We start from the raw sequence: 55,903 nt of genomic DNA on the forward strand, positions 1-55,903 counted from the left end.
ACCGTAATCCATCCCAGACATCGCTCGCTCCCGCGAATCATCACTCAACTCACGGAATCAGCAATCAAATTCCTCCGCAATATGTGTGAATTCGACAGGCCGCAAGAACGGGGCGAGGAGATGGGCTACGACCTGTAATCCCCGTTGATCGCGACATACTCCTTGGTGAGGTCGCAGGTCAGCACGCGATCGCGGCCCTTGCCGAGGCCGAGCGAGACCTTGATCGAGATCTCCGGTGCCTTCATCGCCTCCGACACCTGCGCCTCGTCATAGGACGGATCGCGCGCGCCGCTCTTGGCGACGCGGATGCCGTTGAAGGAGATCGAGAGCTTGTCGCGGTCGGCCGGTTCGCCGGCCTTGCCGACCGCCATCACCACGCGGCCCCAATTGGCGTCTTCGCCGGCGATCGCGGTCTTCACCAGCGGCGAGTTGGCGATCGACATCGCGATCTTGCGTGCCGACGTCTTGGTCTTGGCACCCTCGACCGTGATCTCGACCAGCTTGCGCGCGCCTTCGCCGTCGCGGGCCACCTGCTCGGAAAGACTGGCGAGCACCTGGTTGAACGCCTTGACGAAGGCCTTCAGGCGCGGGTCGCCGGCGCGGCTGATCCTTGGCGCGCCGTGTTCGGCGGCAGCGCCGGTGGCAAAGGCCAGCAGCGTATCCGAGGTCGAGGTGTCGCCGTCGATCGTCACTGCGTTGAAGGTGTCCTCGACGCCGCTCTTGAGCAGCGCCTGCAGCGCGGCGGGCGCGATCGGCGCGTCGGTGAAGACGAACGACAGCATCGTCGCCATGTCGGGCGCGATCATGCCGGCGCCCTTGGCCATGCCGTTGATCGTGACCTTGGCCTTGCCGAGCTTCACGGTCGCGGTCGCGACCTTCGGGAAGGTGTCGGTGGTCATGATCGCCTTGGCGGCCGCCAGATAATCGCCGGCCTCGGTGGTTTCCGCGAGACGCCCGAGCACGCCGTCGAACTTGGTCGCATCCAGCGGCTCGCCGATCACGCCGGTCGAGGCCAGGAAGATTTCGCCCTCGGGGCATCCGACGGCCTTGGCCGCGATCTTCGCGGTCAGCGCGGTGGAGCTGCGGCCGGTCTTGCCGGTAAAGGCATTGGCATTGCCGGAATTGACCACCAGCGCCCGCGCCTTGCCGCCCTTCAGCTTGGCGCGGCACCATTCCACCGGCGCGGACGGGCATTTCGATTTGGTGAAGACACCTGCGACCGCGGTACCCTTGTCCATCACCGCGAGCAGAACGTCGGTGCGGTTCTTGTAGCGGATGCCGGCCTCGGCCGTCGCAAGGCGGACGCCCGCGATCACGGGCATGTCGGGAACGTTTTTCGGGGCGAGGGGAGAAACGGAGGAGGACATCGGGGCGCCTTGGTGAGGTCTGGACATGCAGATGGCCGGGACATCCAGTGCGAAGACGTGCTTCGCACTTTTGGCCCGGCCATTGCGACGTTAGATACTATTGGCGTCCGTGAAGTGACAGCGAATTCTTACTTCTTCGCCGGGGGCGCCATCTTGCTGTCGGAGGGCTTCGCATCGGAAGGCTTGGCATCGGAAGGTTTGGCCGCATCAGCCGGCTTGGCGTCCTTTGCCGCATCGGCCGGCTGGTCCAGCCGCTCGACCTTGGCTTCCGCGCGCAGCTTGGCGACGTAGTCGGCCTGGGCCTTGCGGGTGACATACTGCTCGATCTGGGCCTTGACCTGCTCGAAGTCCGGCGCCTTGCGGCTGCGCTTTTCCTCGACCTTGATGACGTGCCAGCCGAACTGCGACTTCACGGGATCGGAGATCTTGCCCGGCTCGAGCGCGAAGGCGACCGCCGAGAATTCCGGCACCATCTGCTCCTTGGTGAAGAAGCCCAGGTCGCCGCCGTCGGCCGAGCCCGGATCCTTGGATTTCTTCTTGGCGAGCTCGGCGAAATCGGCACCCTTGTCGAGCTCGGCCTTCACCGCCTTGGCCTCGTCCTCGGTCTCGACCAGGATGTGGCGCGCGCGAACTTCCTGCTCGCCGGTGATCTGCTTGGAGGCCTCGTCATAGACCTTCTTCATTGCGTCCGGGGTGATGGCGGCCTTGCCCTCGCCGGCGAGCAGGCTGTCCATCAGCAGGCGGTTGCGGGCGAATGCGAGGCGCTTCTTGAACTCCTCGCCGTCGGCGACCTTCTTGTCCTCGGCGGCCTTGCCGACGATCTTCATGTCGATCAGGAAGGACAGGACGTTCTCGTCCTTGGTCGCCGGGTCCATCTGGGCGAGGCTCGGCCCGAGTTCCTCCTCGGCCATGGCGACGTCGCTCTTCTTGATTTCCGCGCCATTGACCTTCGCCAGTACCGGATCGTCGGCGGCCCGGAGCGGGCCCGCGAACGCCAGGGACAGCGCCAAAGCGAGGCAGCCAGCCAGGGCGGACGCGTGGCGGAAACGCTGGCCGGTTGTTACCGGGAACGAGGTGGTCATGGAAAATCCTTTTGTTGAAGCAGGGGGCTGCTCGAGCGGGGCGGACACTCGCCCAATTCAGGGGGCCTTGGCAACGCGAAAAGTCTGTCAAAATGATGAATTAGCCGCAATGCGCCCGCCGTTGACAAGGCCCTGACCGGGCCATATCTCTGCGCGGTCGCGTCCATGGCGATGGCGTTTATTTTGCTACGTTTTTGGCCGTTGAACCCAGACTTGCCCAACTCCCACCCATATGGCGGATGGACCCCGCAGTCCGGGCTCCGGCGCCACCAGGCGTCACGGTGAGTTGATGGGCAGGCGGGTGACAACCTCTCGGCTGCAACGCGGTTGAATCGCGAACACAGGAACCAGGCATGATCGGCGCGCTCGCCCGCAAATTTTTCGGCTCCGCCAACGACCGGCGGGTGAAGGGATATCAGTCCCGCGTCAGCGCGATCAACGCGCTGGAGCCCGAGGTCTCGAAACTCTCCGACGAGGCGCTCAAGGCCCGCACCGCCGACTTCAGGAAAGAGATCGCCGAGGGCAAAACGCTGGACGACCTCCTGGTCCCCGCTTTCGCCACGGTCCGTGAAGCCGCCAAGCGCACGCTCGGCCAGCGCCATTTCGACGTCCAGCTGATCGGCGGCATGGTGCTGCACGAGGGCGACATCGCCGAGATGAAGACCGGCGAAGGCAAGACGCTGGTTGCGACGCTCGCGGTCTATCTCAACGCGCTCGCCGGCAAGGGCGTCCACGTCGTCACCGTCAACGACTACCTCGCCAGCCGCGACTCCGCCTGGATGGGCCAGATCTACGGCTTCCTCGGCATGACCACCGGCGTGATCGTCCACGGCCTGGACGATTCCGAGCGCAAGACGGCTTATGCCTGCGACATCACCTACGGCACCAACAACGAATACGGCTTCGACTATCTGCGCGACAACATGAAGTACCGGCTCGAGGACATGGTCCAGCGGCCGCACTTCTACGCGATCGTCGACGAAGTCGACTCCATCCTGATCGACGAAGCGCGCACGCCGTTGATCATCTCCGGCCCGCTCGACGACCGCTCCGACTTCTACAACACCATCGACGGCTTCCTGCCCAAGCTCGACAAGACCGACTACGAGGTCGACGAGAAGCAGCGCACCGTGACGCTCACCGAAGGCGGCATGGAGAAGATCGAGACGCTGCTGCGCGATGCCGGCCAGCTCAAGGGCGAGTCGCTCTACGACGTCGAGAACGTCTCCGTCGTGCACCACATCAACCAGGCGCTGCGCGCCCACACGCTGTTCACCCGCGACAAGGACTACATCGTCCGCGACGACGAGGTCGTGATCATCGACGAGTTCACCGGCCGCATGATGCAGGGCCGCCGCTATTCCGAAGGCCTGCACCAGGCGCTGGAAGCCAAGGAGCATGTCCAGGTCCAGCCGGAGAACCAGACGCTGGCCTCGATCACCTTCCAGAACTATTTCCGGATGTACGAAAAGCTTGCCGGCATGACCGGCACGGCGCTGACCGAAGCCGACGAATTGTTCGACATCTACAAGCTCGAGGTCGTGGAAATCCCGACCAATCTGTCGGTCGCTCGTCTGGACGAGGACGACGAGGTCTATCGCACCCAGAACGAGAAATACGCCGCGATCCTGGCCGAGATCGAGCGCGCCAATGCGCGATTGCAGCCGGTGCTGGTCGGCACCGCCTCGATCGAAAAATCGGAAGTGATCGCCGAATATCTGAAGAAGCACGGCTACCGGCAGATCGATTTCGGCAACGAAAATTCGATGCAGAAGCTGTACGCCGCCGCCCGCGCCGGCAAGCCGGCCAAGCTGTTCGCGGTGCTGAACGCGCGCTTCCACGAGCAGGAAGCCTATATCGTCGCGGAAGCCGGCGTGCCCGGCGCGATCACGATCGCGACCAACATGGCCGGCCGCGGCACCGACATCAAGCTCGGCGGCTCGCTCGATATGCGGATCCTTCAGGAGACCGGGGGCATCGAGGACGAGGCCGAGAAGGCCAAGAAGATCGAACAGATCAAGGCCGATATCGAGCACTTCCGCGACATCGTGCTGAAGGCCGAGGAAGAGGTCGAGATCGAGCCGGCGAAGGGTTCGAAGCCCGCCAAGACCGTGAAGAAGCCCGGCGGCCTCTACATCATGGGCTCCGAGCGCCACGAATCCCGCCGCATCGACAACCAGCTCCGCGGCCGTTCCGGCCGTCAGGGCGACCCCGGCCGCTCGAAGTTCTTCCTGTCGCTGGAAGACGATCTGATGCGCATTTTCGGCTCGGATCGCCTCGACAGCATGCTGCAGCGTCTCGGCCTGCAAGAGGGCGAGGCCATCATCCATCCTTGGATCAACAAGGCGCTGGAGAAGGCGCAGCAGAAGGTCGAAGCCCGCAACTTCGACATCCGCAAGAATTTGCTCAAGTTCGACAACGTCCAGAACGACCAGCGCAAGGTGATCTTCGACCAGCGCGTCGACCTGATGAAGGACGACAGCGTCGCCGAGACCGTCACTGACATGCGTCACGCCTTCATCGACGACCTCGTGGCCAAGCATGTGCCCGAGCATGCCTATGCCGAGCAGTGGAACGTCGCGGGCTTGAAGGAAGAGCTCAAGCGCGTGCTCGATCTCGACCTGCCGGTCGAGGACTGGGCCAAGGAAGAAGGCATCGCCGACGAAGAGCTGCTCACGCGCATCGAGACCCGCGCCGACGAGCACATGGCCGCCAAGGTCGGGCAATGGGGCCCCGACGTGATGCGTTACGTCGAGAAGACCATTTTGCTCCAGACGCTCGACCATCTCTGGCGCGAGCATTTGATCATGCTCGACCATCTGCGTCAGGTCATCGGCCTGCGCGGCTACGGCCAGCGCGATCCGTTGCAGGAGTACAAGACCGAGGCCTTTAATCTCTTCCAGGAGATGAGCGCGCATCTGCGCGAGGCCGTCACCGCGCAGCTGATGCGGGTCGAGATCGTGCCGCCGGAGCAGGAAGCCCCGGTGCTGCCGCAGATGGAAGCGCACAAGTTCGATCCGAACACCGGCGAGGACGAAATGGCGCTCGCCCACGTCTCGCTCGGAGCGCAGGCCACCGACGCGGCACTGCGTGATCCCAAAAACCCGGCCAGCTGGGGCAAGATCGGCCGCAACGAGGATTGCCCGTGCGGCAGCGGCAAGAAGTACAAGCACTGCCATGGGCGGTACGCTTAGCCGTTAAATTCCGCTGACGTCGCCCGGCTTGACCGGGCGTCCAGTACGCCGCAACCTCTCGGTTCCGTCATATCAGTCTCTGGAATACTGGATCGCCCGCCCCAGTGCGCAATTGCGCACAAGGCGGGCGATGACAGCGAGTATGTGGTGCCCGCTGTGCGCTTCGCTTGTCCGGGAGGACGTGCCGAGCGTGTGCTACGCCACCGCTCTAATTCGAGCTGTCGATCAAGCTCTCCAGCAGCCGCTTCAACTCGCTGGTCGATTTGTCGCCGTAGCTTTCCAGGATGTGCTCCTCCTGGTCGACCGCGAGCGAGTTGAGCTTCCTGCTCAGCACCTTGCCGCGATCGGAGATGAACATCAGCACCTTGCGGCGATCGTTCGGGTCCTGCACGCGGTAGACCAGCGTGTCCGAGACCATGCGGTCGATCATCTTGGTCAGCGTCGGATGGTTGAGCAGCACGGCATCCGCAAGCTCGCCCATCGAATGGCCGTTGCCATCCGACAGCACTTTCAGGATGCGCCATTGCTCGACGGGCACGCCTTCCTTGCTCAACCGCAGTTCGAGCTGCCGGTTGATCTCCCGGTTAGCTTGCGCGAGCAGGTAGGCGAGGTGTTCGGTGATCGGGGAGTTTGGTTTTGCCACGGCTAAGACTTTGTCTTGACCCAAATGAGTGAATGTCTTGCAATCGATGCTGCATCTATATGCACTTCAATTCTTGAATATTCAATATTTTCAAAATAGGATATTGCCCAACAAAAGGGCGGATGCCGCGGCCGCCTGCTCAATGTGCTTTCAGGTCTGGTGCCAGACAGGAGTTGGCGTGCACACGACGGTAAACTTCCCGGCTCACGGCGGTCCGGCGTTGCCGCCGTCCATGCTGTTGCGGAATCTGTCGCCCGTCGCGACCGACTTCGACCTGTCTCCGATCGACGCGCATTTCATGAAGCGCCGCGGCGCGCGCGACAAGCTCCGCATCGGCAATTTTCTCACCTTCACCGGCTCGCCCGGAATCTGGGGCCCGACCTCGACCAACAGCGCAATGCTGGCGGTTGCCGAGATCAACAGGCGCGGCGGCATTCTGGGTCGCGAGCTCGAGCTGTCGATCTACGATTCCGGCGGCCCGATTGACGAGGTGCTGCGGCGCGCCGAGCAGGCGATCGCCTTCGACGAGGTCGACCTCATCATGGGCTCGCATATCAGCGCCGTGCGCGTTGCCTTGCGCAAGGTCACCGGCAATCGGATCCCCTATATCTACACGCCGGTCTATGAGGGCGGCGAGCGTACGCCGGGCGTGATGGCGATCGGCGAGACGCCGCGCTGGCAGAGCCGGCCTTCGATCCACTGGCTCGCGGACGTCAAGAAGGCGGCGCGCTGGTATCTGATCGGCAGCGACTATGTCTGGCCCTGGCTGTCGCATCGCGCGGTGAAGCGCTACATCAAGGAAGCCGGCGGCCAGGTCGTCGGCGAGGAGTTCGTCCCCGTCGGCGAAGACCATCACGAGGCGCATCTGGCGCGCATCCGCGCTGCCAAGCCGGACGTGGTGCTGATCTCGCTGATCGGCACCGACAGCATCACCTTCAACCGCGCCTTCGCGGAAGCGGGCCTCGCGACCTCGACGCTGCGGCTCGCGGGCGCGATGGACGAGACCGTGCTGCTCGGCATCGGTGCCGACAACACCGAGAACTTGTTCTGCGCCTCCGGCTATTTCAACTGCATGGCCTCGCGCGCCAATGACGAATTCCTCTGCGCTTATCAGGCCATGTTCGGCCCGCACGCGCCGCCGGTCGGCTCGGTCGGCCAGTCGAACTATGAGGGGCTGCGGTTCCTGGAGTCCGTCGCCAACCGTGCCGGCTCATTGGCCTTGCGTCCGCTGCTGAAGGCGGCGCGCAACACCGTCTATTCGGCAGGCCGCGGTCCCGTCACCATCCGCGATGGCCGCGCCGAGATGCCGATGTACCTCGCCGAAGCGGACGGCCTCGACTTCAGGCTCATCAAGACGCTCTGACCTCAGGTCGTCCCTCCGGTCCGGCACATTCGTGAAATAATACTTGAAAAGGAAAATATTTCCGTCTGTAATATCGAAGTGGAGCCGACTGGCCCGCGCCGTGCACGCGCGCCCATGAGGATCCAACGCCAGGGATCAAGAAGCCTTTGAGGAGAGCGCCGTGACAGTTGTCCTTCCCACGCCAGCCCAACTTCGCAGTGTCGCCGACCAGTGCGGCCTTTCGCTGACCGACGACGATGTCGCCTCGTTCCGCGGCCTGATGCAGGGCTCGATCGAAGCCTACAATCTCGTCGGAGCCATGCCGGACGAGGTGCCGGAGGTCAAATATCCGCGCACGCCGGGCTATCGGCCCTCACCGGAAGAGAACCCGCGCAACGCCTGGTATCGCAAGTCGACAGTGAAGGGCGCTGCCAGCGGCAAGCTCAAGGGCAAGACCGTCGCGTTGAAGGACAACATCATGCTCGCCGGCGTTCCCATGATGAACGGCTCGGCGACACTCGAAGGCTACGTTCCCGATTTCGACGCCACCATCGTCACACGTATGCTCGATGCCGGCGCCGAGATCGCCGGAAAAGTGCATTGCGAATCCTTCTGCATGTCCGGCGGCAGCCACACCAACGCGGTCGGCGCGGTGCACAATCCGCACAAGATGGGCTATTCGGCCGGCGGCTCGTCCTCGGGCTCAGGCGTCGTCGTCGCGCTCGGCGAGGTCGACATGGCGATCGGTGGCGACCAGGGCGGCTCGATCCGCATGCCGTCCTCGTTCTGCGGCACCTACGGCATGAAGCCGACCTGGGGCCTCGTGCCCTACACCGGCATCATGCCGATCGAGGTTTTCGTCGATCACACCGGCCCGATGACGGCAACGGTCGCCGACAACGCGCTGCTGCTCGAAGTGCTCGCCGGCGACGACGGCTACGATCCGCGCATCAAGGCGCCCAAGGTCGAGGACTACACCAAGGCGCTCGGCCAGGGCGTGAAAGGCATGAAGATCGGCATCCTCAAGGAAGGCTTTGAGCAGGCGACCGCGGAAGCCGCCGTCAACGAAAGCGTTCGCGAAGCCGCAAAACGCTTCAGGGACCTCGGCGCCACTGTCGAGACCGTCTCGATCCCGATGCATCTCGTCGGCCCCGCGATCTGGACGCCGATCGGGACCGAGGGCATGACCCAGACCATGATGTATGGCGACGGCTACGGCCTGAGCCGGTCCGACCTCTATTCGACCACGCTGATGGATTTCCATCGTGGCTGGCGGCGGCAGGCGGATTCACTGTCCGAGACCACAAAACTGTTCCTGCTGCTCGGCACCTACATCAACAACACTTTTGGTCCCCGCTATTACGGCAAGGCGCTCAACATCTCCCGACGCCTGACCGCGGCCTACGACAAGGCCTTCAAGGACTACGATTTGCTGCTGCTGCCGACCACACCGATGAAGGCGACCAAGCTGCCGGAGCCCACGGCCAGCCGCGAAGACTACGTCGCGCGCGCGCTGGAGATGATCTCCAATACCGCGCCGTTCGACATCACCCACCATCCCGCGATGTCGCTGCCCTGCGGCATGGTCGACGGCCTGCCCGTCGGCCTGATGCTGGTCGGCCGCATGTTCGAGGAAACCACCATCTACCGCGCCGCCCACGCCTTCGAGCAGATCGGCGACTGGAAGAAGATGTGAGCGAGGCATGGATGCAGACGAGCGGGATTTTAGCGCATGGCTAACGCGTTCGTCGCGGCGTTCGAGATCCTGAGCTTTGGTGCGATCATCGTCCTGATCGTGCTGGGGCTCGGGATCATCGCCAGCATGATGGGCATTTTCAACTTCGCGCAGGGCGAGTTCGTCCTGCTCGGCGCCTACATCACCTATCTCGCCTACGCCAAGGGCCTGCCGATCTGGGCCGGCATGGTCGCGGCGCCCTTCGTGGTCGGCGCGCTCGGCTTCGTGCTGGAGGCGCTGATCATTCGCCGGTTCTACGCCGCGCCGATCGTGGCCATGCTCGGCACCTATGCGCTCGGCCTGATCATCCGTGAGACCGTGCGCGGACTGATCGGCGGCTTCTATCTCACCGTGCCGGAGCCGATCGGCGGCTCGATCGACATCGGCGCCATGCACATCTCGGCCTGGCGTTTCACCATCATCGTCATCACGCTGCTGGTGATGGTCTGCTGCTATCTCCTGCTGTCGCGCACGAACTTCGGCTTGCGCATGCGCGCCACGCTGGAAAACCCGTCGCTGGCGCGCGCCTCGGGCATTTCAACGCCGCTGATGTACGGCGCCACCTTCGCCTTTGGCTCCGCGCTTGCCGGCCTTGCCGGTGCACTGATCGTCCCCGTGTTCAGTCTCTACGCCGATCTCGGCCTGCGCTTCCTGATCCAGGGATTTGTCGCCGTCATGGTCGGCGGCGTCGGCTCCTTCATCGGGCCGGTCGCTGGCGCCGGCGTCATCGGTACGCTCAGCGCCGCGTTGCCCTGGGTGATGGCGCCCGTCGTCGCCGATGTTCTCGTCTTCGTGCTTGCCATTGTTTTCATCAAATTCCGGCCACAGGGCCTCATCGCTGGAAGAGGGGTTTAAATATGTTTGCAGAACGCACCAATCTCACCCGACGTCGTTTCCTCTCCAATTTCGCCTTCGCAACCGGCGCAGTCGCGACCGGTGTCGGCAGCTGGGTGATTCCGGCGCCCTGGGCCAATGCAGCGGGAGGTCCGATCAAGGTCGGCATCGCGACGGACCTCACCGGCCCGATTGCGTACGCCGGCACGGCGGACGCCAACGTTGCCAAGATGCTGGTCAAGCAGATGAACGATGCCGGCGGCCTGCTCGGCCGTCCGCTCGAGCTCTACATCGAGGACACCGCGTCGAACGAATCGGTCGCGGTGGGCAACGTCCGAAAGCTGATCCAGCGCGACAAGGTCGACATGGTGCTCGGCGGCATCACCTCGTCGATGCGCAACGCGATCAAGGATCCGATCGTCGCGCGCGGCAAGACGCTCTACATCTATCCGCAGCTCTATGAAGGCAAGGAGTGCACGCCCTATCTGTTCTGCACCGGGCCGACGCCGGCGCAGCAGTGCGACGAATTCATTCCCTGGCTGATCAAGAACGGCGGCAAGAAATTCGCGCTGCCGAGCGCCAACTATGTCTGGCCGCACACGCTCAACGTCTACGCCCGCAAGGTGATCGAGGCCAACGGCGGCGAGGTCGTGTTCGAGGAATACTACCCGCTTGACCAGGTCGATTTCTCTTCGACCGTCAACCGCATCATCTCCAACAAGGTCGACGTCGTCTTCAACACCGTCATTCCGCCCGGTGTCGGCCTGTTCTTCAAGCAGCTCTATGAAGCGGGCTTCCTCAAGAACGGTGGGCGTCTCGCCTGCGTTTACTATGACGAGAACACGCTCAACATCAACCAGGCCGCCGAGATCGAGGGGCTCGCAAGCTGTCTCGATTATTTCAAGGTGCTGACCAAGGAGAACCCGTTCGACGCAAAGATCCAGACGGCCTACGAGAAGGATTTTCCGGGTAACTTCCTGTTCGCGGCCGGCAGTGCCGCGACCGGCACCTATCGCGGCCTCAAGCTGTGGGAAGCGGCCGTCAAGGAGGCCGGCAAGGTCGATCGCGACTCGGTGGCCGCAGCCCTCGACCACGCCAAGATCGCTGAAGGACCGGGCGGACCAGCGGAGATGGTGCCGGGCAAGCGGCACTGCAAGATGAAGATGTACACCGCGGTCGCCAAGGCTGGAAACTACGAGATCGTCGGACGCAGCGACGGGCTCGTCGATCCCAAGGAATGCTAAGGTCGAATGCCGAAATCGATGGGCGCAGTAAAACAGGCGATCCCCGCTGAGATCGGCGGGGAGGCGGACGTCGCAATGGGTGGCAGCGGGACGGCAGGGCAGGCCGCTTCGGGACGAAAGGTCCTGCCGATCGTGGAGGGCGTCGTGCTCGTCGCGGCGCTGCTCGCGCCGCTGGTGCTGCAAGACTACCTCACGGTGTTCGCCACGCGCGTGATTATCCTCGCGCTGTTCGCGCTGTCGTTCGATCTGGTGTGGGGCTATGCCGGCATCATGAGTTTCGGCCAGGCGCTGTTCTTCGGCTCAGCCGGGTACGGTGTGGCGCTGCTCGCGCGCGACCTCGATATCACCAACATCTTCCTGGTGCTGCCCGCGGGAACGCTGATCGGCCTGACCTTCGCGCTGCTGCTCGGGGGCTTCCTGCTGCTGGGACGGCATCCCTCCAGCGTGATCTTCGTCTCCCTGGGCACACTCACCGGCTCCTACGCCGCCGATCGGCTCGCGCGCGGCTGGTACTATCTTGGCGGCCAGAATGGCATCCCCTCGATTTCGTCGATGACGCTCGGCAGTTACGAATTCTCGGAAGGGCCGTCCTTCTATTATCTCGTGCTCGGCATCCTCATTGTGGTCTATCTCCTCTGCCGCTTCCTGGTGCGCTCGCAGTTTGGCCTTGCGCTGGCGGGCCTGCGCGAAAACGAGCAGCGGATCGCCTTCTTCGGCTACAAGGCGCAGCATCTGAAGGCGATCATCTTCGCGATCGGCGGCGCCGTCGCGGGCCTCGCCGGCAGCCTCTATGCCTTCCACGAAGGGTTCGTCTGGCCCAACATGGTCGGCGTCGTGGTCTCGACGCAAGTCGTGCTCTACGTGCTGTTCGGCGGCTCTGGCACGCTGATCGGCGCGGTCATCGGCGCTGTCATCGTCGAGGGCGTCAGCTTCTGGCTGTCGGACAATTACCGCGAGGTCTGGCCGATCATCCTTGGCGTGCTGCTGTTGCTCGTGATTCTGTTTCGGCCGCTCGGCCTGATCAGCTTTGTGCTCGGCGAGCGCGAGCGGGTCGGCAGTTTTGGTGCCAGGCCCAAGGAGACCGAAAAGGAGAAGCGCAATGCCGCTCCTTGAAGCCGCCGGCGTCAAAAAAATCTTTGGCAAGCTCACTGCGCTCGATGGCGCCGCGCTCACCGTCGGCGAGAACGAGTTTCACGGCCTGATCGGTCCGAACGGCTCCGGCAAGAGCACGCTGATGAAATGCATTGCAGGGGCCGAGGTGCCGACGCAGGGCAAGGTCTCCTTCGTCAACACCGACATCACTGCGTTCACGCCGACCGAGCGTGCCCGCGCCGGCATGAGCCTGAAATTCCAGATCACCAGCGTGCTGCCGTCGTTGACGCTCTACGACAACATCTTGCTCGCGCTCCAGGCGCAGTCCTCGCTGCTCGACCTCGTTTTCTCGCGCACCCGGGGCGCGTTGCACGACCAGGTCATGACCATGCTGACGCAATTTCGCCTTGCCGACCGCGCTTTCGATGCAGCGGCGGCGCTGTCGCACGGCCAGCAGCAATGGTTGGAGATCGCGATGGCGCTTGCCGGCAAGCCGAAACTTCTGCTGCTCGACGAGCCGACCGGCGGCATGAGCCTGGAGGAGCGCCGCGTCACCGGCGAATTGTTGCAGCCGATCAAAAAGCATTGCTCGCTCGTCATCGTCGAGCACGACCTCGATTTCATCCGCGATATCTGCGACCGTCTCACCGTGCTCGACCAGGGCAAGGTGCTGGCGTCAGGCACGGTGTCGGAGATCCAGGCCAACAAATCCGTCCAGGAGATCTATCTGCGCCGTGCCTGAATTTTTGGACATCAAGCATCTCGATGCCGGCTATGGCCGCAGCCAGGTCCTGTTCGACGTCAACCTGGGCATTCCCTGGCGCGGCGGCGTCGCCGTGCTCGGCCGCAACGGTGCCGGCAAGACCACGTTGATGAAGACCATCGTCGGCGAGCTGCCGGCGTGGAAGGGCGAACTCGCCTTCGACGGCCGCGACATCAGCCGCCGCGCCACCCAGGAGCGCGTGCGCGCCGGCATCGGCTACGTGCCGCAGGAGCACTCGGTGTTCGCGCGCCTGTCGGTGCGCGACAATCTCGCGGTCGGCTCGCTTGCGAGCAGGAAGGCCGACGCGGTCGACCACGTGCTGACCATCTTCCCGAAGCTCGGCCAGCGCCTCGACCAGCCCGCCGGCACGCTTTCCGGCGGCGAGCGCAAGATGCTCGCCATCGGCCGCGCCATGCTGGGCGATCCAAAACTGCTGCTGCTGGACGAGCCGACCGAAGGCGTCTGGATCGGCGTGATCGAGGAGATCACCGAACGCCTGATCGAGCTCGCGAAAAACATCGCCGTCATCATCGTCGAGCAGCACCTCGATCTCGCGCTGCGCGTTGCCGATTACGCCTATGTGCTCGACCGCGGCCGCGTCGCGCTGCAGGGCAAGGCGGGCGAGGTGAAGGGCAATCCGGAGCTGCTGCGGTATCTGGCGCCGTAGATAACTTGCGGACTGTCAGATCGCTTGGTGTGGGGCGTTCACGGCGTGCTTCCGAGAAACGGATTGAGAATGGTGAGTCCGCCGATGCTGCGGCCGTGCTGCATGTCCTCGCTGTAGAGCGTGTCGCATCCGGCTTCGATCGCAGCGGCAATGATCAGCGCGTCGTAAAAAGCAAGCGTGTGGTCGCGGGCAAGCGCAAGCGCCGCGGCGTGCGTGTCGGCGGTGAGCGGTGCAGTATCCGGAAAGCGAAACCGGATCGATTGCACCGCAGCTTCGATCACAGGCCAATCCTGTTTCTGCTTCTTGCGCAACACGTTGGTGAACTCGTTCAGCACCTGTGTGCTGATGACACCGCCGCCGGCAATCGTGGTCAATGCGCGCTGCCGCCGGACGTCGGTCGAAAAGGCATAGATCAGGACGTTGCTGTCGAAGAAAGCGCTCACCGCTCGTTCGCCTCGTCGCGGTCGAATTCGTAGCCTTCGGGCAGGGGAAATTGGAACTGTTCCGCCTGCTTGAGAAATTCTGCCCGCTTGTCGATCTTCTCCACCGCGATCTGGCCTTTCGAGGCCTTCACGACGTCGAGTTCGTCGCCGGGGGCGAGGTTCAAGGCTTCAACGAGTCTCTTGGGCAAGCGAACCGCAAGGCTGTTGCCCCATTTGGAAACCAACATTGCTTGCTCCACGATATACAATATATTTGTATATCTTAAGCTGGATATCATCAAGTGCAAGTAGCCCAGACATGAGCCAAAACGCTGGTCGGAAACCCAGCGAACGTCATCCTCCAGGCGGCTTTCCCCAATTGACGATTCCTGGCATCGCGCTCGGCTGGGACCGACTTTCCGACCAGCCGGCGGGTGTCATTGTCTTCTCGAAGTCTGCAACAGATGGCGGAGCAACGAAGACGGCATCATCGTTGAGCGTCAGCGGTTGAATGTCGATGCTCGCAGGGCAAAGAAAATCCGGCGCTCGTCCGACGTTACGCTCGACGGCAGCCACCAAAGCATCCTGATCGTGCGTTAACGGCTTGTAGCCGTTGATCCACTGCGTTCCGAGCATATCGAGAACGGCGGAGATGTTTTGAAGCTTGCGTTCGATCAAGCCTTCAGACCGATGCACGGTCGTCATGAGCTGGCGCCGATTCTGCGCCTTGCTGTAGGCAACGCCCGCCCTCTCGGAGGTCAACATCTGAAAATAGCTATCGACCACTGCGGAGATCTCGCTCTCCGTCCAAAGTGTGCCAGCGATCTCCTCGGTTTGCTCCCGGTCCAAGTCTCAGCTTCTTGGACTTGAATAGTATCAGGCACGCTGCTGGCGCAACGGCGGCACCTAAAATGCAGGAAACCGTTGTAAGCGATTAGATTCGTCCTACTTCACCGCCCCAAAGCGGCTGTCGAACGAGTTCGATGACACGACCGGCGCAGCTCCCATGATCTGTGTCGCTTCACCGGCACCATCCGATACCGACGGCTTCAGCGCCGGGCGCGTCGCGGCGAGGCGGGTGTCGGGCTTCGCCGGCTCGGCGGGTTTGGCGGCCACGATCGGCTTCGGCGCCTCCTTGGCCGTATCTTTGGATTTGTCGTGTCCCGGCACGAACCGGGTCACTGCGGCTTTCAGTCTCGACGCTGCGGTGGGCGGCGTTGTCGACGGCGCGGCCGGGGCGACGGACGCGGTGGCCTGCGGCGGAGGCGTGGTCGCCGTGGTATCGGCGGTGCCCATGCCCATCTTGCGGCCGAGGTTGGAGAAGAAGCCGGCTTTCTCAGCCGGCGCGGCGTTGGCGACACGGGCGTTGGCGGGCGCGCTGACGGCGACGACCGGCTCTGCCTGCGGCGAGGGCGCGGCTGCGTCGAGATTCGGCTTCGGCGGATTGACGTGGCCGGGGATCGTGCCCGGCGCCTTCGCCATCGCCAGCATCTGCAAGGTCGTGCCTTCGGCGCCCTCGGACAGACCGGTCGAGCCTTCCGGAATCTTCGCGGCAAAGATCTTGTTCATGCCGCCGTCGATGCCGGTGTTCATGCGCGCCACCGGTGTGCCGCGCGAAACCAGCTTGTTGTACTCGGCCTGGTCGCGCGCATCCTTCTCGCGCACGGCGCGGGCGATGTCCTCGGGGATCACATAGGCCGGACATTTTGCCGAGGCGTCGAACACCGGATCACGCTTGGCGTCGGGCGCCTTGGTTGCGTCGAAGACGTACTTCTTCTCGCAGAAATCGACCTTCGGCTCCTGCCGCGTCACTTCGAAATGATCATAGCCTTCCTTGATCATCTTCCAGAACGGCATGTTCGGGTTGTTCCGGTGCTTGGCCATGTTCACCGGCGTCATCTTGAACGGATAGGCCTGGAACTGGAACGCTTTCTGGCCGCCGAAGAAGGACTCGCGCCCGAGCGAATAGATCTCGGCGATCTGCTCGTCGGTCATCGCATAGCAACCGCGCGAAGAACAATCGCCATGCACCATCAGCTGCGAGCCGGTACGGCCGAGCGCGCGATCAAACGCGTTGGGAAAGCCGGTGTTGAACGAGAGGTAATAGGCCGATTGCGGATTCATCTGGCCCGGATTGATCGAATAGAATCCCTCTGGCGCCTGGCGGTCGCCTTCACGGACCTTCGGCCCCAAATCGCCCGACCAGCGGCAGATCGGATAGGTCTTGAGCAGGGCGAACTGGCCGTTGCGGGCCTGCTTCCAGATCTCGAGCTCGGCCTCCTGCTTGAACAGGCGCACCAGGATCGGCGATTGCAGGTCCATGTCCTTTTCGACCATCGCGGCGAGAAGTTTTGGCGGGACCGGCTGGTTGGCCTTGGCGTTGGTCGCGAGCGAGACCTGATCGGTATCGCAGCCGGCCAGCACAATGCTGGCGGCAAGCGCAACCGAAGCCAAAACCGCGCGAGCAAGCGAACGAGAAATCAAGACGGACCCCACACCGTGCCGGGCATCGCGCAAACCCCAATCTTGAAGCATGATCCGACCGGCCATCCGGGCCCGTCGCGACGGGCTTTTTCGCAATCACACTCCAGCGCTTATGCCCTGAAGCCATTGATTAAAATTCTAACCTCTGGGGCATGTGGTCGCAACCCGAGCGGGGATCACGAGCCCGTTGGCCCAAAGGTGTGGTCAACGAAGACTTAAACTGGGCCGTAACTTGGGCCTTGCGGCCAAACCGGTACTGAGATCGCTGATTTGGGCAAAAAAAGGGTTAACGCGGAGTTACCGGGGGCTCGGGACAGGTCTCTCGTGCCCCGGACGCAGCGCAGCGCTCCTTCAGCGGTGCGTTGCAGAGCCGGGGCCCATGCTTGAGGCGATCTCCGGAAGTTTCTGGGTCCCGGCTCTGCGGAGCGGCACTTCGTGCCGCACCGCGTCCGGGACACGAAAAACCGTCCGAATCAGCCCAGTTTACGGCCGATATCGAGGAATTTCTGGCGTCGGTGCTTGCGGACGGCGTCGCCGTCGAGGCCGCGGAGCTCGTCAAAAGCCTTGGCGATGGCGTCGCCCGTGGTGGCGATCATGGCGGCGGGGTCGCGATGGGCGCCGCCGACCGGCTCCTTCAGAATGCTGTCGATTACGCCGAACCGGAGCATGTCCTGGGCGGTGATCTTCATGTTGTTGGCGGCTTCCTGCGCCTTGGAGCCGTCGCGCCAGAGGATCGAGGAGGCTGCCTCGGGCGAGATCACGCTGTAGATCGCATGCTCCAGCATCAGGACCTTATTGGCGGTGGTGATGGCGATGGCGCCGCCCGACATGCCCTCGCCGGTGATGATGGCGACGTTCGGCACGGTCAGCGCCAGACAGGCATCGGTCGAGCGCGCGATCGCCTCGGCCTGGCCGCGCTCTTCCGCGCCGATGCCGGGATAGGCACCGGCGGAATCGGCAAGCGACAGCACCGGCAGGCCGAAGCGCTCGGCCATCTCCATCAGCCGCACGCATTTGCGATAGCCCTCGGGCCGCGCCATGCCGAAATTATGCTTGATGCGGCTCTCGGTGGAATCGCCCTTTTCCTGGCCCATCACGCAGATGGCCTCGCCGCGGAAGCGGCCGAAGCCGGCGACCAGCGCCTCGTCCTCGCCGAACTTGCGGTCGCCGGCGAGCGGAGTGAACTCGGTGATCAGGCCCTTGATGAAGTCGTTGAAATGCGGCCGCTGCGGATGCCGCGCGACCAGCGTCTTTTGCCACGGCGTCAGGTTCAGATAGAGGTCGGCCAGCGCCTGCGCTGCCTTGTCCTCGATTCGCCCGATCTCATCAGTGATGTCGCTGCCGGAGGCCGCAAGCGTCCGCAATTCGTCGAGCTTGGAATCGAGCTCGGCGACGGGCTTTTCGAAATCGAGATAGCTGCGCATCTGGTCTGGCATCAACTCAATATAGGGAGGGCGGGGCGAGGCGGCGAAGCAGATTCGAGCCTTCGGAAAGAAGTGTAGCTTCTTCAATGAGTTGGCTTGTGCACTCTTAGGCCGCCCGCCAAATCAATCGTGAGGCCCCGGCTCTTTCTGCGGAGATGTGGCCGAAGTCAAGGCGGTTTCATCGTCGTCCCGGCCGGCTCTCGTGTCCCGCACGCGTTGCAGCGCTTCTTCAGTGCTGCTGCGCAGAGCCGGGACCCAGCAAGCGGCATGGACCCCGGCTCTGCAGCGCACCGTTTCACGCTGCGCTGCGACCGGGGCACGAGCCTTACTTCTCCGCCAGCGGATGCAGGTCGCGAACGAGGCTCTTCAGCCGCTCCTCGACCACGTGGGTGTAGATCTGGGTCGTCGAGATGTCGGTGTGGCCGAGCAGCGTCTGCACGATCCGCAAATCGGCACCGTTGTGAAGCAAGTGGCTGGCAAACGCATGGCGCAGCACGTGTGGGGAGACCAGCCGGGCCTGCAGGCCGGAAGCGACCGCGAGCTCCTTCAGGTCGCGGGCAAAATGCTGCCGCGTCAGATGCCCGCTCTCGCCGAACGAGGGGAACAACCATTTCGAGGCCGCCACGCTGTTCTTCTTGTCCGTCTTGTTGTTTTCCTTGGCGGCTTCCGTCGCGGCGAGATAATCGGCCATCGCCTGCCGCGAGGCCTCGTTGAGCGGCACCAGCCGTTCCTTGTTGCCTTTGCCGCGTACCACGATCATGCGGGCGTCGCGCTTTGCGGCAGTGCGCGGCAGCGCCACCAGCTCGGAGACGCGCAGGCCGGTGGCGTAGAGCACCTCGAGCAGGCAATAGAGCCGCAAAGCGCGCAGCCGTTTCGAGGGCGAGGCATCTTCCGCCGTACTCAATTCCGTGGCGCGGCGGAGCATGCGGTCGACGTCCGCGATCGACAGCACCTTTGGCAGCCCGCGGCCGCGCTTGGGGCCGGACAGGATCGCCGCGGGATCTTCAGCGCGGATGCGCTCGTTGAGGAGAAAACGGCAGAGATGCCGTATCGCCGACAGCCGCCGCGCGACGCTGGTGGATTTGAAGCCGCGCGTGTCGAGGTCGGCGAGATAGTCGCGCAGCGTCTGCGTCTCGGCGTCCGCAAATGTATGGCCGACGCGGCCGAGAAACTCCGAGAAATCGGCGAGGTCGCGGCGGTAGGCATCGAGCGTATTGGGGCCGGCGCCCTGTTCCGCGGCGAGCATGTCGAGGAACAGGCCGGTGAGCTTGGCATCTGAGGGCTTGTTAGCGGAAGATCTGGCACGCATGCCCGGCAGCCTAGCGCCTATTTCTTGAGAAATTTGTCCGCCGGGATCGTCACCGTCATTTCCCGCGGCTTGGGGTTGACGAAGTTCGCCAGCGCGAAGACCACGCCATAGACAATGCCGGCGATCACGGCGACGACCGTCAGGAAGCGGAACAGGCTGGGCATCGGGCAAGGTCTCGGAGAGGGTCTCGGGCGGCCGAATTAACCAATGAAATCATCCAACATGTTCGCCGTTTCGTGGCAAGAGTCCTCTGGCGAGGCCCCCTTTGGGGTCGTATAGGTGGCCAAAGCATGCCGCCTTTGGCGGCGGTTCGAGCGAGACCCATTCGAGCGAGACAAATGTCCGACGCCGCGTTGCCGATCCAAGCTTCGCCCGAGGCCGACATCCTGTCGGCGCTGGGCGCGCGCTCGATCGTGCTCGTCGGCATGATGGGGGTAGGCAAATCCACCATCGGCCGCCGCATGGCGATCCGGCTCAAGCTGCCCTTCGTCGATGCCGACACCGAGATCGAGGCGGCGGCCGGCATGACCATACCGGAAATCTTCGAGCGCCACGGCGAGCCGCATTTCCGCGACGGCGAGGCCCGCGTGATCGCGCGTCTGCTCGACGGCGGCCCCATCGTGCTGGCAACCGGCGGCGGCGCCTTCATGCGCGAGGAGACGCGGGGCCGCATCGCGGCGAAGGCGATCTCGATTTGGCTCAAGGCCGATGCTGACGTCATCATGCGCCGCGTGCGCCGGCGCGCCGACCGTCCGCTGCTCCAGACCGCCGATCCCGAAGGAACCGTGACGCGCCTGCTCATCGAACGCGAGCCGGTCTACGGCCATGCCGACCTCACCATCGCCTCGCGCGACGTGCCGCACGACAAGATCGTCGAGGAGACCATCGAGACGCTGCGCGCCCATCTCTGCGGCGAACAGGCGTCCCCGCCACCAGCCGACGTCGCGAGTGCCGCACGATGACCGCGCCTTTGAAACATTCCGATCCCGCCAACGTCGAGGTCGCGCTCGGCGATCGCGCCTATGACATCGTCATCGGCCGCGGCGTGCTGGCCTCGCTGGGCGAACGGGTCGCGCGTTTACGTCCCGGCGTGCGCACCGCGGTCGTGACCGATCGCACCGTCGCAAAATACTGGCTCGAACCCGCCGAGGCTTCGCTCGCAGCGGCCGGCATTCCGGCATCGCGCATCGTCGTCGAGGAAGGCGAGATCTCGAAAACCTATGCCGGGCTCGAAAAGGTCAGCGAGGCCCTGATCGCCGCAAAGATCGAGCGCAACGATCTCGTCATCGCGCTCGGCGGTGGCGTTGTCGGCGATCTCGCCGGCTTTGCGGCAGCGATCCTGCGCCGCGGCGTCGATTTCGTGCAGGTCCCGACCTCGCTTTTGGCACAGGTCGATTCCTCCGTCGGCGGCAAGACCGGCATCAACTCGCCGCAGGGCAAGAATCTGCTCGGCGCCTTTCATCAGCCGGTGCTTGTCGTCGCCGACACGGCCGTGCTCGACACGCTGTCGCCGCGGCAGTTCCGCGCCGGGTATGCCGAAGTCGCCAAATACGGCGTGCTCGGCGATGAGGCCTTCTTCACCTGGCTTGAGAACAACCATTCCGACATCTCCAGGGGCGGCGCGGCGCGCGAGCATGCGATCGCGACGTCCTGCCGCGCCAAGGCCGGCGTCGTCTCGCGCGACGAACGCGAGACCGGCGAGCGCGCGCTGCTCAATCTCGGCCACACGTTTGGTCACGCGCTGGAAGCGGCGACTGGGTTCTCCGATCGTCTGTTCCACGGCGAGGGCGTTGCGATCGGCATGACGCTGGCAGCGCAGCTCTCGGCCAGGCTCGGCATGATCGGCGAAGCCGATGCGGCGCGCGTCGAGCGGCATCTGATTGAGGCCGGCCTGCCGACGCGCTTGCAGGACATCGCGGGCTTCGCGCAGGAAGGGCTTGCCGATGCCGATGCGCTGATGGCGCTGATGTCACAGGACAAGAAGGTCGAGCGCGGCAAGCTCACTTTCATCCTGCTGGAGGCCGTGGGGCGCGCCGTCATCGCGAAGGACGTCGAGCCGGCTCCGGTGCGCGATTTCCTCAAGGACAAGCTCGCCCTCAAGGCGTGATACGCGGCTGAACGGCGTGAGAGCGTTTTCGAGCGAAGTGGGTACCGGTTCGCGTCAGGAAAACGCGTCAAAACAAGAAACCAGAGTGGTTCATGGACTGGCTCGGATTCACCATCGTCGTCCTCTGCCTGCTCGTCTCGGGCTTCTTTGCCGCGAGCGAGACCGCGCTGATCGGCGCCTCGCGTGCCAGCATGTTGCGGCTCTCCAAGCAGGGCAACCGCGACGCCGACGTGGTCTCGCGACTGCTCGCCATGCGTGAGCGCCTGATCGGCGCGCTGCTGCTCGGCAACAACATCGCCAATATCAGTGCATCCGCCCTTGCCACCAGCATCTTCACGTCCTGGTTCGGCGATGTCGGCGTGCTCTATGCGACCGGCGTGATGACCGTGCTGGTGGTGATCTTCGCCGAGGTGCTGCCGAAGACCATCGCCATCAACGCGCCCGACCGCATGGCGCTTGCGGTGGCGCGCCCGATGCGGATGACGATGTACGTGCTGGGGCCGCTGCTCAGAATCGTGGAAGTCATCGTGCGCCTGTTGATGCGCATGTTTGGCCTCGCCGGCGAGCACCAGGCGATCCTGTCGCCGACCGAACGCCTGCGCGGCGCGGTCGACCTGTTGCATCACGAGGGCAAGGTCGAGAAGCAGGATCGCGACATGCTCGGCGGCCTGCTCGATCTGCGCGAGCTTCAGGTTTCCGACGTCATGATCCATCGTACCGAGATGACGATGATCAACGCCGACCTGCCGCCGGAAGAGCTGGTGCGCGAGGTGCTGGCGACCGAATACACCCGCACCCCGCTGTGGCGCGAGAAGCCGGAAAACATCATCGGCGTGCTCCACGCCAAGGATCTGTTGCGCGCGATCCGCGCCTCGGACGGCGACACCTCGCGCATCGACGTCTCCACCATCGCGCTGCCGCCCTGGTTCGTGCCGGAGATGCGGCCGGTGTCCGAGCAGCTCAAGGCGTTCCGCCGCCGCAAGACCCATTTCGCGCTGGTCGTTGACGAGTACGGCGAAGTTGAAGGTCTTGTGACGCTGGAAGACATTCTGGAAGAGATCGTCGGCGACATCTCCGACGAGCATGACGTCGTGGTTGCGGGCGTGCGCGCCCAGCCGGACGGCTCGGTCGTCGTCGACGGCTCGGTGCCGATCCGCGACCTCAACCGCGCCCTGGACTGGCATCTGCCCGACGAAGAGGCAACCACGGTTGCCGGCCTCGTCATTCACGAGGCGCGCTCGATCCCCGACCGCGGCCAGAGTTTCACCTTCCACGGCTTCCGCTTCCGCGTCCTCCGCCGCGAACGCAACCGCATCACCGCGCTCCGTATTTCACCGGTGCCGCGCGAGTCGGAGGTGGACGAGGCGAAGCCGAGAAGGGCCGGGACGTCGTTTTAGGATTCGCGTGACCCTGTTGCCCCTCATGGCGAGGAGCGCCGCAAGGCGCGTCTCCAACCATGCAGGCCAGGATGCCGCAGCGGGGGCCTGCATCCTTCGAGACGCGCGCAAATGCGCGCTCCTCAGGATGAGGAGAAATGGCGCCGTCTGCTGCTCGAATTGGCGAGCTAAGTCCCGCCTTCCCCCGGCGCCTGCGCGTGGATGGCCAGCGCGTGCACGCTGCCGGAGAGTTCCGCGGCCAGCGCCGCATTTATCATGCGGTGACGATCGACGCGGCCCTTCCCTTTGAAGGCTTGAGACACGATATAAACGCGGAAGTGCGTCTCGCCGCTCGGCCGATGGCCGGCGTGGCCCTCATGCAAATGTGACTCGTCGACGACCTGCAGGCTTTCCGGCGTGAAAGCTTCCTGCAACTTGTTGCTGATAGTATCTGTCATAGCCATGGATGTGCCATTAAGGTGCGAGATCGCTCTCCGTTATTTGCGCAGGCCGCCTCTGGCGACCGTTCTTGAGAACGCCGAAGCCGAGCTTTGGCTATGTGTTTTCAGCTAATTGCAATGTCAAGACTTGAAGGTTTTTGCATTGCGTAGTCAAAGTCAGTCATGCCGATCGATTCATCAAAGTTCTTCGACTCCATCCGGGTCAAGCCGAAAGGCAAGCAGCCGGAAGTGAAGCCGCGCGACGCCGTGGCCAACTGCGAATGGACCGGGTGTCAGAACAAGGGCGCCCATCGTGCGCCCAAGGGTCGCGACAACCAGCGTGAATACTGGCACTTCTGCCTGAACCACGTGCGCGAGTACAATCAGAACTACAATTTCTTCTCCGGCATGAATGCCGATGCGGTCGCGCGTTATCAGAAAGATGCGCTGACCGGCCACCGTCCGACCTGGAAGATGGGCGCCAATGGCGGCGTCAAGAAAGGCGCGGAGGCCGAGATCGACGGCGCCTTCGATCCGTTCAGCATGTTCCAGGAGCTCAACGGCCGCTCCGGCTGGCGCGCCGGCCCGCAGGCCGCGCCCAAGGCCGAGACGCGCAAGATCATGAACGCCGAGCGCAAGGCGCTCCAGGTGATGGGCCTCGGCCCCGACTCTTCGCTCGCCGACGTCAAGTCCAAGTACAAGTCGCTGGTGAAGCAGCACCACCCCGATGCCAACGGCGGCGACCGCTCCACAGAGGATCGCCTGATCGAGATCATCAAGGCGTATAATTATCTGAAGACCGTGGTGCGCGAGGCGTAGGCCTCGCGCTCGCTTTCTTCCCTTCTCCCCTCGCGGGAGAAGGTGGCGCGAAGCGCCCGATGAGGGGTTTCTCCCGGCGAATTCAACTGCAAGAGATGAGGGTGTCGAGACAACCCCTTACCCGTCTCGCTGCTCCGGGCCACGCATCCCCTACTCGTTCGGCATCGCCCCCACATACGACGAACTCGGCCGGATCAGCCGCCCCGTCCGCTGCTGCTCACGCGCATGGGCGGTCCAGCCGGCTGCGCGGGCCACCGCGAAGATCGGCGTAAAAGCCTGTCTTGGAACCGCCAGCGCATCGAGCAGGATCGCGGTGAAGAACTCGACATTGGTTTCCAGCGGCCGGTCCGGATTCTTCTTGCGCAGCGCGCTGCGGATATAGGCCTCGACCTCGCCGGCAAACGGCAGGCCGGCGCCGTCCGAGGCGAGCGCCTCGATCGCGGTCTTGAGCACGTCGGCGCGGGGATCGCGCACGCGATAGACGCGGTGACCAAAACCCATCATCCGCTCGCCGCGTGCCAGCGCCGCATCGACCCAGGTCTGGATGCGCTCGCGCGAACCGATCGCGTCGAGCATTTCCAGCACCGGCTCCGGCGCGCCGCCATGCAGCGGGCCGGTGAGCGCGCAATAGCCGGCGGTGACGGCGGCGAACAGATCGGCTTGCGTCGAGGCCACCACGCGCGCGGTGAAGGTCGAGGCGTTCATGCCGTGATCGCAGACCGTGACGAGATAGGCGTCTAACGCCGTGACCTCGCGCGTCGCCGGTGCGCACCCGTGCAGCATGCGGAGCGTATCGGCGGCGTGGCTCACGCTCGGATCGGGCGCGACCGGATCGAGACCTTTGGCGCGCCGGACCAGCGCACCTGCGATCACCGGAAATGCGCCGACGATGGTCGCCTCGTGCTCCAGTCCGTGCTCCGCGCGAAGTCCCGCGACCGCCGCGCGAAACCCGTCGAGGATGCCCATGCCGCTTGTCGCCGGCAGCAGGTCGGCCAAACGCGCGAAAGCGCGTTCGCGTGCGGCACCCAGGTTCGCCCGCACATTGGCTTCGCTCAGCGTGGTCTTGCTGGCGCCGTTCCAAAGCCGGGCGGTAACGCCCTCAAAGCTCGACTGGCTCGCCAGTCGGCCGACATGCTCGCCGGCGATGATCAGCTCGCCGCGCTCGCCGTCGACATGGCTCAGCACGGTCTCAGCCGCGGGAACGCCGTCCAGCCCGATCTGACTCTTGGTGAGGTGGATGTTCATGGCCCAATCTCCGTTTTGCTATGCAGCGAAAGGTCGGGCCTCTCGACAGATTGATCAATCTTGATTACATAAATCAATATGAAAAATTCTGAGGAGCTCTATCTCTCGGCCCGGGAGGCCGCCGCCGAACTCGCGATCTCGCCGGCCACGCTCTACGCCTATGTCAGCCGCGGCCTGGTCCGCTCCGAGCCGACGCCGGACTCGCGCAAGAACCGCTATCGCGCCGAGGACGTCCGGGCGCTGAAGGAGCGCCGGGTGCCATCGCCGGAGCCGCGCGGCCTGCGCAGCTTCGACGCCGATTTGCCGGTCATGGATACGGAGATATCCACCATCACCGAGGACGGCGCGATCTATCGCGGCGTCAATTGCGTCGATCTCGCCGAGAACGACACGCTGGAGCACACCGCGACGCTCCTGTGGGACGTCTCCGGCGTCGATCCCTTTGCACCTGACAACTTTCCAGCAGTATCCGATGAGATGCGCCTGATCGCGCAGGCCGCGCGCCGCGCCGCGCCGATTGATCGCGCCATCGCGGTGTTGGCGCTCGCATCGAGCGCCGATCCCCGCGCCTTCACCCGTGCACATGACGGACGTGCGATGGTCGGTGCGCGCATTGTCCGGCTCCTGGTCGCGACCATGCTCAATACGGAGCCGTCGGCCGAGCCGTTGCACCAGCAGATCGCCAGGGCCTGGGCGCCCGACAGCAAGCACGCGGCCGATCTCATCCGCCGCGCGCTGGTTCTGCTCGCCGAGCATGAATTGAACGCGTCCACCTTCACCGCGCGCTGCGCGGCCTCGACCGGCCTCAATCTTTATGACTCCGTCATCGCCGGCCTCGCCGCGCTGAAGGGGCCGAAGCACGGCGGCGCCGGCGTGCTCGCCTCGCAGCTCGTCAAGGCGCTGGTGGATCGTGACGTCGAGCCAATGGTCCGCGAACGCGTCGCGCTCGGCGAACGCTTTGCCGGCTTCGGTCACGGCGTCTACAAGCGGGGCGATCGGCGCGCGCAGTCGCTCCTGAATGCCCTGGCCCGCGCCGGCGCACCGCGCAAATTCACCAAGGAGGTGCCGGAGCGCATCGCGGAGGCGACCGGCGAGCTCGTCAACATCGACTACGCGCTCGCGGTGCTCGTGCACGCACTGCGCCTGCCTGTAGGCAGCGAGCTCGCGCTGTTCGCAATGGCCCGCAGCGTCGGATGGATCGCGCATGCGAGCGAGCAATTGCAGCACGGCAAGCTGATCCGCCCGCGGGCCCGCTATGTGGGCCCGGCGCCGGGGCGGAGAGGGACTGCTACCGTGTTCAAGAGCTAAGGAGTGCCGTGCCAGTCATAAGCGATGCGAGGAACGCCATGAAAGATGACGAACGCCGCGCGCGCATGGAGGGCAAAGAGGCCTTGAAGATCAAGCTGGAGGTGCTGGTAAATGCAGTGCCGCCGGGCGTTGAAACGATCGCCGGCGGCGCTGAATCTCTTTCCCGGAAGGAACTAACAAAATCCCGGATGTAAATAGGTCGGGACGAGCAGTGTGAAGGTTCACTCGCTGAGGCAAATCAGGCGGGTTGCCGCTTGTGGATAAAATCGTGGAGAGCCCGGCTCAACTTCTCAAGTCAGCGCCAAGACGCCTGCGCAACCTGGGATGTCCTATCGACGACGCGGATGAGGATTGACGAGGGCTCAGGTGAGGGCCCTAAAACCGGCTGCCAACTGCAACGGCCTTGCTCATGTTTAGAGTGGTGCGCGCAGGTTGGGAGATGAAAGCCATTCGTTGGTTTGCGCGGCGATATCAAGCTGACGAAGCTTCTCCAAAAGCTTGTTGCGTTTCAATCCGGGTGCGAGAAGAGACATCGCCGCTTCGATGCGCTTGTGTTCATCAGCAAGACGTTCACGCAGTGTTGGCGATTTGTTGACAAGCCAGGTCATAGCCGCTCCTTTAAGCGTTGGGCGGGAGCATTACCGGACTCTCAGTCGCCGATATGAGCCATAAGGCAGCGCGGCGATGGCGGAACTGGGCGCCTGTTGAGTTCTGAAGTCCATCTAATTCGTTTCGCGGTGACGAAATGGATAGGCCACCGCCTCTTTCAGCGTGGTTCGCGCCACTCGGAAACACGCCAGCACTTGGGGCGCTCAGGATCTCTCTATTTCTGCCAACAACCGGACGCGTTAGGCGCGGTCATAGCCTGAAGACTTACTCGCGTCGGGAGTTGCTAACACGAGGGGCCGGGAGCCGGAACAAATACAAGTTGTTCTCGTGGAACCATCTTCCGTTATGGTTGTTGCCAATGTGTCCCCGAAAGTGGCGGGACCGAAGATCCAAAAAGTCAGCAGCCCAAAATGTTTAGATTACTTTCGGCGACGGCGATGTTCTCGCTCCTCGGAGCTTTGGTTATTGCCCTACCGGGTTTCACCCCCCAGGTGCAATCGAGTGAGGTCATCGCGATGGCCAAGAGTGACCGGCTTGAAGTCCGGGCCGCGGCTTCGAATTGCTCCACACAGATCTGGCCCGATTTCTCCGCCTCTTGTTTGCAAGACAGGGGCGCGGGCGGAAAAATCGTGGAAGCTCGTCTTGTGACCGCCCGCCGATAGGCCGGATTCGCTTCATCCGTTCATCGAAGATGACGCGCTGGCGGAAGCCGCGAATGCTTGTCGTCTCGTGCGAAAGACCCAGTCATCACGACCGCGTCGAGCCGCCGAGAGGCCGGGCAAGCCCCTTCCGCTATTCGCGAAACATTCTCCGGACCGATCCATCCGCTCCTTCGAAAGTGTGAGGCCATCCATGTCAGCAGATCCAGGTTCGGTGCCGAATGTGCTTGTCGTCGAGGACGAAATGGTCCTGCGCATGCGCGCCGTCGACATCGTGGAGGATGCCGGCTTTCATCCTGTCGAGGCCGTCAACGCCGACGAGGCGATATCGATTCTCGAGTCCCGCTCGGACATCTCGCTGCTATTTACGGACATCCAGATGCCCGGAAGCATCGACGGCTTGAAACTCGCGCATGCGGTGCACGAGCGCTGGCCCTCGATCAAGATCATACTGGTTTCAGGTCAAGTGAAGCCATCTGACGCGGAAAGGCCGGAGAATAGCCGCTTCTTCGGCAAACCGCTTGGCGTTGAGCAGATGATTGCCGAGTTGCAGAAGATGGTCGGTGCGGGGGCGCTCAGGATTGTTCCGGGACCAACCGACTGGCCGGCGGATCAGGCGCTTCGCGCCCCGGCGGCGGCTGATTCCGCGCCCCACCACGCGCAGGATGCCGTCCTTTCCGCGGAGAACGACAGCCTTCGCCTGCTGCTTGAACAGGCCGGGATTGACGCGCAGGCCCTCCTTATCCAGGCCGGGATCGACGCCGAGCAGCGGCAAGCCGCTGACAAATTGCAGAAGCTGATCCTCGGGGAACTTCATCATCGCGTCAAGAATACGCTCGCGATGGTCAGCGCTATCGCGTCCCAGAGCTTCCGCGCAGCCCCCAGCATAGAGCACGGACAGAAGGCAACGGAGGGAAGGCTGACGGCATTGGGACGAGCGCACGACCTGCTGATGCAGGTCAGTTGGGCGGATGCCAGCCTTACTCACACGCTGAGCAGCGCGACGGAGCCCTATGACGGCCAGGGCGATCGACGCTTTCATTTCAACGGACCGGACATCAGGATTACATCCGCAGCGGTCATCGCGCTCGCGATGACCGTCAACGAGCTGTGCACCAACACCACCAAGTTCGGGGCGTTGTCGGTTCCTGCGGGCCGCGTCGAAATTACGTGGACGATAGACGAGCTGAAGCAGAGACTCCGCCTGGTCTGGATGGAAAGAGGCGGTCCGGCCGTGGAGCCTCCAACCCGGCGAAGCTTCGGCACCCGAATGATGGAGTCTCTCGGCCAACAGCTGACCGGTCGGGTGCAACTTGCCTACGAACCCGGTGGGTTCATCTATTCATTGGATGTGCCGCTTGGCTCGGTCGCGGTGCTGCCCGAAGCAATCCTCTTACGCTAGCGCCGATCTCGAAAGGGTCAGGTCAGCATTTGCGGCAACGCGAGCCGTCGCGGGGTGCTTATGAGATTGATTTTCGGGCTCTATCCAACGGTGATGTTCGTTCGATCTCCGCTCGAGGCCGGGCGATGACGCTGACAGGTCGAGTGATGTTCGGCAAACAGCGACGATGGCCGCCGTTGTAGAAGTTTCCCCAACTGGTACGCTGAGGTCTAAGCCCGCGGCTTTGCTTCCGCGACGACGGCTCCGTGGCGGCGACGGTAAAACCAGATCGTCAGTCCCAGAATGATCGCTCCGCCGACCACACTGAGAATCCAGATGTGTTTGCCGAGATGATCATGATGCGGCAGCCCGGCATATTCGTGCAGAGCCGACACCGCCAAAACACCCGGCAGCACATGCGCGGGCGCCCAGACCAGGATCGCCGGGATATTGATGGCGTAGAAGCGGGCCGGGGGCATGCCCAGCGCGCCGGCGGTGACCGGCACAAAGGCCCGGATCGGTGGCACGAAGCGGGCCAAGAACACGGCCCAGGCGCCGAAGCGGCGGAAGAAGTTTTCGCTCTGCTCGATCACGCGGGGATAGTTGGTCAGCGGCCAGGTGTTGAGAATCTCGCGCTGCCGCCGGTGCCCGATCCAGTAGGCCGACCCGTCGCCGAGCACAGCGCCAATTGCCGCCGCCAGCAACACCCATTGCAGCTTCAGCTCGCCGCCCGGAACCAGCGCGCTCAGCGCCAGGATGATGGTCGAGCCGGGGATCACCGAGCCGACCACCGGAACCGTCTCCAGCAGGGCCGCCAGGAACAGGGTCAGATAGGCCAGCCATGCATGGGCCGAGACGAATGAAATGAGGGGATCGAGGAAGGACGTCACATCGTCTCTGTGGTGGGGTTGGGCTGTGAGGTTAAGACCCTACATAAGTAACAAGCGGCGGTAAAAGTGCCACCCACGTACGCAGGGCCGCGCATCCCGCACGAATTTCAGGCGTGATTCGCAAGGCAGCCCTCCAAAATCTGCGTTTCTTGCCTATCTAAATGAAAAGACAACGGAACTTTGATTGGGGGGCGGGCTTCTGCCCGCACGTTGTCTCTGATAAGTTCGCCACCGCACCCAGCCGCAGCCAACGTGCAAATAACTGGTCTCGGGACCGCCCGGGGCCTCGGAGGATTGATGACGACCGCCGCCCTGTCCAAAGTTGAGGAAGTTTCCGGTCTGCCCGACATGAAGGTGTCGGTGCGCCAGGTCTTTGGGATCGACACCGATCTCGAAGTGCCGGCCTATTCCGAAGTCGATCCTCACGTACCCGAAGTTGATTCCGACTACCGTTTCGACCGCGCCACCACGCTCGCCATTCTCGCCGGCTTTTCCCGGAATCGCCGGGTCATGGTCACCGGCTATCACGGCACCGGCAAATCCACCCATATCGAGCAGGTCGCTGCGCGGCTGAACTGGCCCTGCGTGCGCGTCAACCTCGACAGCCACATCAGCCGTATCGATCTCGTCGGCAAGGACTCGATCGTGGTCCGCGACGGCAAGCAGGTCACCGAATTCCGCGACGGCATCCTGCCCTGGGCGCTCCAGCACAACATCGCGCTGGTGTTCGACGAATATGACGCCGGACGCCCGGACGTGATGTTCGTGATCCAGCGCGTGCTGGAAGTCTCCGGCCGCCTGACGCTGCTCGACCAGAACAAGGTGATCAAGCCCCACCCGGCGTTCCGCATGTTCTCGACCGCGAACACCGTCGGTCTCGGCGACACCTCGGGCCTCTATCACGGCACCCAGCAGATCAACCAGGGCCAGATGGACCGCTGGTCGATCGTCACCACACTGAACTACCTCAGCCATGACGAGGAAGTGGAGATCGTGCTGGCGAAGGCCAAGCACTATCGCACCCCGGAAGGACGCGACATCGTCAACAAGATGGTGCGCCTTGCCGATCTCTCCCGTAACGCCTTCGCCAATGGCGATCTGTCGACGGTGATGAGCCCGCGCACGGTGATCACCTGGGCGGAGAACGCCGACATTTTTGGCGATATCGGATTTGCATTCCGGGTCACCTTTCTCAACAAGTGCGACGAACTCGAGCGTCCGTTGGTCGCCGAGTTCTACCAGCGCTGCTTCAACGCGGAGCTTCCGGAATCGGCGGTCAACGTGGCGCTCAGCTGATATCTCTTTCGGTGTGTCGTCCCGGCCGAGTGCGCAATTGCGCACGGGGGCCGGGACCCATACCGCGAGGTCTCTCGATTGAATCGACGCGGGTCGTTTCTCCTGACGCAATGACCGCCGGTGGTTATGGGTTCCGGCCTTCGCCGGGACGACGGGTAAAGGCGACATGAGCACGTCCAACTCCAAATTCCGCAACACCAAGGAAGCCCCGACCGAGCCGTTCAAACGCTCGGTGGCGTCCTGCCTGAAGGCGATCGCGAAAGCGCCCGAGCTCGATGTCAGCTTCGCCGCGGAGCGTCCCGGGCTTGCGCCGGGCAAGGCGCGGCTGCCTGAGCCCGCGCGAAAAATGACCAAGCGTGATGCCGCCATCGTGCGCGGCCACGCCGATTCCATCGCGCTCAAGCTCGCCTGTCACGATCCAAAACTGCATCGCAAGCTGATGCCCGGCAATCCGCAGGCGCGCGGCGTGTTCGAGGCGGTTGAGCAGGCCCGCGTCGAGGCGATCGGCGCGCGTCGTATGGCGGGCGTTGCCAAAAACCTCACCGCGATGCTCGACGACCATTTCCATCGCGGCAAGTTCGACGAGATCACCGACCGCGCCGACGCACCGCTTGCGGACGCGCTGGCGATGCTGGTGCGCGAGCGCCTGACCGGCATGGCGCCGCCGACGGCTGCCAAGAAGGTCGTCGACCTCTGGCGTCCCATTCTCGAAGACAAGATCGGCAAGCGGCTCGACCGGCTCGATATCCTGGTCGAGGACCAGACCAGGTTCGGCGATGCCGTGCATGATCTGTTGACCGCACTCGAGATCGGCGACGAGCGCAATGCCGACAGTGAAGACAACGACGACAACGAGGACAATCAGGACGGCGACAACGACCAGTCCGGCGCCGAAGGCTCGCCCGATTCCGACGCCGCGCAGGAGATGAGCGCCGACCAGGCGCAGGCCAGCTCGGAAGATATGAGCGAGAGCGCGATGGAAAGCGCGCAGGCCTCGACCTCCGACACCTTCGACGACGGCGAGCTCGGCGACGACGAGACGCCGGGCGAGGCGACGCGTCCGAATTCGCACGGGAAGAACGAGCCGCGCGGGCCGGAATATCACGCCTTCGCGCCGAAATTCGACGAGATCATCGCCGCTGAAGACCTCTGCGACCATGACGAGCTGGAGCGCCTGCGTGCCTATCTCGACAAGCAGCTCGCGCATCTGCAGGGCATCGTCGCCCGTCTCGCCAACCGCCTTCAGCGCCGGCTGATGGCGCAGCAGAACCGCGCCTGGGAGTTCGATCTCGAAGAGGGCATTCTGGATCCCGCGCGCCTGTCGCGCGTGGTGACCGATCCCTATCACCCGCTGTCCTTCATGCACGAGAAGGAGGCGACCTTCCGCGACACCGTGGTGACGCTGCTGCTCGACAATTCCGGCTCGATGCGCGGCCGCCCGATCACGGTCGCCGCGACCTGCGCCGACATCCTCGCCCGCACGCTGGAGCGTTGCGGCGTCAAGGTCGAGATTCTCGGCTTCACCACGCGCGCCTGGAAGGGCGGGCAATCGCGTGAGGCGTGGCTTGCCGCCGGCAAGCCGGCCAATCCCGGCCGCCTCAACGATCTCCGCCACATCATCTACAAATCCGCCGACGCGCCCTGGCGCCGTGCGCGGAAGAATCTCGGCTTGATGATGCGAGAGGGGCTGCTGAAGGAGAACATCGACGGCGAGGCGCTGGACTGGGCGCACAAGCGCCTGCTCGGCCGGCCCGAGCAGCGCAAGATCCTGATGATGATCTCGGACGGCGCGCCGGTCGACGATTCCACGCTGTCGGTCAATCCCGGCAACTACCTCGAGCGGCATCTGCGCCACATCATCGAGGAGATCGAGACCCGCTCGCCGGTCGAGCTGATCGCGATCGGCATCGGCCATGACGTCACGCGCTATTATCGCCGCGCCGTGACAATCGTGGATGCCGAAGAGCTCGGCGGTGCCATCACGGAAAAACTCGCCGAACTCTTCAGCGAGACCAACACCGCACCCACGCAACCGGCCAACCGCCCGCGACGCAAATTGCATTCGTGAGCAACCATCGATCCCGCCGCAGCTTTATCGGCCACGCGGCGGCGGGATTTTCCACTCTCGCACTTTCTCGCCTGGCGCAGGCGCAGCCTGCGACCGAGCCGCCGCCGCGCACTTCGCTGATCGAACACGCCGTCGCCGCGCCCGTCCGCATCGAGGTGAACGCGCGGCCGATTCCGCATTTTGCGCCGCGCGACGGTTCACGCGCGCGCTTCGGTTCGCTTGAGTATCGCAGCGGCCTTGTGCTGACCTCAGCGCATCGCGGCTTCGGCGGTCTGTCCGGCTTTCGCTTCCTCGATACCAAGGGTGAGCGCTTTCTCGCGATCTCCGACCAGGGCACCTGGTTCACCGGCGCGATCCGCTATTCCGGACGGAGCATGACGGGTCTCGACGACGTCGAGGCCGCGCCGGTGCTGAATGCGGAGGGACGGCCGATCACCGAGAAGCGCCTGTGGTACGATACCGAGTCGCTCGCGCGTGACGGCTCGTTGGTCTATGTCGGGCTCGAGCGCGTCAACCAGATCATGCGTTTCGATTTTTCGAAGGGCGGCATCCGCGCCCGCGGCGAGGTGCTGCAGACGCCGCCGGCGGTGCGCAAGCTGCCCTACAACAAGGGGCTCGAGGCGCTGGTGTTTGTCCCCACAGGCCAGCCGCTTGCGGGCAGCTTGATCGCGCTGTCGGAGGGCGGCTTCGATGCCGACGGCAATCTGATCGGATTTTTGATCGGCGGCCCCACGCCGGGCCAGTTCAGCATTCGCCGCACCGACCAGCAGTTCATCAGCGACGCCGTGCTGCTGCCCTCGGGCGATCTCCTGATCCTCGAGCGCAAATTCTCCTGGTTCACCGGCATCGATATCCGTATCCGCGCGATCCCCCTGAAATCGATCGCGCCGGGCGCCGTGGTCGACGGCCCCGTGCTGTTCAAGGCCGATCTCGGCCACGAGATCGACAACATGGAAGGCATCGACGCCCACGTCACCACCGACGGCGAGACCGTGCTGACGCTGGTGTCGGACGACAATTTCTCGCTGCTCCAGCGCACGCTCCTGCTACAGTTCGCGCTGGTGGAGTAGGGCGGCCCGGCGCGCTCCCGCAATGCATGACGTTACGGGCCGCCATTCCCCCGCGCGGCTGGCAATCCGCGTTTCCATCACTACACTCCCTCTGTCGCCTCCACCATCGCCCCTCCATCCTCCGGAACTCCCCCCGCATGAGCGCCCTGTTTTCCCCGATCAAGCTGCGCGGCCTGACGTTGAAGAACCGAATCGTGGTGTCGCCGATGTGCCAGTATTCGGCCGACGACGGCGTCGCCAATGACTGGCACTTCACGCACATCAACAATCTCAGCCTGTCGGGCGCGGCGATGTTCTGCATCGAGGCGACTCATGTCGAGGCGATCGGCCGCATCACGCCCGGCTGCCTCGGGCTCTACAGCGACGCCGCCGAGGCCGCGCTGAAGCAGATCCTCGGCTCGGTGCGCAAACATTCCTCCACGGCGGTCGCGATGCAGCTCGCGCATGCGGGCCGGAAAGCCTCGAGCGCGCGGCCCTGGGACGGCGGCCAGCAGATTCCGCTGAGCGAAAGCGGCTGGCAGGCCGTGGCGCCGTCAGCGATGCCGCACAAGGAGGGCGAGGCCGCGCCGCTGGCGCTTGATGCCGCGGGCCTGAAGCGCATCCGCGACGCTTTCGTCGAGTCCGCGAAACGCGCGGATCGCATCGGCATCGACGCGATCGAGCTGCATGGCGCGCACGGTTATCTCCTGCATCAGTTTCTGTCGCCGATCTCGAACAAGCGCACCGACGAATACGGCGGTAGCTTGCAAAGCCGCATGCGCTTCCCGCTGGAGGTTTACGATGCGGTGCGCGCGGTGTTTCCGCACGACAAGCCGGTCGGCATGCGGGTGTCCTCGACCGACTGGGTCGAGGGCGGCTGGGATCTGGCGCAGACCATCGCATTCGCCAACGCGCTGAAGGCGCGCGGCGTCGACTGGATCGATGCCTCCTCCGGCGGCGTCTCGCCGCTGCAGAAGATCCCGCTCGGCCCCGGCTACCAGGTGCAGTTCGCAGAGGCCATCAAGCGCGAGACCGGATTGCCCACCATCGCCGTCGGCCTGATCACCGAAGGAAAGCACGCGGAAGAGATCGTCGCATCCGGCAAGGCCGACATGGTCGCGCTCGCCCGCGGCATGCTCTACGACCCCCGCTGGGCCTGGCACGCTGCGGCAGACGTCGGCGGCGAAGTCGAGGCACCGCCGCAATACTGGCGCTCGCAGCCCTCGACGCAGAAGGCGCTGTTCGGCAAGACCACGTTCGGGGCAAGATGATGCCTTCACCTGCCGCCCATCTTTCTGCCGCCCATCCTTCGAGACGCCCGCCTTTGGCGGGCCCTCAGGATGAGGACGGAGTGCGCGGTAGCACTTTCGGCAGGCAAGGATGCCGCTCAGCCACATCCTGAGGAGACCGCAAAGCGGTCGTCTCGAAGGACGAGGCGCTCGCTCAGCCTCCGCCAAGACGTCATATGCGATAGCCCTGCCGCTTGCAGGAGAGGGAATTAACCTCACGCATCCGTAACCCCTCTCACCTTCCACGTCGGGCAAAACTGGCCTAACCTCGCGCGCACTCCAATTCGTCACGGAGGCCCGCCATGCGGTTTCGTGTCCGGAAGGCTGCCCACGTCATCGAGCGCGTGGGTCTTGCGATGGCAGGGGCGGCGTGCGGGCTGTTCGTCGGCGCCTATGTGGGATCTGTGATACCCGCGCTCACCACGGAGGGGTTCCTGCTGCTGATGATGGTGCTGGGCTTCGTCGGCTTCTATCTCGGCATCGACACGCCGCAGCTGCCCTTCGATGAGGCCCACGGCGACATCGACGCCGCGGAACTGTTGAGCTCCGCCGGCACGCTCTGCGCCACGCTCACCGCATTCGCCTCGGTCGCCATCATCGTGCTCCGCCTCGATCCGCACATCGCGTGGAGCTGGTTCGCCTTGTTGGGCTGGATCGCAGGTGTCGCGATGCAGATCGTCGCGGGGGCGAAGGCGCGGATGCGGAAGTAGGTGGGGCGGCTTCGCCTAGAACACCACGCCCACCTTCGTGCCGCGCTTCCACGCCACGCGGCAGCGCTTTTTCGTGTTCACGTGCAGCAGCTCGAACCTGTCGGGAATCTTCACCTGCCCGCCGAGATCGACGCAGGCGCCGCCGGGCGAATAGTCGATCAGCGTGCAGACGATGACCGGCGCGCGCGGGTCGGTGATGATCTTGGCCTGGCGGGACACCAGGCCGGCGGGTTTGACGCGGGCATGTCGGCGCGGATGCATTGGCACTCTCCTCCAATTTCCGCGAATAGCGCGGGTGGTCTGGGAGATGATGCAGAGGAGTTGATGCGATCCAGCTAAGGCGGGGGCGAGAATTTTAATGAAAAGTGTCGGCGAATGGAGAAAGCGGCGGTAGTGGGGTATGACGAAGCCCCACCTCACCCCGCCGCCGCCCCCACACCCGGCGGCACCGGCATCGGCACGGTCACATAATCCTTCGGCAAGTTCACCGGCCGGTATCCCGGCTCCACCGCCATCCGCTTCAGCACGCTCTCATGCACATGCGCGCCGTCGGGGATGGGGCGCGGTTCGCAATCGGGGATGTAGAAGCCGAGAAAGACTTTCCGCTCCGGCCATTCCTTGTATGTCGCGCTCTTCGGCAGATACTCCAGCACGCGCCAGAGCGCCGTCATCGAATTGTGCAGCTCGCCGGTCTTGCCGGTGTAGGCGGGCTCGACATACTGGAACGGTGAGTGCTTGCGCTGGATGCCCCAGGCAAGCTGGTTCACGGTGCGCGGGTTGAAGTTCAGCCCGGCCTTCGCCGCCTCTCCGATCATCCAGATCAGCGGATATTTGGACTCGCCGCTCTCTGCCTCCGGATAACCGCCGCCGACATCGCAGTGCACGCCGGCGAACCACACCTGCAAAATGTCCTGTGGCTCCTTCTTCTCGTCGGGCACGTAGCGGTGGCTCCAGTACTCCTGCGGCTCGTCATGCTTCTTGAGGCGGAACATGCAGCGCCGCTCGTCGATCGCGATCGCCTGCCGGAAGATGTTGACGCTCGGATTGCGCAGTGTGAAGGCGAGCTCCTCCAGGCTGAACACGAGGAAGAAGACGTCGCGCCGCGGCACGATCACGCTCGCCACCGTGTCCCAGACGCCGATGAAATGGATGGTCGGCCAGCGCGTGGAGGTGATGCGCGCGAATTGCGCGGCGAGGTCGAATTCGTCTTTCGGCAACGGCCCCTGATCATCGACATCGATACCCTTGAGGTCCTCGATGTCGTTGCCGCGCCCGGTGCCGGAATATTGCTTGTAGGCGACGAGGCCGGAGCCTGCGAGGTTCGTCTGCTCCGGCGAGATCAGCCCGATCTTGTGGATCAGCCCCGCCAGCACCCGCACGGTATAGGCGCCGCGCGAGAAGCCGAACAGATAGATCTTGTCGCCCGGCGCGTAGTGCTCGACCAGGAAGCAATAGGCCGACAGCACATTGTCATCGAGCCCGTAGCCGGTGGCGAGCCCCAGCACCAGATTGACGTTGGCTTTCCAGCGGTGCCACGTCGACGGCTCCGTCACCGTGCCGACGCCAGGATCGTAAAACACCATCTGCCGCGGCTGCGTCTTGTCGGTCTTGCGCAGGCAGCGATAAAGCTTCAGGACGTTGGAGATGTTCTCCGAGATCTCGTTGCCGGTGCCGTCACAGCAGATGACGAGGTTTTTCGGCTCGGATTGATGGTCGGTCGTGCGGTCGTGCTCCACGGTACGGCCCTCCCGGTGATGCTACCCGGGCGAGTATAGCGGAAAAGGGTAGGGGAGAAGAGATGATAGCGGTCGCTTCTCCCTCTCCCATTGTGGGCAGGGCTATCGCATATGAAGAAACATATGGCTGGAAGCTCGACTGCGGCCATCCTTCGAGACGCCCGCCTCCGGCGGGCCCTCAGGATGAGGGATGAGTGTGCGGCAGCATTTCAACGCAGACGGATGCAGCCAAGCCTCATCCTGAGGAGACCGCGTAGCGGTCGTCTCGAAGGACGAGGCGCCCGGCCTCGATCGCCCCTACTTCTTCTTCCCCTGACCGATCTCCGGCTGCCAGGCGGCGTCCTTGCGGCTCGGTGCCGCGGCGGTTGCTTTGACTTTGTCCTTCTTCGGCTTCTTGGTCTCGCGATTGCTGCGTTGCTGTCCCTTGGCCATGACGTCCGTCTCCTGTGGGGCTCGAATTCGCTGGGTTCGTTCGACTGCGAGATTGGCGCTGCCGTATGCGCTGGGCACGCGGCGACGAGAGAAAAGACACGCGGTGCCGCGCACACGAAACGCGGAACATGCAGCGCAATCTCGACCTCACGGCAATTGCGTGAGTTGCGCTGACGCTTACGAGCGTACGCCTGCGTCATGCCGATTGCGAGGACAAAAACGCCGCGCGCGAGCGCCGCGATGCGGCCTTAAGTGCCCGCCCGCGCTGACATAATGCTGGCTATTGCCGCGCTAGGGGCGCATGTTTGCGGTAGCTGGCGTCGGTTGAGGCCCCTTCTTTGTGAAAGGCAGGTGTGCATGACCATCCGCTCGCGGCGAGAAACCGTCACCTTCAAATATCCATTCCACATCCGCGGCGTCGAGCGCGAGTTGCCGGCCGGCGCCTATGAGGTCGTCACCGACGAGGAGATGATCGAGGGCCTGTCGTTCGCGTCCTATCGCCGCGTCGCCACCATGATCACGGTGCCCTCCGAAGGCGTGCGCGGTGCGACGGAGATGCTGTCGATCGGCTCGGTCGACCTGGCGGATGCCCAACGCATCGACGCGAGTGCCGCCAATGACTGACATCCCGGTCGATCTCGACAGCCACCGCGGCATGGCCGCCCAGAAGGCGACCGATCTGCGCCGCGCGCTGGCCGACGTCGAGGCCCAGGTCAGGGAGCTGCGCGAGCGCGAGGCCGATCTCGAAAACCGCATGATGTCGGTGCCCGCCGCGTCCTGGCCGGAGGCCGCCGTGAAGGCGCGCCATCTGCTCAACCTCTATGCCGCGAGCCTGCCCACTGAGGACACCCGCCACCGCGCGCTGGTGGCCGCGCTGTTCGACGATTTCGCAAGACTGAACGGCGATAATTGACTCGAGCCGCAAGCCCCGGGCTCGCTGCACCTCTCCCGCTTGCGGGAGAGGTCGACGCGCCCCGGGCGATGCGAAGCATCGTCCCGCGCGCGGCGGGTGAGGGCTCTCTCCTCATCAGGGTTATCGCTTGTGGAGACACCCCCACCCCAACCCTCCCCCGCAAGCGGGAGAGGGAGCGCACCAGAACCAATCGGCACAAGGAGTACCCCATGACGCTCACCAGCAGCCGCTTCATCGGCCACGAACAGGACCGGGGCATCGTCCAGTTCTCGATGCAGGACGGCGCGAAGCAGATCGCCTGCGCGATCTCGACCTCCGCGATGGACGACCTCGAGCGCGGCCCGCGCGCCCGGCCCTCCGAGCGCGAAGAGCAGTTCACCCGCCTGCGCGAGCGCATCGAAGCCTGCGTGGAACGGAAGTATCAGGCGACGGAGTTCGAGGGCACCCCGCCGGGCATCGTGTTGCGGAGCATTGATTTTCGGGGGTAGGGGAGGCGACGGTTCGCACCGCGAGCGTGCAGGCTTCGCGCATTTTCGATCGCATCCGCAGGCCCCTTTACCGCCTCAGCTGTTGATATTAACCATCTGTTAACCATGCGGTCGCCTAATGTGAAGGTTGGGGGATCACCATGTCGGCCCATGTGACGCGACCGAAGTTGATGCCAGCCGATGCTGCCTTTCATCTGCTTGGCGGGCTCGCGGTTCGTGCCAAGGCCTTCATACAGACCAAAACGGCTGTCCTACGGAGCAATGCCATGTTCGGAAAGGACGACTTAGTGGACAATCTCGGTCGCGATCTCGATCGCGCGCGCGGACGACGCGATGCTCTTGCATCCGAGGCTGCGACCCTGACGGCTCAGATCGCCGAAATCGAAACCCGCCTTTCGGAGGAGAAGAACAGGCGGGAGCGTGATCGCGTCCTGGGCGAAATCGAAGCGATCAAAACCCGAATCAAACAGGCCGGGAGCGCGTTTGCACCTGTTGTCGATGGTCTCTGCAAGGCGATCGAGCAGGCTGCGGCAGTTGTGCCCGAGGCCCGCGAGCTCAATAGCTTCCTGGTATCGGTGGCGGCCGAAATCGACAACGTCATCGATCCCTTGGTGCGCGAACTGGATCAGCGCGCGGATGCGGTGCGAATAGGCCACGCTGCACCGGACATCCCGAGTTCGGCCAATGAGGGGGCCATCGTACCGCCCGTGGAACCGCCAAAAGACAACAACGATCGCCTGCTTCGCTTCCCGGCATGGCTGTCTCGCGACAAGGAGCCGGAAACGGAAACAGCGGAGAGCCCGCGCAGCACGGCAGCGTGAATCATCGGCGCGCCGCGCACCCCAAGAAGCTCGAATGCATGACGTTCGGAATTCGCCGATGAAATTGCGCGATGACGATTCGTCCCAATCTCATCGCGCCCTGGACGCCTAGCAGCGGCCCATTCCCGGCATCGTAGCTCGCGACGGAGTCTGTCACCGGGCCGCGCTTCGCGCGGACCCGTTGGTCGCGCCCCTGGATGACGACCCGTTGTCAGGCTCGCTGGTCCGCCAGGCAAGCAACTCCGGCTCTTGCGGCCAGCTCAGTTGGCGGCGCGGCGCAGGAAGGCCGGGATATCGAGAATGCTTTCGTCGGTCGCGTTGCGTGGAGATGAGCGGCCGTAGGGATCGAGCGGCTGAGGAGCTGCCTGGCGCGCATATTCCAGATCCGGCCTTGCCGGTTGCCCCGTGGGTCGGCCGGCCGCGGGGTGGAGCGGCGGGCTTTCCACCTGCGGAAGCGGTGCGCTGCGCTCGATGCGATCGGCGATGCGGCGGCTGTCGTTGCGCAGCTTGCCGGCGAGCTGCGTGAGTGAGGTTTCCGCCGGCGGCGTCTGCAGCGCCGGATCGAGATTGTCGATTCCCGTCGCCACCACCGAGACGCGGACGATGCCCTCGAGGCTTTCGTCAAACGACGCGCCGACGATGATGTTGGCGTCCGGGTCGGCCTCGTCGCGAATGCGGGTGGCAGCTTCGTCGACTTCGAACAGCATGAGATCCCTGCCGCCGGTGATGGAGATGATGAGGCCACTGGCGCGCTTGATCGAGGGGTTCTCGATCAACGGATTGGAAATTGCGGCCACGGCGGCGGCGAGCACGCGTTTCTCGCCGGAAGCTTCGCCCCGTCCCATCATCGCCTTGCCCTTCTCTCGCATCACGGAGAGAACGTCGGCAAAATCGAGATTGATCAGGCCTTCCTTGACGATGAGGTCGCTGATGCAGGCCACGCCCGAATAAAGCACCTGATCGGCAAGGGCAAAGGCATCGGCGAATGTGGTCTTCGCGCTGGCCACCCGGAACAGGTTCTGGTTCGGGATGATCAGCAGGGTGTCGACTGTCTTCAGCAATTCCTCGATGCCGGCTTCGGCAAAGCGCATGCGGCGCTGGCCCTCGAAGTAGAATGGCTTGGTGACCACGCCGATCGTGAGGATGCCGAGCTCGCGCGCGGTCCTGGCGATGATGGGTGCAGCCCCGGTGCCGGTACCGCCGCCCATGCCGGCAGTCACGAACACCATGTGCGCGCTGGTCAGATGTTCGCGGATCGTATCGATTGCCTCCTCGGCCGCGGCGCGTCCCAATTCGGGTTGCGAGCCGGCGCCAAGGCCCGCAGTCACCTGTGTGCCCAGCTGGATGAGGCGTGTCGCCTTCGACATGGCAAGCGCCTGCGCGTCGGTATTGGCGACGACGAAGTCGACCCCCTGCAGCCCGGCCGTGATCATGTTGTTGACGGCATTGCCGCCAGCGCCGCCAACCCCGAATACGACAATGCGCGCCTTCATCTCGCGAATATCTGTAGTGCCAGTCATTCTGTCCTCGCGGTTGCTCCGGCAGGCCGGGTGGGATGAGTATCGAGTGCTACCCGCAAGCCGCGCGGTCTGCGTCCACGATGGCCGCGGCCAGATGGCCCAATCGAAGCGCGGCTGGTCCCGCGGTCGCGCCGCCAGCCCGGCGACCGGTCCGCAGAGCCGCCACTTCGTCTTCCAGTCGTGCCGCCCACGCATTGGCGGCCATCGTCTCGGCAGCCGCCTGCGTCAGCTCGACGGCAAGGCGATCGGCGCACTCGCGCTCGCGCTCGAGATCTGACCGGTAGCCGGCTGCGACTGCTTCGAGCCGCGCGACCTCCGCCTTGAATGCCTCGATCTTGAAGGCCTCGATCTTTGCCATGGAGACATCGATGCGGTCTGCCGGGCGGCCAATTCGTGGGCGAGGCGTGTACCGGAGTTCGGAGAAATCAACGCTCACCAGGGCTTTCCCATCATCCGAACGCGAGCGTGGCAAACCGCGTCGCCTGGCAAGCGAACGAGCGGCCTCGCGCGAGATATTGAGGCGGGCACTGAGATCGGCATACGTCAACAACGCAACGCACATCGGCGCTTCTCCTGGAGCGAGCCGGGAAGGCATTTCGGGCTAATGATGGCTGGACGATGAGTTTAGGCTAGGGTGCGTTGGTTAATGGACGGTTAACGCGCGCGGGGCGCTAGCGCCGGGCGTGCGCGCCAGACCCGCCGAGCGCGAAGAGCAGTTCGTGCGCCTGCGCGAGTGCATCGAAGCCTGCGTGGAACGGAAGTATCAGGCGACGGAGTTCGAGGGCACGCCGCCCGGGATCGTGCTGCGGAGTATTGATTTTCGGGGGTAGGGTCTTGAAGCGATGGACCGCGGTCCGTTGTCATCGCGCGCGTCGCAGGTGACAACCAGATCTCATCCTGAGGGCCCGCCGCAGGCAGGCGTCTCGAAGGATGGCCGCTGATGGGCGCTAGGTTGGAATGAAACCGACGCGCTCGCCCTTCAATGCACTTTCTCCAGCAAACCACTCATAGTGGACGGAAGCTGCGACATCTTTTGGTGGCTCCTTATTTTCCAGGATGATCAGCTGCAAATTGGTATTGAAGCCGGTCAACGAGCGCCAAAATCCGCTCTCCATCCCAGGGTCTATCGGCGCATCATGTCCGTCCCCAACAGTCCCCTTTTTGTAGCTCGTAAGAGGTGAATCAATGAGCACCATACCAAGGTGAGGTCGGTTGTTGTTCCCACAATATCTCAACAACCCCAGCACGAATGCTGAATGGAGGATCGCGCGAAAACCCTTGCCGTGCGACTGTCGAGATTGTCCGTCGACAACTATGTCATAGCTTGACTCATCAAATTCAACTCGCCCTTCACCTTTCCAATTCCACTCCTTTAGAACGCCCTCTACTTCTTTGCAAAACATCAAGAGCAATTTTGACGGCAGAGGCTCCCATTTTCTTGCAGGCCCTATCGTTTGCTTCGAGGTTATTTCGGTTGCGCATCGATTAGCCCACTCTGACAGAATGTAAGCGCGAAGCTTCTCGGGTTGATCCACGTGGTCCTGAAAGTCAGAGGTAACGCCTCGATGCGTTACAAACCAATATTCCTTGGGCGGGGAATAGTCGCCTATGAATGTATAATGGAGAACCTTTGCAATCTCCGCAGCGGCAACGCCTGTCCCAAGTTTGCTGTCGTAGTGTTTGCACTGGTACAGTGACCAACGTCGCGGGTTGGACGACGGTGGATCGAACCAAACGATTACGTCGCGTCCCTTGTCGCCGGCCGCTGCTGGACTTCGTATACGTCTGGAACTTTTGACGCCAGATAGCCGGAAGCCCACTCAAGCGTAAAACGCTCAAATGCCTTCGGACTAAATTGTCCTAGTCGATCAAGTGGGTCGACTGGGAGACCAGCTCCCACTCCTAATAGCCTGGCGTTCGCATTGGGCCACGGCGAAGGCAGCGGCAGATTCTCGATCGACGATTTGGTCTTGACCGCCCCCACGTCTCCCCCAGGCGAATTATGATTAGTAATTGTCGCGAGAGTTACCTCATAACACAACTTCTCGTAATTGCACTTTTGGCGAACATGCAGCCCCCCAAAACAAAAACGGCCGGATCTTCCGATCCGGCCGCAATGCAAAACTCTACTCGGCTAAACCTACGCCTCGCGACGCAAGCCCCCGCCCAATTCGAAAATTCTTAGCTCGCCTTCTTCGCCGGCGCAGGCGTCGGGCCGACCTTCTTCTGGATGGCGCGCTTCAGCTCGAGGGCGCGCGGCGACAGCACGGCGGCCTTGGCCTTGATCAGGAAGGGGTCGAGGCCGCCATTGTGATCGACGCTCTTGATCGCGCTGGTGGAGACGCGCAGGCGCACGTTGCGGCCCAGCGCTTCGCTGATGAAGGTCACGTTGACCAGATTCGGCAGGAAGCGGCGCTTGGTCTTGATGTTGGAGTGGCTGACCGTGTGGCCGACCTGGGGGCCCTTGGCCGTCAATTCGCAGCGGCGAGACATGGTAAAATCCTCAATCTTTCCCAACGATGTGCGGCCGCCATTCGGGGCGCCACGGGCAAATTCTCTGTCCTTGCAGGGAGCGGGCGGACGTATAGGGGGGAAGGGGCGAGCCGTCAAGGTTTTGGGGCGGGTTTCGTGCTCCACGCCGGCGGCGGTCCACCCCCTCTCCCGCTTGCGGGGGAGAGCCGGGGTGGGGGTACCTCCGCGGAGGGGCACTCGTTATCACAGGCAGTGTCTCCGAGAGGAGAAAACCCTCACCCGCGCTTCGCGCGACCTCTTCCGCAAGCGGGAGAGGTACTGGAGCCCGGAGCGATCCCCCGATCACCAAAACGGCAGTGTTTCAAGCCCCTTACCATCACATAAAGGGCGTATTCGCACCCGAAGAGTTCAGTGGAGTTCGGAAGCGGACATGCCCGGACACATTGCTTGCCGTGGTATTTGGCTTAAGTAACAACCGTTCGCGCTCCGATTGGATTGTTTCGTGCTCACAACGCCTCATCATGCGCCCGGCCTGCGCTCAACGGAGCCGCGCGCAAGCGATCTGCGCTCTGCCGGCCGGCTGGCCATGGCGGCCTTGTGCGGGCTGGTTTTGGCATGGGCGGCGGAGCCGGCGGCGGCGCAGGGCAAGCTCGAGGCGCAATATGAGGCCTCGCTGGCCGGCATTCCCGTCGGCCGAGGCGCCTGGAACATCGATATCGGAGACGACGTGTTCGCCGCAGCCGCCTCGGGCGGCACCACGGGGCTGCTGAAGTCATTCGCGGGCGGGTCCGGCACCGGCGCCAGCCAGGGGCGGGTGGTCAACGGCGCGCTGGTCGCGACCGGCTACCAGGCCTCCACCACCACCTCGAAAAAGACCGAGGAAATCCGCATCACGCTCGACAAGGGCAATGTGAAGGATTTCGCCATCGTGCCGGAGCCCCCGGTCGATGCAGACCGCATCGTCGTCACCGATGCGCATCGCCGTGGCGTCTGGGATCCGATGACGGCCTCGCTGGTGCGCGTGCCCGGCACCGGCGACGTGCTGTCGCCGGACGCCTGCCACGGCAGCGCCGCCGTGTTCGACGGCCGCATGCGCTACGAGCTCAAGCTCGATTTCAAACGCATGGAGACCGTGAAGGCGGAGAAGGGCTATCACGGCCCGGTCGTGGTCTGCTCGCTGTTCTTCGTGCCCGTGGCCGGCTACATCCCCGACCGCCCCGTGATCAAATACCTCGCCGCCCAGCGCAACATCGAGATCGCGTTCGCGCCGGTGGCGGGCACGCGCGTCCTGGTCCCGTTCTGGCTGAAAGTGCCGACGCCGCTCGGGCCTGCGATGCTGGAAGCCACCAGCTTCATCACATCAGCCCAGCCGCCGCGGGTCGCGAAGACGCAATAGGCCTGGCGCCCCGCCCTTTCTGGCGAAAATAAACACAAGTGATTTCAAAGACTTGCCTACTGTGCATGGGGTTGTTTTCGCGGTTTTGCTTTGGAGGGGCCTTTGAACAGGGAATCCATTTGACTCCTCGCCGATTCTGATTCGACTCCACGCCATCCCCAATTTTAAGGAACGCGCCACCGAAACGTCGCTTGTGCGGCAGCCCGAAACTCCATCTAGTGCGCAGTCAATAAGTCTCCCGCGACATGTTGTGTGAACGGAACAGGACTCATGGGGGGTCTGCGATTCGGCCGCGATTCGTTCTCAACTCGTTCCGAAGCTTAAAGACACAGGGAAAAGCGTCGCAAAGTGAGACAGTTGCGCGGGGTTTGGGGAGCGTCACCATATTCTCCGCTGCTTGATCCCCTCACCCTGAGGAGGCCGCGTAAGCGGCCGTCTCGAAGGGCGAGGGGCCCGGCACCATCCGGGGCCTTCATCCTTCGAGACGCGCTGACGCGCTCCTCAGGATGAGGAGCAAGGCCCAGCCTCCGGCCCGCCCCAAAACAGCACTGACATTCGCCCCAATCGCCATTACCTAATCTCTGAGATGCCCTTTTCCTCCTCCCCCTTCGCTTCCGAGCGGCTTCCCGGCGCCGGCGTCACTGCGGTGCTCGGGCCGACCAACACCGGCAAGACCCATCTCGCCATCGAGCGGATGCTCGCGCATCCCTCGGGCATGATCGGGCTGCCGCTGCGCCTGCTCGCGCGCGAGGTCTACAACAAGATCGCCGCGCGGGTCGGCCCCGATGCCGTCGCGCTTGTGACCGGCGAGGAGAAGATCAAGCCGAAATCGCCGCGCTACTGGGTCTCCACCGTCGAGGCGATGCCGCGGGATCTCGACGTCTCGTTCCTCGCGGTCGACGAAGTGCAGATCGCCTCTGATCTCGAGCGCGGCCACGTCTTCACCGACCGCATCCTCAACCGCCGCGGTCGCGACGAGACGCTGCTGCTGGGCGCAGCGACGATGCGCCCGATCATCGAGCGGCTGCTGCCGGGCGTCTCCATGATCACGCGGCCGCGCCTGTCGCAGCTGGAATTCGCCGGCGACCGCAAGATCACGCGCCAGCCGCGCCGCACCGCGATCGTCGCCTTCTCGGCCGACGAGGTCTACGCCATCGCCGAGCTGATCCGCCGTCAGCATGGCGGCGCCGCCGTGGTGCTGGGATCGCTGTCGCCGCGCACCCGCAACGCGCAGGTGGCGATGTTCCAGAACGGCGAGGTCGATTATCTCGTCGCCACCGACGCCGTCGGCATGGGCCTCAATCTCGACGTCGACCACGTCGCCTTCGCCTCCGACCGCAAGTTCGATGGCTACCAGTTCCGCCGCCTGACACCGTCCGAATTCGCCCAGATCGCCGGCCGCGCCGGCCGCGCCACCCGCAACGGCACCTTCGGCACCACAGGCCGCTGCGGGCCGTTCGAGCCCGAGCTGGTGAACGCGCTGCAGAACCACACCTTCGATTCGGTCAAGGTTTTGCAATGGCGCAATTCGAAGCTGGACTTCGCCTCGCTCGGAGCGCTCCAGGTGTCCCTGAACCTGGGCCCCGGCCATGAGGCGCTGACGCGCGCGCCGATCGCCGAGGACATGCGCGTGCTCGACCATGCCGCCCGCGACGCCGAGGTGCGCGATGTCGCGCATGGCAAGGAGGCCGTGGAACGGCTGTGGGAGGCCTGCCAGGTCCCGGACTACCGAAAATTGTCGCCGGCCGCCCATGCCGAGCTGGTCACCACGCTGTACGGCTTCCTGATGCAGAAGGGCTGCATCCCCGATTCCTGGTTCAGGACCCAGATCGACCAGGCCGACCGCGTCGACGGTGATATCGACACGCTCTCGGCCCGGATCGCACAGATTCGCACCTGGACCTTCGTCGCCAACCGCCCGGACTGGCTGAAAGACCCCGAACGCTGGCAGGGAATCGCCCGCGAGGTCGAAAATAAATTATCGGATGCGCTCCATGAACGCTTGACTGAGCGTTTCGTTGATCGCCGGACCAGTGTATTGATGCGCCGCCTGCGGGAGAACACGAGCTTGAATACTGAAATCGGCAAGACCGGCGAAGTCATCGTCGAAGGCCATGTCATCGGCCGCCTCGATGGCTTCACCTTTGCACCGGATGCGGCGGAAGCCGGCTCCGATGCGAAAGCGTTGCAGGCGGCAGCGCAGGCCGTGCTCGCCGGCGAGATCAACGCGCGCGCCGAAAAACTGGGCAACGCGCCGGACGAGCAGTTCGTGCTGACCTCGGAAGGCATGATCCGCTGGACCGGCGACGCTGTGGCGCGGCTGTCTGCCGCAGAGGACGCGCTGCATCCGCGCATCCGCATCATCTCCGACGAACGCCTGACCGGCGGCCCCCGCGACAAGGTGCAGGCCCGGCTCGACCTCTGGCTCAAGACGCACATCGAAAAGCTGCTCGGGCCGATGTTCGAGCTGTCGAAGGCCGAGGACGTCACCGGCATCGCCCGCGGCATCGCCTACCAGCTCGTCGAGGCGCTCGGCGTGCTGGAGCGCCAGAAGATCGCCAACGAGCTGAAGGACCTCGACCAGCCCTCGCGCGCCGTCCTGCGCAAATATGGCGTCCGCTTCGGCGCCTATCACATCTATTTCCCCGGCCTGCTGAAGCCGGCCGGGCGTGCGCTGGCCGCCCTGCTCTGGGCGCTGAAGCAGGACAACGTCGATCCCTCCGCGCTGTCGGGCGCGCAGCATCTGGCAAGTTCGGGCCGCACCTCGTTCCCGGTCGACAAGCAGCTGCCGCGCGATGCCTATCGCGTGCTCGGCTACAAGCAGGCCGGCGAGCGTGCCGTGCGCGTCGATATCCTGGAGCGCCTTGCCGATCTGATCCGCCCGGCGCTGGCCTGGCGCGAGAACGCGTCGGGCGAGAAGCCCGCCGGCGCGTTCGACGGCCGCAGTTTTGTCGTGACGCAGGCGATGACGTCGCTCACCGGCTCGGCCGGCGAGGACTTTGCGTCCGTGCTGCGCGCGCTCGGCTACCGCATGGATAAGCGCCCACCGCTGCCGGCAAAGCCGGTTGTCGTGGAGACGCCGGCTGCTGAAGCAAGCACCGAAGCTCCGGCCGAGACGCCCGAGACGGAAACGCCGGTCGAGGACGCTGCCGTGTCTGCGGATGCCGCAATCGAAGCCGCCGCCGAGCCTGTGACCGTCGAAGACGCGCCCGGCATGGAGCAGCACGACGAGCCCGCGCACGAAGAACCGGCTCTCGAAGCTTCCCCTGAAGCCCCCGTCACGCCGGAAGACGCTCCCGGCATCGCGCCGCCTGTGGAAGAGGTTGCTGCACCCATCGAGGCTGCCGAAGCTGCTCCCGCCGAAACCGCTCCCGCAGAGACCGCTGCAGCCGAAGCCGCTGCGTCGGCCGATGCCGCTGCGCCTGTGGAGGCCGCGGCCACGCCCGCCGAGCCCGAGCTCATCGAGGTCTGGCGTCCGAGCGGCCGTCACGACGATCGCAAGCCGCGCCACGAGCGCCATCGTAACCAGCGCCACCACAACCAGCCGCGCCCGCAGGCGGGTGCTGAAGCAGGCGCCGCGCCTGCCGAAGGCGAAGCAGCGCAGGCCGCCGACGGCGAGAAGCGCGGCGAGCGTCATCGCCATGGCGGTGGTCATCGCAGAGATTCCGGTCGCGATGGCGGCAGAGACTTCCGCAAGCCGCGCGAAGGCGGTGGCGAAGCTGCGCCGCGTCCGGAGGGACAGGGGCGCGGCGACAAGAACCGCAGCCTCCAAGGTCGAGATCAAGGCAAGGACCGCGACAACAAGGATCGCGATCGCAACAAGGGCAAGTTCGGCGGCGATCGCGACAAGGGCCGCGACAACCGTGGCCGCGACCGCGACAAGGGCCGCGACCGCCAGGGCGGCCCGTCGCTGCGTCCTTACGCATCGAGCGCCACCCCGCGCGAGCGCGATCGTCCTGCCGATCCGAACTCGCCGTTCGCAAAGCTCGCCGCGCTGAAGGAGCAGCTGTCCGGGCGTAAGGAGTAGCACAGCGTTTTCAAGCGAAGTGCGGAGCGGTTCGCGTGAAGAAAACGCGTCAGAAGGAATAGAGTCACGACCGAGCGGCAGCGCATCGACAAATGGCTGTGGCATGCGCGGGTGGTGAAGGCGCGGACCTCGGCTGCTGGACTCGTCGAGTCCGGCCATGTCCGCGTCAACGGCGTGCGCGAAAAATCGCCGGGGCATGCGGTCAAGATCGGCGACGTGCTCACCGTCGCGCTCGATCGCACCGTGCGCGTCTTGAAAGTCGCAGCCTTCAACGAGCGCCGCGGCGATGCCGCATCGGCCCGTGTGCTCTACGAAGAGTTCAGTGACGGCAATCCAAATTCTCAGCGCAATTAATTGCGCTTTGAATTCATTTCTTGGTCGATCGGACACATAAAGCCGTCATGATCGGCCGTTGCCGACCTTGCAGCGCCGGGCCATCCGCGCTACGCAAGCCGCGAGTTTTAAAAGAGCTTTTCGGAGCGTTGGATGACTTACGTCGTCACTGAAGACTGCATCAAGTGCAAGTACACCGACTGCGTCGAGGTCTGCCCGGTCGACTGTTTCTACGAGGGCGAGAACATGCTCGTCATCCATCCTGACGAGTGCATCGACTGCGGCGTGTGCGAGCCGGAATGCCCCGCCGACGCCATCAAGCCGGACACGGAACCGGGCCTGGAAAAGTGGCTCACCGTCAACGCCGACTACGCCAAGAGCTGGCCGAACATCACCCAGAAGAAAGAATCACCTGCCGACGCCAAGGAATTCGACGGCGTGGAGGGCAAGTTCGACAAGTATTTTTCTCCGAACCCAGGCTCCGGCGACTAATTCGGGCCCAAACTTAACCCTAATAGCGGCGCTACCGCCGAAAACCAGCCCTCAAGACCCCTAAATCATTGATTTTTGCGGGAAATGTGCTATATTGGGCACATTAAACCGAACCCTTCGTCAGCCCCGTCGGCCCGTTGGGTTCCCGTGAAACCAGATGTCGAACAGGGGCGTGGCAGTTTCCGCGCACAGGCTGTGTCACAGAAAACGCGTAAAAAGAGTACTTCTGCGAAGGCTTCCCACAAGGTGGCCAAGAAAGTCGCCGCGGCCAGCCGTAGCGCATCCAAGGGTCGGACCGCGACGAAGGCGCCGGCTGCAAAGTCCTCGAAGAACAAAAGAAGCGCAATGCCTAACAAGACTGCCAAGCCGGCCGCGAAAGCGACCGTGGCCAAGCCTGTTGCTGCCAAGCCCCCTGTTGCCAAGCCTGCTACCAAACCTGCTGTTGCCAAGGCTCCCGCTGCCAAGCCAGCCGCGGCGAAGGTTGCTGCTGCTCCTGCCAAGGCCGCCCCTGTCGCTGCCGCCAAGCCGGTCGTGAAGCCCGCGGCTGTTGCGCCGAAGGTCGAGGAAAAGAAGGTCGTGACCCAGCGTCAGGGTTTCAAGGCCAACGAATTCGTCGTCTATCCCGCTCACGGCGTCGGCCAGATCCTGGCCATCGAGGAGCAGGAGATCGCCGGCGCGAAGCTCGAGCTGTTCGTCATCAACTTCATCAAGGACAAGATGACGCTGCGCGTGCCGACCGCCAAGGTCGCCAATGTCGGCATGCGCAAGCTGTCCGATCCTGCGCTGGTGAAGCGTGCGCTCGAGACACTCAAGGGCCGCGCCCGCGTCAAGCGCACCATGTGGTCGCGCCGCGCCCAGGAATACGAAGCCAAGATCAATTCGGGCGACATCGTCGCGATCGCGGAAGTCGTGCGCGACCTCTACCGTTCCGAGTCGCAGCCCGAGCAGTCCTACAGCGAACGCCAGCTCTATGAAGCAGCGCTCGACCGTCTGTCCCGCGAGATCGCGGTGGTGCAGCACTCGACCGAGACCGAAGCGGTCAAGGAGATCGAGGCCCAGCTCGCCAAGAGCCCGCGCCGCACCGGCGCCAAGTCGGAAGCCGCCGAAGGCGAGGCCGATACGGACGCCGAGGGCGAAAGCGACGAGACCGAGGGCGGCGGCGGCACCACGGTCGCCGACGAGGCGGCGTAGCGTCTCGCGTTCATCGCAACAGTTCAAAAGCCCGGCCGTTTGGCCGGGCTTTTTGTTCGGAGTTCGTGGTTTCGTAGGGTGGGTTATCCTCGCGGCTGCGCGTTGCGCAGTCCGCTAGGCGTAACCGACCGCTTCTCTTTCCACGCGAAAAACAAAGAGGTGGGTTACGCGACGCTAACCCACCCTAGGTTCGCACTGGTCGGGGCGCTGGCTCACTTCACCGGCCGCTTCTCTAGCTTTCGTGCCAGCGTGCGCCGGTGCATCCCCAGCCTTCTCGCCGCTTCCGAAATATTAAAGTCGGTCTCGATCAGGGTCTGGTGGATGCGCTCCCATTCGAGTGTCTTGATCGATGTCGGCCGCGCGTCGAGCGCGACCTCGGCATTGCCTTCGGCCTTGCTGAAGGCGGCTTCGATGTCGTCGGTGTTCGACGGCTTTGCCAGATAGTGGCATGCGCCGAGCTTGATGGCCTCGACGGCGGTGGAGATGCTGGCAAAGCCTGTCAGCACCACGATCAGCATCTCCGGGTCGTGCGTATGCAAAAGCTCGACGCAGGCGAGGCCCGAGGCACCGCCGAGCTTGAGGTCGACGACGGCATAGCCGAACGATCGTTGCTCCAGAGCTTTCCGCACGTCCTCGATCGAGGCGGCGAGCACGACCTCGTAGCCGCGGCGCTCGAACGAACGCTTCAGCGTGCGCGCGAACCCGGCATCGTCCTCGACGACGATGAGCGAGCGGTCAGGCGTCAAAGCTGCCTCCGATCGCGAGCGTTGCGAGCGGCAGCGTGAGGCGGACGGTGGCGCCGCGCTTCCTGTGGTTCTCGGCGGTCACGCTGCCGCCGAGCTTGCGCACGACGTTCACAACCAGGAACAGGCCGAGCCCGCCGCCGGCGCGGCCCTTGCTCGATTGATAGGGCTTTCCGAGCTGTGCCAGCATCTCCGGCGCAAAGCCCGCGCCGCGGTCGCTGATAGACAGCACGAGATTATCGCCCTCGCGCTCGGCCACGAGCTCGACCCAGTCGCGCGAGACCTCGTAGGCGTTGTCGAGCACATTGAAGATGACTTGCTTCAGCGCGATGTCGGACACGATCGCGACGTCCTCGCCGAAGGTGTTGACGAAATACAGCGTGTGCGCCGAGCGCGCGTCGCGCCACTCTTCCACCAGCGCCGTGACGAAGGCCGTCACCGTCGTCGGAGACGAGCCTTCGCCGCGGGCCTCGCCGGCCGACACCAGGATGCCGGTCACGATGGTCTTGCAACGTTGCAGCGAAGTCTCCATCTCCGCGAGATCCTCGGCCAGCTCCTGATCGGCGGCGAGGTCGGGCATGCGCCGCCAGTCGCTGAGGATGACCGAGAGCGAGGCGAGCGGCGTGCCGAGCTCGTGCGCCGCGCCGGAGGCGAGCAGGCCCATGCGCACGATGTGATCCTGCTCGGCGGCATGCTGGCGCAGCGCCGCCAGATGTGCGTCGCGCTGGCGCAAATTCCTGTTGATGCGGGTGACGAACACCACGAGCAGCACGGCGTTGAGCACGAAGCCCAGCAGCATGCCGGCGACGGTGAGCGTGTAGGTCTCGCTCAGCGGGTTCGGTGGCAAGTCGAGCGGCCGGTACGCGATCGTCAGCCAGACGAAGCTCGCGCAGGTCAACGCGACCAGCGACCATGTCGAGCGGCCATCGAGCAGCACCGCGCCCAGCGTCACCTGGAGCAGGAACAGCGAGGTGAAGGGATTGGTGGCGCCGCCGCTGAGATAAAGCTGCGCGGTCAGCGCGGCGACGTCCAGCATCAAGGCGACCAGCAGCTCGTTGTTGGTGATCGCGGCGCGATGGCGCACCCAGACGAGGCTGGAGACGTTGAGAAACACCAGCGCGCCGATCACCGCGCCCATGCGGGTGAGGGGCAGGGGAATGCCAAGCCAGACATGCACGCCGCCGATGGTCACGATCTGGCCGACCACCGCAGTCCAGCGCAGCTGGATCAGCAGCGCCATGTTCTTGCGGTTGGTCTCGTCGTCGGTCGGCGCAGCCCCGATCAGCTCGCTGCGCGCGTCCGCCTGCGATTGCAGCGTGACAGCGCCATGCGTTCTTCCGTCGTCAGGTTGGCTCGACGATCGTTCCAGCATCTGATCCCGTCCTGCGGGCGACGGCATCGGAGCCGCCGGCCGCTTCGTGGACGAAGCCGCTCCAGGGCTTCTTGCGGCGGAACAGCCCGCCGCCGAATGTGACAAAAAGTCTGCCGGCCAGCATGAAAGCCAGGGCAAACCACGTCAGCGCATAGATCAGGTGGTTATTGGGAAAGCGGACCACGGTCAATCCGCCGATCGGACCGCTGCTGGATTGTGATCCGGCGTCGGCATCGACGAAGAACGGCGCGACCTCGCCGAGCCCGCGTGCCGCCGCAATCGCGGCGACATCCCGTGAATACCAGCGATTGTGTTGGGGCACGTTGTTCCTGAGGAATCCGCCCTTCGGCTCCGTGATGCGCAACAAGCCGGTGATTTCGACTTGGCCGTCCGGATTGCCGTCCCGGCGCATCGACGCGTCGCGCCGCTCGGACCGCACGAAGCCGCGGTTGACCAGGACCATCGTGCCGTCGCTGCGCTGAAGCGGCGTCAGCACCCAATAGCCCGGGCCTTCTTCGGTGACGGCCTGAACCAGCGTCTCGCGGTCATGCAGGAAGCGGCCGGTGACGCTAACATGCCTGTATTCGTCATTTGCGGTGGACACCGCGGGCCATGACGCGATCGAGGGGATCGGCTGGGCCGGGGCATGAACGCGCTGCTCGACGCGATCGATCAGCGCCAGCTTCCAGGCGCGGCGCTCGATCTGCCAGACGCCGAGCGCGATCAGAAGTGCAAAGGCCGTGAGCGAGAGGACCGTGAGCCACAAGGACGGACGCGCAGCTTTTCCGCGAGCCCCGTCTGCTTTGCTTATCACAGTCCCAGTCTCGTTCATTTCATTCCAGTCATCTGGTGGATCGGCATCATGTTGCTGTTGAGGTGGTTCATCACCCACAGCGAACCCGACAGCGCGATCGCCACCATGACGATGGTGAAGATCAGCGCCATCATGCTCCAGCCGTTCTCGGATTTGGGGCTCATGTGCAGGAAGTAGATCATGTGCACGACGATCTGCACGACCGCGAAGGCCATGATCACCAGCGCGGTGATCTGCTTGCTCGGAAGCGCGCCGCTCATCACCAGCCAGAACGGGGTCGCGGTGAGCACGACCGAGAGCACGAA

General features: G+C 64.1%; 54 protein-coding genes and 1 pseudogene (1 of these 55 cut by a window edge). 30 read left to right on the top strand and 25 right to left on the bottom strand.

The window, feature by feature from the left end; all coding sequences use genetic code 11:
- Positions 1–125: 125 nt before the first annotated feature.
- On the bottom strand, positions 126–1,367 hold the full coding sequence (gene argJ, locus ABIB06_RS20730) for a bifunctional glutamate N-acetyltransferase/amino-acid acetyltransferase ArgJ (protein WP_247340150.1): 1,242 nt from the start codon (positions 1,365–1,367) through the stop codon (positions 126–128).
- Between the two features lie 128 nt (positions 1,368–1,495).
- Positions 1,496–2,449: a peptidylprolyl isomerase gene (locus tag ABIB06_RS20735; protein WP_247340148.1), complete on the bottom strand. Its 954-nt coding sequence runs from the start codon at positions 2,447–2,449 to the stop codon at positions 1,496–1,498.
- Between the two features lie 353 nt (positions 2,450–2,802).
- Here ABIB06_RS20735 and secA point away from each other — a divergent pair, with 353 nt between their 5' ends.
- Complete coding sequence (gene secA / locus ABIB06_RS20740) at positions 2,803–5,643, top strand: preprotein translocase subunit SecA (RefSeq protein WP_247340140.1); 2,841 nt, start codon at positions 2,803–2,805, stop codon at positions 5,641–5,643.
- Between the two features lie 208 nt (positions 5,644–5,851).
- Here the strand turns inward: secA and ABIB06_RS20745 are convergent, their stop codons facing one another.
- Positions 5,852–6,286 (bottom strand): MarR family winged helix-turn-helix transcriptional regulator, encoded by a 435-nt coding sequence (locus ABIB06_RS20745; protein ID WP_247340138.1) that lies wholly within the window; start codon positions 6,284–6,286, stop codon positions 5,852–5,854.
- Positions 6,287–6,464: 178 nt separating this feature from the next.
- Here ABIB06_RS20745 and ABIB06_RS20750 point away from each other — a divergent pair, with 178 nt between their 5' ends.
- The 7 genes from ABIB06_RS20750 to ABIB06_RS20780 all read left to right on the top strand — a co-directional run bounded on the left by ABIB06_RS20750 (position 6,465) and on the right by ABIB06_RS20780 (position 13,963).
- Positions 6,465–7,649, top strand: a complete 1,185-nt coding sequence (locus tag ABIB06_RS20750) for a substrate-binding domain-containing protein (protein ID WP_247340136.1) — start codon at positions 6,465–6,467, stop codon at positions 7,647–7,649.
- Positions 7,650–7,809: 160 nt separating this feature from the next.
- On the top strand, positions 7,810–9,324 hold the full coding sequence (locus ABIB06_RS20755; RefSeq protein WP_247340135.1) for an amidase: 1,515 nt from the start codon (positions 7,810–7,812) through the stop codon (positions 9,322–9,324).
- Between the two features lie 36 nt (positions 9,325–9,360).
- A complete protein-coding gene (locus ABIB06_RS20760) occupies positions 9,361–10,218 on the top strand; it encodes a branched-chain amino acid ABC transporter permease (RefSeq protein WP_247340134.1) in 858 nt (285 codons plus the stop codon).
- Positions 10,219–10,220: 2 nt separating this feature from the next.
- Positions 10,221–11,441: a substrate-binding protein gene (locus ABIB06_RS20765; protein ID WP_354050188.1), complete on the top strand. Its 1,221-nt coding sequence runs from the start codon at positions 10,221–10,223 to the stop codon at positions 11,439–11,441.
- Between the two features lie 6 nt (positions 11,442–11,447).
- Positions 11,448–12,554, top strand: coding sequence for a branched-chain amino acid ABC transporter permease (locus ABIB06_RS20770; RefSeq protein ID WP_247340132.1), 1,107 nt, complete (start codon positions 11,448–11,450; stop codon positions 12,552–12,554).
- Complete coding sequence (locus tag ABIB06_RS20775) at positions 12,541–13,275, top strand: ABC transporter ATP-binding protein (protein ID WP_247340128.1); 735 nt, start codon at positions 12,541–12,543, stop codon at positions 13,273–13,275. Before ABIB06_RS20770 ends, ABIB06_RS20775 begins: the two co-directional genes overlap by 14 nt.
- Positions 13,268–13,963: a branched-chain amino acid ABC transporter ATP-binding protein gene (locus ABIB06_RS20780; RefSeq protein WP_247340123.1), complete on the top strand. Its 696-nt coding sequence runs from the start codon at positions 13,268–13,270 to the stop codon at positions 13,961–13,963. Before ABIB06_RS20775 ends, ABIB06_RS20780 begins: the two co-directional genes overlap by 8 nt.
- A gap of 38 nt (positions 13,964–14,001) precedes the next feature.
- Here the strand turns inward: ABIB06_RS20780 and ABIB06_RS20785 are convergent, their stop codons facing one another.
- The 7 genes from ABIB06_RS20785 to ABIB06_RS20815 form a co-directional block, all read right to left on the bottom strand.
- Positions 14,002–14,406: a PIN domain-containing protein gene (locus tag ABIB06_RS20785; protein ID WP_247340122.1), complete on the bottom strand. Its 405-nt coding sequence runs from the start codon at positions 14,404–14,406 to the stop codon at positions 14,002–14,004.
- Entirely contained in the window at positions 14,403–14,633 is a 231-nt protein-coding gene (locus ABIB06_RS20790; protein ID WP_247340121.1) for an AbrB/MazE/SpoVT family DNA-binding domain-containing protein, read from the bottom strand. The genes ABIB06_RS20785 and ABIB06_RS20790 overlap by 4 nt, the downstream gene beginning before the upstream one ends.
- A gap of 106 nt (positions 14,634–14,739) precedes the next feature.
- Entirely contained in the window at positions 14,740–15,234 is a 495-nt protein-coding gene (locus ABIB06_RS20795; RefSeq protein ID WP_354050191.1) for a hypothetical protein, read from the bottom strand.
- A gap of 96 nt (positions 15,235–15,330) precedes the next feature.
- Positions 15,331–16,869, bottom strand: a complete 1,539-nt coding sequence (locus tag ABIB06_RS20800; protein ID WP_354050193.1) for a L,D-transpeptidase family protein — start codon at positions 16,867–16,869, stop codon at positions 15,331–15,333.
- Positions 16,870–17,342: 473 nt separating this feature from the next.
- Positions 17,343–18,305: an acetyl-CoA carboxylase carboxyltransferase subunit alpha gene (locus ABIB06_RS20805; RefSeq protein WP_247340112.1), complete on the bottom strand. Its 963-nt coding sequence runs from the start codon at positions 18,303–18,305 to the stop codon at positions 17,343–17,345.
- Positions 18,306–18,618: 313 nt separating this feature from the next.
- A complete protein-coding gene (gene xerD / locus ABIB06_RS20810; RefSeq protein WP_247340108.1) occupies positions 18,619–19,602 on the bottom strand; it encodes a site-specific tyrosine recombinase XerD in 984 nt (327 codons plus the stop codon).
- 17 nt (positions 19,603–19,619) lie between these two features.
- Complete coding sequence (locus ABIB06_RS20815) at positions 19,620–19,766, bottom strand: histidine kinase (protein ID WP_247340106.1); 147 nt, start codon at positions 19,764–19,766, stop codon at positions 19,620–19,622.
- 174 nt (positions 19,767–19,940) lie between these two features.
- Here ABIB06_RS20815 and ABIB06_RS20820 point away from each other — a divergent pair, with 174 nt between their 5' ends.
- The 3 genes from ABIB06_RS20820 to ABIB06_RS20830 all read left to right on the top strand — a co-directional run bounded on the left by ABIB06_RS20820 (position 19,941) and on the right by ABIB06_RS20830 (position 23,106).
- On the top strand, positions 19,941–20,564 hold the full coding sequence (locus tag ABIB06_RS20820; protein WP_247340104.1) for a shikimate kinase: 624 nt from the start codon (positions 19,941–19,943) through the stop codon (positions 20,562–20,564).
- Positions 20,561–21,709, top strand: a complete 1,149-nt coding sequence (gene aroB, locus ABIB06_RS20825; RefSeq protein WP_354050197.1) for a 3-dehydroquinate synthase — start codon at positions 20,561–20,563, stop codon at positions 21,707–21,709. Before ABIB06_RS20820 ends, aroB begins: the two co-directional genes overlap by 4 nt.
- A 92-nt stretch (positions 21,710–21,801) precedes the next feature.
- Positions 21,802–23,106 carry an HlyC/CorC family transporter gene (locus tag ABIB06_RS20830; RefSeq protein ID WP_354069224.1) on the top strand — a complete coding sequence of 435 codons (1,305 nt, stop codon included), beginning with the start codon at positions 21,802–21,804 and terminating at the stop codon, positions 23,104–23,106.
- A gap of 167 nt (positions 23,107–23,273) precedes the next feature.
- Here the strand turns inward: ABIB06_RS20830 and ABIB06_RS20835 are convergent, their stop codons facing one another.
- Positions 23,274–23,549 (bottom strand): BolA family protein, encoded by a 276-nt coding sequence (locus tag ABIB06_RS20835; protein WP_247340101.1) that lies wholly within the window; start codon positions 23,547–23,549, stop codon positions 23,274–23,276.
- 159 nt (positions 23,550–23,708) lie between these two features.
- On the opposite strand from ABIB06_RS20835, the gene ABIB06_RS20840 reads away from it, so the two are divergent.
- Positions 23,709–24,344, top strand: coding sequence for a J domain-containing protein (locus ABIB06_RS20840; RefSeq protein ID WP_247340098.1), 636 nt, complete (start codon positions 23,709–23,711; stop codon positions 24,342–24,344).
- 150 nt (positions 24,345–24,494) lie between these two features.
- Here the strand turns inward: ABIB06_RS20840 and ABIB06_RS20845 are convergent, their stop codons facing one another.
- A complete protein-coding gene (locus ABIB06_RS20845) occupies positions 24,495–25,589 on the bottom strand; it encodes a citrate synthase/methylcitrate synthase (protein WP_354050201.1) in 1,095 nt (364 codons plus the stop codon).
- A gap of 78 nt (positions 25,590–25,667) precedes the next feature.
- On the opposite strand from ABIB06_RS20845, the gene ABIB06_RS20850 reads away from it, so the two are divergent.
- Both ABIB06_RS20850 and ABIB06_RS20855 read left to right on the top strand, forming a co-directional pair.
- Entirely contained in the window at positions 25,668–26,897 is a 1,230-nt protein-coding gene (locus ABIB06_RS20850; protein ID WP_247340096.1) for a citrate synthase family protein, read from the top strand.
- 38 nt (positions 26,898–26,935) lie between these two features.
- Positions 26,936–27,091, top strand: a complete 156-nt coding sequence (locus ABIB06_RS20855) for a hypothetical protein (protein ID WP_354050203.1) — start codon at positions 26,936–26,938, stop codon at positions 27,089–27,091.
- A 219-nt stretch (positions 27,092–27,310) separates the two neighbouring features.
- Here the strand turns inward: ABIB06_RS20855 and ABIB06_RS20860 are convergent, their stop codons facing one another.
- On the bottom strand, positions 27,311–27,505 hold the full coding sequence (locus ABIB06_RS20860) for a hypothetical protein (protein ID WP_354050205.1): 195 nt from the start codon (positions 27,503–27,505) through the stop codon (positions 27,311–27,313).
- Between the two features lie 853 nt (positions 27,506–28,358).
- Here ABIB06_RS20860 and ABIB06_RS20865 point away from each other — a divergent pair.
- Positions 28,359–29,567 carry a sensor histidine kinase gene (locus tag ABIB06_RS20865; RefSeq protein WP_354069222.1) on the top strand — a complete coding sequence of 403 codons (1,209 nt, stop codon included), beginning with the start codon at positions 28,359–28,361 and terminating at the stop codon, positions 29,565–29,567.
- Positions 29,568–29,776: 209 nt separating this feature from the next.
- Here the strand turns inward: ABIB06_RS20865 and ABIB06_RS20870 are convergent, their stop codons facing one another.
- Positions 29,777–30,436, bottom strand: a complete 660-nt coding sequence (locus ABIB06_RS20870; protein WP_354050207.1) for a DedA family protein — start codon at positions 30,434–30,436, stop codon at positions 29,777–29,779.
- A gap of 297 nt (positions 30,437–30,733) precedes the next feature.
- Here ABIB06_RS20870 and cobS point away from each other — a divergent pair, with 297 nt between their 5' ends.
- The 5 genes from cobS (at position 30,734) to ABIB06_RS20895 (ending at position 36,848) form a co-directional block, all read left to right on the top strand.
- Positions 30,734–31,732: a cobaltochelatase subunit CobS gene (cobS, locus tag ABIB06_RS20875; protein ID WP_247340084.1), complete on the top strand. Its 999-nt coding sequence runs from the start codon at positions 30,734–30,736 to the stop codon at positions 31,730–31,732.
- A 166-nt stretch (positions 31,733–31,898) separates the two neighbouring features.
- The gene (gene cobT / locus ABIB06_RS20880) at positions 31,899–33,800 is read left to right on the top strand and encodes a cobaltochelatase subunit CobT (protein ID WP_354050209.1); all 1,902 of its coding nucleotides are present in this window, start codon (positions 31,899–31,901) and stop codon (positions 33,798–33,800) included.
- Positions 33,797–34,870, top strand: a complete 1,074-nt coding sequence (locus ABIB06_RS20885; RefSeq protein ID WP_354050211.1) for an esterase-like activity of phytase family protein — start codon at positions 33,797–33,799, stop codon at positions 34,868–34,870. The genes cobT and ABIB06_RS20885 overlap by 4 nt, the downstream gene beginning before the upstream one ends.
- A 137-nt stretch (positions 34,871–35,007) precedes the next feature.
- Positions 35,008–36,120: an NADH:flavin oxidoreductase/NADH oxidase gene (locus ABIB06_RS20890; RefSeq protein ID WP_354050213.1), complete on the top strand. Its 1,113-nt coding sequence runs from the start codon at positions 35,008–35,010 to the stop codon at positions 36,118–36,120.
- A gap of 320 nt (positions 36,121–36,440) precedes the next feature.
- Positions 36,441–36,848 (top strand): hypothetical protein, encoded by a 408-nt coding sequence (locus ABIB06_RS20895; protein ID WP_247448221.1) that lies wholly within the window; start codon positions 36,441–36,443, stop codon positions 36,846–36,848.
- A 15-nt stretch (positions 36,849–36,863) separates the two neighbouring features.
- Here the strand turns inward: ABIB06_RS20895 and ABIB06_RS20900 are convergent, their stop codons facing one another.
- The 3 genes from ABIB06_RS20900 to ABIB06_RS20910 all read right to left on the bottom strand — a co-directional run bounded on the left by ABIB06_RS20900 (position 36,864) and on the right by ABIB06_RS20910 (position 39,016).
- A complete protein-coding gene (locus ABIB06_RS20900; protein ID WP_027535908.1) occupies positions 36,864–37,109 on the bottom strand; it encodes a PilZ domain-containing protein in 246 nt (81 codons plus the stop codon).
- A gap of 155 nt (positions 37,110–37,264) precedes the next feature.
- Positions 37,265–38,584 carry a T6SS phospholipase effector Tle1-like catalytic domain-containing protein gene (locus ABIB06_RS20905; RefSeq protein ID WP_354050216.1) on the bottom strand — a complete coding sequence of 440 codons (1,320 nt, stop codon included), beginning with the start codon at positions 38,582–38,584 and terminating at the stop codon, positions 37,265–37,267.
- A gap of 297 nt (positions 38,585–38,881) precedes the next feature.
- Entirely contained in the window at positions 38,882–39,016 is a 135-nt protein-coding gene (locus tag ABIB06_RS20910; protein WP_256467629.1) for a hypothetical protein, read from the bottom strand.
- A 357-nt stretch (positions 39,017–39,373) separates the two neighbouring features.
- Between ABIB06_RS20910 and ABIB06_RS20915 the strand changes: the two genes are divergently transcribed.
- The 4 genes from ABIB06_RS20915 (at position 39,374) to ABIB06_RS20930 (ending at position 41,238) form a co-directional block, all read left to right on the top strand.
- Positions 39,374–39,640, top strand: a complete 267-nt coding sequence (locus ABIB06_RS20915) for a hypothetical protein (protein ID WP_354050220.1) — start codon at positions 39,374–39,376, stop codon at positions 39,638–39,640.
- The gene (locus tag ABIB06_RS20920) at positions 39,633–39,929 is read left to right on the top strand and encodes a hypothetical protein (RefSeq protein WP_247340071.1); all 297 of its coding nucleotides are present in this window, start codon (positions 39,633–39,635) and stop codon (positions 39,927–39,929) included. Before ABIB06_RS20915 ends, ABIB06_RS20920 begins: the two co-directional genes overlap by 8 nt.
- A 209-nt stretch (positions 39,930–40,138) precedes the next feature.
- Positions 40,139–40,417 (top strand): DUF1488 family protein, encoded by a 279-nt coding sequence (locus tag ABIB06_RS20925; RefSeq protein ID WP_247448225.1) that lies wholly within the window; start codon positions 40,139–40,141, stop codon positions 40,415–40,417.
- Between the two features lie 140 nt (positions 40,418–40,557).
- Entirely contained in the window at positions 40,558–41,238 is a 681-nt protein-coding gene (locus ABIB06_RS20930) for a hypothetical protein (protein ID WP_354069220.1), read from the top strand.
- A 260-nt stretch (positions 41,239–41,498) separates the two neighbouring features.
- Here the strand turns inward: ABIB06_RS20930 and ftsZ are convergent, their stop codons facing one another.
- Both ftsZ and ABIB06_RS20940 read right to left on the bottom strand, forming a co-directional pair.
- Complete coding sequence (gene ftsZ, locus ABIB06_RS20935) at positions 41,499–42,758, bottom strand: cell division protein FtsZ (protein ID WP_354050223.1); 1,260 nt, start codon at positions 42,756–42,758, stop codon at positions 41,499–41,501.
- A gap of 49 nt (positions 42,759–42,807) precedes the next feature.
- Positions 42,808–43,116, bottom strand: coding sequence for a hypothetical protein (locus ABIB06_RS20940; protein ID WP_247340063.1), 309 nt, complete (start codon positions 43,114–43,116; stop codon positions 42,808–42,810).
- A 319-nt stretch (positions 43,117–43,435) separates the two neighbouring features.
- Between ABIB06_RS20940 and ABIB06_RS20945 the strand changes: the two are divergent.
- Positions 43,436–43,588, top strand: a pseudogene (locus ABIB06_RS20945) (DUF1488 family protein); the annotation flags it as partial.
- 117 nt (positions 43,589–43,705) lie between these two features.
- On the opposite strand, the gene ABIB06_RS20950 reads toward ABIB06_RS20945, so the two are convergent.
- A complete protein-coding gene (locus tag ABIB06_RS20950) occupies positions 43,706–44,170 on the bottom strand; it encodes a hypothetical protein (RefSeq protein ID WP_354125632.1) in 465 nt (154 codons plus the stop codon).
- Between the two features lie 769 nt (positions 44,171–44,939).
- Positions 44,940–45,251, bottom strand: a complete 312-nt coding sequence (rpmB, locus tag ABIB06_RS20955; protein WP_247441676.1) for a 50S ribosomal protein L28 — start codon at positions 45,249–45,251, stop codon at positions 44,940–44,942.
- A 565-nt stretch (positions 45,252–45,816) separates the two neighbouring features.
- Between rpmB and ABIB06_RS20960 the strand changes: the two genes are divergently transcribed.
- The 5 genes from ABIB06_RS20960 to ABIB06_RS20980 all read left to right on the top strand — a co-directional run bounded on the left by ABIB06_RS20960 (position 45,817) and on the right by ABIB06_RS20980 (position 52,669).
- Complete coding sequence (locus tag ABIB06_RS20960; RefSeq protein ID WP_354050289.1) at positions 45,817–46,626, top strand: DUF3108 domain-containing protein; 810 nt, start codon at positions 45,817–45,819, stop codon at positions 46,624–46,626.
- A gap of 586 nt (positions 46,627–47,212) precedes the next feature.
- Complete coding sequence (locus ABIB06_RS20965; RefSeq protein ID WP_354050228.1) at positions 47,213–50,653, top strand: helicase-related protein; 3,441 nt, start codon at positions 47,213–47,215, stop codon at positions 50,651–50,653.
- Between the two features lie 84 nt (positions 50,654–50,737).
- Positions 50,738–51,007, top strand: coding sequence for an RNA-binding S4 domain-containing protein (locus tag ABIB06_RS20970; RefSeq protein WP_354069228.1), 270 nt, complete (start codon positions 50,738–50,740; stop codon positions 51,005–51,007).
- Positions 51,008–51,139: 132 nt separating this feature from the next.
- Positions 51,140–51,478 (top strand): ferredoxin FdxA, encoded by a 339-nt coding sequence (gene fdxA / locus ABIB06_RS20975; protein WP_247348513.1) that lies wholly within the window; start codon positions 51,140–51,142, stop codon positions 51,476–51,478.
- A gap of 345 nt (positions 51,479–51,823) precedes the next feature.
- Positions 51,824–52,669: a CarD family transcriptional regulator gene (locus ABIB06_RS20980; RefSeq protein WP_247348515.1), complete on the top strand. Its 846-nt coding sequence runs from the start codon at positions 51,824–51,826 to the stop codon at positions 52,667–52,669.
- Between the two features lie 212 nt (positions 52,670–52,881).
- Here ABIB06_RS20980 and ABIB06_RS20985 read toward each other — a convergent pair whose 3' ends face one another.
- The 4 genes in view from ABIB06_RS20985 to cyoD are tightly spaced (each overlapping or abutting the next) and all read right to left on the bottom strand, a layout consistent with a single transcriptional unit that may run on beyond the window.
- Positions 52,882–53,415, bottom strand: a complete 534-nt coding sequence (locus ABIB06_RS20985; RefSeq protein ID WP_247348518.1) for a response regulator transcription factor — start codon at positions 53,413–53,415, stop codon at positions 52,882–52,884.
- Positions 53,405–54,784 carry an ATP-binding protein gene (locus ABIB06_RS20990; protein WP_354050231.1) on the bottom strand — a complete coding sequence of 460 codons (1,380 nt, stop codon included), beginning with the start codon at positions 54,782–54,784 and terminating at the stop codon, positions 53,405–53,407. The genes ABIB06_RS20985 and ABIB06_RS20990 overlap by 11 nt, the downstream gene beginning before the upstream one ends.
- Complete coding sequence (locus ABIB06_RS20995; protein WP_247348524.1) at positions 54,756–55,616, bottom strand: SURF1 family protein; 861 nt, start codon at positions 55,614–55,616, stop codon at positions 54,756–54,758. The genes ABIB06_RS20990 and ABIB06_RS20995 overlap by 29 nt, the downstream gene beginning before the upstream one ends.
- Positions 55,613–55,903: the 3' portion of a cytochrome o ubiquinol oxidase subunit IV gene (cyoD, locus tag ABIB06_RS21000; RefSeq protein ID WP_247348527.1), read on the bottom strand. Its footprint extends 90 nt past the window's final position; 291 of the gene's 381 nt are visible here — the last part of the coding sequence; the start codon falls outside the window, past its right edge; its stop codon occupies positions 55,613–55,615. Before cyoD ends, ABIB06_RS20995 begins: the two co-directional genes overlap by 4 nt.

The organism is Bradyrhizobium sp. LB8.2 (assembly GCF_040548035.1).
GTDB lineage: Bacteria > Pseudomonadota > Alphaproteobacteria > Rhizobiales > Xanthobacteraceae > Bradyrhizobium.

Bases quoted from the DNA above. Each gene is read 5' to 3' on its own strand.
- ABIB06_RS20980 (WP_247348515.1), top strand. From the start codon at position 51,824: ATGCCTAACAAGACTGCCAAGCCGGCCGCGAAAGCGACCGTGGCCAAG.
- ABIB06_RS20865 (WP_354069222.1), top strand. From the start codon at position 28,359: ATGTCAGCAGATCCAGGTTCGGTGCCGAATGTGCTTGTCGTCGAGGAC.
- ABIB06_RS20820 (WP_247340104.1), top strand. From the start codon at position 19,941: ATGTCCGACGCCGCGTTGCCGATCCAAGCTTCGCCCGAGGCCGACATC.
- ABIB06_RS20995 (WP_247348524.1), bottom strand. From the start codon at position 55,616: ATGAACGAGACTGGGACTGTGATAAGCAAAGCAGACGGGGCTCGCGGA.
- ABIB06_RS20910 (WP_256467629.1), bottom strand. From the start codon at position 39,016: ATGGCCAAGGGACAGCAACGCAGCAATCGCGAGACCAAGAAGCCGAAG.
- ABIB06_RS20860 (WP_354050205.1), bottom strand. From the start codon at position 27,505: ATGACCTGGCTTGTCAACAAATCGCCAACACTGCGTGAACGTCTTGCT.
- ABIB06_RS20845 (WP_354050201.1), bottom strand. From the start codon at position 25,589: ATGAACATCCACCTCACCAAGAGTCAGATCGGGCTGGACGGCGTTCCC.
- ABIB06_RS20940 (WP_247340063.1), bottom strand. From the start codon at position 43,116: ATGGCAAAGATCGAGGCCTTCAAGATCGAGGCATTCAAGGCGGAGGTC.
- ABIB06_RS20815 (WP_247340106.1), bottom strand. From the start codon at position 19,766: ATGCCCAGCCTGTTCCGCTTCCTGACGGTCGTCGCCGTGATCGCCGGC.
- cobT (WP_354050209.1), top strand. From the start codon at position 31,899: ATGAGCACGTCCAACTCCAAATTCCGCAACACCAAGGAAGCCCCGACC.
- ABIB06_RS20930 (WP_354069220.1), top strand. From the start codon at position 40,558: ATGTCGGCCCATGTGACGCGACCGAAGTTGATGCCAGCCGATGCTGCC.
- aroB (WP_354050197.1), top strand. From the start codon at position 20,561: ATGACCGCGCCTTTGAAACATTCCGATCCCGCCAACGTCGAGGTCGCG.
- ABIB06_RS20965 (WP_354050228.1), top strand. From the start codon at position 47,213: ATGCCCTTTTCCTCCTCCCCCTTCGCTTCCGAGCGGCTTCCCGGCGCC.
- ABIB06_RS20765 (WP_354050188.1), top strand. From the start codon at position 10,221: ATGTTTGCAGAACGCACCAATCTCACCCGACGTCGTTTCCTCTCCAAT.
- ftsZ (WP_354050223.1), bottom strand. From the start codon at position 42,758: ATGACTGGCACTACAGATATTCGCGAGATGAAGGCGCGCATTGTCGTA.
- ABIB06_RS20830 (WP_354069224.1), top strand. From the start codon at position 21,802: ATGGACTGGCTCGGATTCACCATCGTCGTCCTCTGCCTGCTCGTCTCG.
- ABIB06_RS20895 (WP_247448221.1), top strand. From the start codon at position 36,441: ATGCGGTTTCGTGTCCGGAAGGCTGCCCACGTCATCGAGCGCGTGGGT.
- ABIB06_RS20990 (WP_354050231.1), bottom strand. From the start codon at position 54,784: ATGCTGGAACGATCGTCGAGCCAACCTGACGACGGAAGAACGCATGGC.
- ABIB06_RS20735 (WP_247340148.1), bottom strand. From the start codon at position 2,449: ATGACCACCTCGTTCCCGGTAACAACCGGCCAGCGTTTCCGCCACGCG.
- ABIB06_RS20925 (WP_247448225.1), top strand. From the start codon at position 40,139: ATGACGCTCACCAGCAGCCGCTTCATCGGCCACGAACAGGACCGGGGC.
- ABIB06_RS20770 (WP_247340132.1), top strand. From the start codon at position 11,448: ATGCCGAAATCGATGGGCGCAGTAAAACAGGCGATCCCCGCTGAGATC.
- ABIB06_RS20805 (WP_247340112.1), bottom strand. From the start codon at position 18,305: ATGCCAGACCAGATGCGCAGCTATCTCGATTTCGAAAAGCCCGTCGCC.
- ABIB06_RS20960 (WP_354050289.1), top strand. From the start codon at position 45,817: ATGGCGGCCTTGTGCGGGCTGGTTTTGGCATGGGCGGCGGAGCCGGCG.
- ABIB06_RS20790 (WP_247340121.1), bottom strand. From the start codon at position 14,633: ATGTTGGTTTCCAAATGGGGCAACAGCCTTGCGGTTCGCTTGCCCAAG.
- ABIB06_RS20835 (WP_247340101.1), bottom strand. From the start codon at position 23,549: ATGGCTATGACAGATACTATCAGCAACAAGTTGCAGGAAGCTTTCACG.
- ABIB06_RS20840 (WP_247340098.1), top strand. From the start codon at position 23,709: ATGCCGATCGATTCATCAAAGTTCTTCGACTCCATCCGGGTCAAGCCG.
- ABIB06_RS20915 (WP_354050220.1), top strand. From the start codon at position 39,374: ATGACCATCCGCTCGCGGCGAGAAACCGTCACCTTCAAATATCCATTC.
- ABIB06_RS20890 (WP_354050213.1), top strand. From the start codon at position 35,008: ATGAGCGCCCTGTTTTCCCCGATCAAGCTGCGCGGCCTGACGTTGAAG.
- ABIB06_RS20855 (WP_354050203.1), top strand. From the start codon at position 26,936: ATGAAAGATGACGAACGCCGCGCGCGCATGGAGGGCAAAGAGGCCTTG.
- cobS (WP_247340084.1), top strand. From the start codon at position 30,734: ATGACGACCGCCGCCCTGTCCAAAGTTGAGGAAGTTTCCGGTCTGCCC.
- ABIB06_RS20900 (WP_027535908.1), bottom strand. From the start codon at position 37,109: ATGCATCCGCGCCGACATGCCCGCGTCAAACCCGCCGGCCTGGTGTCC.
- argJ (WP_247340150.1), bottom strand. From the start codon at position 1,367: ATGTCCTCCTCCGTTTCTCCCCTCGCCCCGAAAAACGTTCCCGACATG.
- ABIB06_RS20850 (WP_247340096.1), top strand. From the start codon at position 25,668: ATGAAAAATTCTGAGGAGCTCTATCTCTCGGCCCGGGAGGCCGCCGCC.
- ABIB06_RS20920 (WP_247340071.1), top strand. From the start codon at position 39,633: ATGACTGACATCCCGGTCGATCTCGACAGCCACCGCGGCATGGCCGCC.
- secA (WP_247340140.1), top strand. From the start codon at position 2,803: ATGATCGGCGCGCTCGCCCGCAAATTTTTCGGCTCCGCCAACGACCGG.
- ABIB06_RS20775 (WP_247340128.1), top strand. From the start codon at position 12,541: ATGCCGCTCCTTGAAGCCGCCGGCGTCAAAAAAATCTTTGGCAAGCTC.
- rpmB (WP_247441676.1), bottom strand. From the start codon at position 45,251: ATGTCTCGCCGCTGCGAATTGACGGCCAAGGGCCCCCAGGTCGGCCAC.
- xerD (WP_247340108.1), bottom strand. From the start codon at position 19,602: ATGCGTGCCAGATCTTCCGCTAACAAGCCCTCAGATGCCAAGCTCACC.
- ABIB06_RS20760 (WP_247340134.1), top strand. From the start codon at position 9,361: ATGGCTAACGCGTTCGTCGCGGCGTTCGAGATCCTGAGCTTTGGTGCG.
- fdxA (WP_247348513.1), top strand. From the start codon at position 51,140: ATGACTTACGTCGTCACTGAAGACTGCATCAAGTGCAAGTACACCGAC.